This is a genomic window from Cupriavidus sp. GW821-FHT07C08 (genome assembly GCF_059419025.1).
In genome coordinates this window covers 505,424-562,820 of sequence record NZ_JBWKQZ010000001.1, presented here as the reverse complement: position 1 = coordinate 562,820, position 57,397 = coordinate 505,424, and the positions used below count along the sequence as shown (strand labels likewise).

Genomic DNA, 57,397 nt, shown 5'->3' with positions numbered 1-57,397 from the left:
GACCTGTTCCCCAAGGCCATGAACGTGGCCGGGGTGGACATGGGGCTGACTTACCACTTCGAGCCAGGCAGCCACCGCGACGGCGTGACCCTGACCGTGCCGCTATACGCACTCAACCAGGTGCGCCAGGAGCGCGCAGACTGGCTGGTGCCGGGCATGATCAGGGAGAAGGTGCACCTGCTGCTCAAGTCGCTGCCGCAGAAGCTGCGCCGCCACTGCGTGCCGCTGCCGGAGTATGCCGCGGGCTTTGTCGCGCGCCAGCCGCTTGGCGAGGGCGAGCTGCTGGATGTGCTGATCGCCGATATCCGCGAGCAGACCGGCACCATGGTCAAGCGGGCCGACTTCAAGCTGGAAACGCTGCCCGCGCACCATACGATGAACTTCAAGGTGGTCGACGAGCACGGCCGCCAGCTTGAGATGGGCCGCAACCTGGCCCAGTTGCGTGCCGAGCTGGGCGGGCAGGCGCAGCAGTCGTTCCAGCGGGTGGCCGCGCAAGCCGCGGCACAGGCGGCAACCCTGGCCCCCGAGCAGGCGGCGCCGCTGGCCGCGGCCGAGCCCGGCAAGTACGAGGGCCTGACCGGGTGGACCTTCGGCGAGCTGCCCGAGCTGCTGGAGATCCGCAAGGGCAGCCAGACCCTGTTCGGCTATCCCGCGCTGGTCGACCGCGGCACGCACTGCGACGTGGAAGTCTTCGACGACCCGCAGGAAGCCGCACGCGTCCACCACCTGGGGCTGCGCCGGCTGTTTGCGCTGCAGCTGCGCGAGCAGGTCAAGTTCATCGAGAAGAACATCCCGGGCCTGCAGCAGATGGCGATGCAGTACATGACGCTGGGCACGCAGGAGATGCTGCGCGAGCAGATCGTGATGCTGGCGCTGGAGCGTGCCTGCATGCAGGCGCCGCTGCCGCGCAACGAGGCCGAGTTCAATGCGCGCAAGGACGAGGGCCGCACCCGGCTGTCGCTGCTGGCGCAGGAGATCGCGCGGCTGGTGGGGACCATCCTGGCCGAGTACGCCGGGCTGCCGCGCAAGCTGCTGCAGGCCAAGCCGTTCGCCGGGCCCCATGCGGACATGGAGGCGCAGCTCGGGCGGCTGATGGGCAAGCGCTTTGTCGACGAGACCCCGTACACGCAGCTGGTCCATTTCCCGCGCTACCTGAAGGGCATCGCCATGCGGGTGGACAAGCTCAAGGGCGACCCGGCGCGCGACACGCAGCGCACGCAGGAGATGGCGCCGCTGGTGCAGCAGTGGCAGCGGGCCGAAAAGCAGCTGCGCACCCAGGGCCGCGGCGGCGAGGACGCGCGGCTGGACGAATTCCGCTGGATGCTGGAGGAACTGCGCATCGCGCTGTTCGCCCAGGAGCTGCGCACGCCGGTGCCGATGTCAGTCAAGCGGCTGCAGAAAGTGTGGGAATCGATGCAGCGCTGAGCGCCGGCGCGGGGCGGAATGCCGGCGCGAACCGCAAATGGTCGCTCCGGCGCAACAATCTGCCAAAATCTTGATGGGCATCAGTCGCGACGTCAGCGGATTCTCATGCTCAACCGTTAGAATCGCCGGTTCAGTCTTCTTCTGGCAGGTCTTATGTTTGCGCTGCGGTTCGCATTGCGTCGTGTTGTAGCTGGTGGTTTCACGGTGGGCGCCCTGGCGCTGGGCCTGCTGGCCGCACCGGCATCGGCGGAAGTGGTAGTGATTCTGAATTCGGGTGATGCAACCGTCACGCTGATCGACAAGGATACCCAGAAGGTGCTGGAGACCTTCCCGATCGGCAAGGAACCGCACCACCTGATCGCCACGCCGGACGACAAGTCGCTGATCATTGCCAACGCGGTCGGCAACGACCTGGTGTTCCTGGACCCGGTCTCGGGCAAGGTCCAGCAGCGCGTGCCCAATGTCGACGACCCGTACCAGATCGGCTTCTCGCCGGATCAGAAGTGGTTTGTCGCCACCGGCAACCGGCTCGACCGTGTCGACCTCTACCGCTGGGACGGCAAGGCGCTGAAGCTGGCCAAGCAGTTCCCGCTGGCCAAGACCCCGAGCCATATCGCCTTTACCGCCGACAGCCGCATCGCCTTCATCACGCTGCAGGACTCCAATGAGGTGGTAGCCATCGACCTGGTCACGCAGAACGTGATGTGGCGCATGGAAACCGGCTCGGCGCCGGCGGGCATCTGGGTCACGCCGGACCAGAAATACCTGCTGGTCGGCATGACCGGGGCCGACTACGTGGCCGTGATCGACTGGCGCACGCGCACGGTGGTCAAGCAGATCCAGACCGGCAAGGGCGCGCACAACTTCCGCGCGGTCGGCGACAAGCGCCATCTGTTCCTGAGCAACCGGGTTACCGGCAGCATCAGCATCATCGACCAGCAGACGCTGACCAAGGTCGGCGACATCACCGGCCTGCCGCCGGGCCCGGACGACATGGAGCTGACCGCCGACGGCAAGACGCTGTGGGTAACCTTCCGCTGGGCGCGCTCGGTCGGCCTGGTCGACGTGGCCAGCCGCAAGCTGGTCAAGACCGTGCGCGTTGGGCGCTCGCCGCACGGCATCTATTTCCGCACGCGCGCGCCGCTGTATTGACCAGGCAGGGCAGGGACCATGGACGACACCAGGGCATCGCGATCAGGACGGCTGGGCAAGCTGCTGGCCGCGCTGGCGCTTGCCTGCGGCCTGCCGTCCGCGCTGCAGGCGGCTGATGCCGCCCAGCCTGCCGCCAAGGCGTGCCCGGCCGGCACGCTCTACCTGACCTTCGACACCGGCAGCATGAGCCAGGCGCAGCTGATCGCCGACACGCTGCGCCGCCACCATATCCGCGCCACCTTCTTCCTGGCCAATGAGCCGACCGTGCGCCAGGACAGCTCGCTGGCCCCAGCCTGGGCGCCATACTGGAAGGCGCTGGTGGCCGACGGCCACGCCTTCGGCACGCATACCTTCGACCATGTCTACCTGCGCAGCGTGCGCGCCGGCCATGTGACCATGCGGCCGCAGTTCGGCGCGCGGGCGGGCAAGGACATGGCCATGGACGCGGCCGGCTTCTGCCAGGAGCTGCGGCGCAGCGCCGACGCTTTCCATGGCATGACCGGCGCCGACATGGTGCCGCTGTGGCGCGCCCCGGGCGGGCGCACCGCGCCGCAGACGGTGCAATGGGCCGAACAGTGCGGCTTCCGCCACGTCGGCTGGGCGCCGGCGGGGTTCCTGGGCGATGAGCTGTCGTCCGACCGCTATCCCAACGCGGCGCTGCTGGAGCGCGCGCTGGCCAACCTGCGCGACGGCGATATCACCATGGCGCACCTGGGTATCTGGTCGCGCAAGGATCCGTGGGCGCCTGGCGTGCTGGAGCCGCTGCTCGCCGGTCTTGAGCGCAAGGGATTCTGTTTCGCGACGCTGCGCGAGCACCCGGCCTACCGCGACTGGGTCGCCAGGCCGCAGGCGGTGGGACAAAAGGAGGGCAGGCGGTAATGTGGGAGACGCTGAACGGCTGGATCGGCCAGGTTGAGGGCACGCTGTTCCAGGACGTGGTGCTGCCCGTGGTCTACGACCTCGGGTTTGGCCGCTATGCCGAGGAAGCCTTCACCGGCACCGAATGGCTGCTGGTGGGCCTGGTGCAGATCGTGGTGATGGCATTGATCCTGGGGCCGCTGGAGAAATGGCGCCCGGTCGAGCCGGTATCCGACCGCGCCGCCATCCGCACTGATATCTTCTACACGGTGATCCACCGGCTCGGGCTGTTCCGGCTGGCCATGTTCTTCCTGCTGGCGCCGTTGACCGACGCCCTGGAAGGCGACCTGCGGCTGATGGGCTGGCACCGCATCAATGTGGAAGACTGGTGGCCGGGCGTGACCTCGGTGCCGCTGGTCAGCTTCTTTGTCTACCTGCTGCTGTTCGACATCCTCGACTACTGGTACCACCGGCTGTCGCATTCGTTCCGCTGGTGGTGGCACCTGCATGCGGTGCACCACAGCCAGCGCCAGATGACGCTGTGGAGCGACAACCGCAACCACCTGCTGGACGACATGCTGCGCGACCTGGTGTTCGCGCTGGTGGCGCTGGGCGTGGGCGTGGAACCGTCGCAGTACGTGCTGCTGGTGGCGTTGTCGCAGCTGCTGCAGAGCCTGCAGCATGCCAATGTGCGGCTGAACTTCGGCGCCATCGGCGAGCGGCTGCTGATCTCGCCGCGCTTTCACCGCACCCACCACGCCGTGGGCATCGGCCATGAGGCCGAAGGCGCACCGTCCAGGCTGGGCGGCTGCAACTACGGCGTGATCTTCCCGTGGTGGGACATGCTGTTCGGCACCGCGGTCTTCACCGAGACCTACCACCCGACCGGCATCCGCGACCAGCTGCCGCCGCCGCTGGGCAAAGGCCACGACTACGGCGCGGGCTTCCTGGCGCACCAGTGGTACGGCGTCAAGCGGCTGCTGCGGCTGCGCTGAACCAGCGGGTCTGGAGGCAGTCCGCCGCGGCGGCAAGTGGCGTATGCTAGTGTCCCGGGTTGCCGCCGGTCCGGCCCAGTCGGACTTCTGCCGCGCCCGGCGCCTTTCCTCCTGTTTGCCTTCGACTGCATGAACGATATCTTCCGCTCGTTTGGCCGCGCGCTGATCAGCCAGCTGCATCCCCGCATGCTGATGCTGACCGTGCTGCCTTTCGTCCTGGCCACGCTGCTGTGGGGCGGCCTGCTCTGGTGGGGCTGGGACCCCATCATGGGTGCCACGCGCAGCTTCCTGGAAACCTCCATCCTGACCAGCTGGATCTACAGCGCGCTCGACTGGTTCGGCCTGCAATCGATGCGCACCATCGTGGCGCCGCTGTTCGTGGCGGCGCTGGCGATCCCGCTGGTGATTGCCTCGATGCTGATGTTTATCGGCGTGTTCTCGGTGCCGGCGGTGGTGCGCCACCTGGAGCGCAGCTACCCGGACCTGGCCAAGGCCCATGGCGGCAGCATCCTGGGCAGCGTGTTCCAGTCGCTGGGCAGCACGCTGGTGTTCCTGGTGCTGGTGCTGGTGACGCTGCCGCTGTGGCTGATCCCGCCGTTCTTTGCGCTGATCCCGCCGGTGCTGTGGGGCTGGCTGACCTACCGCGTGATGACCTATGACGCGCTCGCCGACCACGCCAGCGCCGAAGAGCGCAAGACGCTGGTGCGCCGTCATCGCACGCCGCTGCTGGTGATCGGGGTCGCGGTCGGGCTGCTGGGCTCGGCGCCGACGCTGCTGTGGGTGTCGTCGGCGGCGGTGATCTTCCTGTTCCCGTTCGTGCTGGCCGGCACGCTGTGGCTCTATGTGCTGATCTTTATCTTCTCGGCGCTGTGGTTCGGCCATTTCTGCCTGCGCGCGCTGGCGCAGCTGCGTGCCGAGCGCGCGGCGGTGCCGGCCCAGCCGCCGGCGCCTCAGCCGGACAAGCCGGCGCTTGACGGCGACGTCATCGACCTGGCGCCGACCGACGTGCGCCGCATCGAAAATTCCTGAAGCGAGGGCAATATGGGTTTTGGCCTGATCGTCATTGGCGACGAGATCCTGTCGGGGCGGCGTGAAGACAAGCATCTGCGCCGCAGCATCGAACTGCTGGGCGCGCGCGGCCTGGCGCTGGACTGGGCCGAATACGTCGGCGACGACCGCGCCCGCATCACCGCCACGCTGCGGCGCACGCTGGCCGGCCCGGACGTGGTGTTCTGCACCGGCGGCATCGGCGCCACGCCGGACGATCACACCCGCCAGTGCGTGGCCGCCGCGCTGGGCGTGCCGCTGGTGCTGCATCCCGAGGCGCGCGAGCTGATCGCGCTGCGCATTGCCGAGACCGCCGGCGGCGACCCGGTCAAGGCCGACCTGAACCTGCCGGAAAACCAGCACCGCTTCAAGATGGGCGAGTTCCCCGAGGGCGCGCGCATCATCCCCAACAGCTACAACCGCATCCCGGGCTTTTCGGTCGGTCACCACCACTTCATGCCGGGTTTCCCGGTGATGGCATGGCCGATGATGGAATGGGTGCTGGACCACGACTATGCGCACCTGTTCCACCAGGTGCAGCAGCAGGAGCGGGCCTTCTACGTGTTCGAAGCGCCGGAGTCCACGCTGACGCCGCTGATGGAGAAGGTCGAAGCGGCGCATCCGGGCATCCGCGTGTTCAGCCTGCCGTCGGTCGGCGACGTGCAGCGCGGCGACCGCTTCGCGCGCCGCCATATCGACCTGGGGGTCAAGGGCCCGGCCGATCTGCTGGCGCCGGCCTACGCGATGCTGCTCGAAGGCGTGCAGGCGATGGGGTTCGAGACCGTGGAACAGCCGCCGCGCGAAGCGGCGCGGGCTTAAGGCGCCACGGGTCGCAAAAAGAAGAAGGGGCAGCCTTGGCTGCCCCTTCTCTCATTCTGGCCCGACCGCGATCAGGCGCCGTGCCACGGCAGTCCGCGCACGCACCAGCCTTCAACAGTCTTGCGGTGGTGGTGGTCGTCGCGGTTGCCCTCGAAGCCTTCCAGCACGTCCATGGCGAAGTGATAGCCGGCTTCGGTGGCCACGCGCGCGGCGTGCTTGGAGCGCGCCGCGCTGCGGCACAGGAACAGCACCGGCACGTCGGCCGGCACGCGTGCCCTCAGCTCTTCGAGAAAGCGGGCATTCTGCGCGCCGCCTGGATAGGACATCCATTCGACGTGGGCGAACTGCGCGTCCGGCACATCAACGCCACCGACCCAGTCCAGCTCGGCCTGGGTGCGCACGTCGACCAGCACGGCGGAAGGATCGTTCTGCAGCAGCGCAAAGGCTTCCTGCGGCGACAGCGCGCCGAAATACGGGAGCTGGTTCTGTTGCTGGCGCTGGCGGGCGGCCTGGAGGAGATCGTCTCGAGTGGTCATCTGCGTGACAAATTTGAGGAATGAAATGGGGGCGGCAAGACCGCAACGTACTATTCTATAGCGCCGGGCCGGTTCGAAACCTGATTGCCGGCTGTCGGGGCACCGGGTGACTCTTTTTGGTGCATCCGCACTGTTACAGTGCGGAGTCTTGCTGAATGCACCATTGTGGTGTTTTATTAGGGGGCGCTACGCCAGAGTGCGTGTAACCGGTGCGCCACTCGGCAGCGGAGCAGCTGCTTGCATGGCCGGACACTGACGCCGCCGCGGTGCGCGGGTTCGCCGACGTTGCACATTTTTCGGGCTGCCGGTGGCCGTGGGGCGTTTGCATGGCACGCTTTCTGCTAACATTCCTCGTCCTTTCGTGGCTGGTCGGGACGGCGCGGCAGAGCATGCATCGGCGCCGGTGACGACAGGCCCAAGAATTGGCTTTCTCAGACTTCCGCCGAATATCCAGGAGATTGGCATGGCCCACAGCGTTGCAGACGTGATGAAGCTTGTGAAGGAAAACGACGTCAAGTTCGTCGATTTCCGTTTCACCGATACCAAAGGCAAGGAGCAACACGTGTCCGTGCCCGTGTCGCACTTCGATGAAGACAAGTTCGAAAGCGGTCACGCCTTCGACGGTTCGTCGATCGCCGGCTGGAAGGGTATCGAAGCTTCGGACATGCTGCTGATGCCCGATTCGAACACGGCCCACATCGACCCGTTCTACGAAGAGCCGACGCTGGTGCTGTCCTGCGACGTGGTCGAGCCGTCGGACGGCAAGGGCTATGACCGCGACCCGCGTTCCATCGCCAAGCGCGCCGAAGCCTACCTGAAGAGCACCGGCCTGGGCGACACCGCCTTCTTCGGCCCGGAACCCGAGTTCTTCATCTTCGACGGCGTGACCTGGAACGTCGACATGCAAGGCTGCTTCGTGAAGATTCACTCCGAAGAAGCCCCGTGGTCGTCGGCCAAGGAATTCGAGCACGGCAACAGCGGCCACCGTCCGGGCAAGAAGGGCGGCTACTTCCCGGTCGCCCCGATCGACACCTTCCAGGACATGCGTTCGGAAATGTGCCTGATCCTGGAATCGCTGGGCATCCCCGTTGAGGTCCACCACCACGAAGTGGCTGGCCAGGGCCAGAACGAAATCGGCACCCGTTTCAGCACGCTGGTGCAGCGCGCCGACTGGACCCAGATGCAGAAGTACGTGATCCAGAACGTCGCCCACACCTACGGCAAGACCGCCACCTTCATGCCGAAGCCGATCGTTGGCGACAACGGTTCGGGCATGCACGTGCACCAGTCCGTGTGGAAGGACGGCCAGAACCTGTTCGCGGGCAACGGCTACGCCGGCCTGTCGGAATTCGCGCTGTACTACATCGGCGGCATTATCAAGCACGCCCGCGCCCTGAACGCCATCACCAACCCGGGCACGAACTCGTACAAGCGCCTGGTGCCGGGCTTCGAGGCTCCGGTGAAGCTGGCCTACTCGGCCCGCAACCGCTCGGCTTCGATCCGCATCCCGTATGTCGCCAACCCGAAGGGCCGCCGCATCGAGACCCGCTTCCCGGATCCGCTGATGAACCCGTACCTGGGCTTCTCGGCGCTGCTGATGGCCGGCCTAGACGGCGTGATGAACAAGATCCACCCGGGCGAAGCTGCCGACAAGAACCTGTACGACCTGCCGCCGGAAGAGGATGCAAAGATCCCGACCGTGTGCTCGAGCCTGGACCAGGCGCTTGAGTACCTGGACAACGATCGCGAGTTCCTGACCCGCGGCGGCGTGTTCTCGAACTCGATGATCGATGCCTACATCGAACTGAAGATGGAAGAAGTCACGCGTTTCCGCATGACCACGCACCCGGTCGAGTTCGAAATGTACTACTCGCTGTAAGCGGCCCTTGCCCGGGAATGACGCAGGTTGTGACCGGGCAACAGTTGCACTAGAAAGGGGCGGCTTCGGCTGCCCCTTTCTGCTTTGCTCGCTAGAATGGGGAATCGTGTTCCACCCCCGTTCAAACCTAACGCCATGTTCATGGACGCCTCTTCACGCACGGCTCGCCGGACCCTGACCTTGCCCCGATCTCTGCACCAATTTCGTCTCGGATTCCCTGTTCTGGTGAGTGCCGTGGCGCTGACGCTGGGCACATGGGCCGGGCAGTCTTCCGCGCAGTCCTCGGACGTCTATGTCTGTACCGGGCCCAATGGCGTGCCCGAGTATCGCAATGGCAACGCCGGCAAGGGTTGCAAGAAGCTGAACCTGCCGGAGGTGGTGACGGTTCCGGGCGGGCGTATCGCTGCGCCGGCCAAGGGCGCTGGCAGCACGGCCGGCGCGGCGGCTGGCGGCACCAGCTTCCCGCGCGTGGACAGCGCCACGCAGAAGAGCCGCGACGGCGAGCGCCGCGCGGTGCTCGCGCAGGAGCTGCAGGCCGAAGAGGCCAAGCTGCAGGGGCTGCGTGCCGAGTACAACAACGGTCAGCCGGAGCGCCAGGGCAATGAGCGCAACTATCAGAAATACCTCGATCGCACGGCAGCGCTGCGCGACGACATCGCCCGCAGCGAGGCCAATGCGGCGTCGCTGCGGCGCGAGCTTGGCAATTTGAAGGACTAGTCTTATGCGTCGCCTGATTCGCGGAGTGTCGCGCAAGGTCAGCGGTGCCGACGGCGCCCGTGGCGAATCGCCGGCGGCCGACTCGGCACCGGCCGAAGACAGCGCCCAGGTGCTGACCATGGGCGCCGTGGCGTTTCATGCCGGCCTGGACGTGGTGGCCAACCCGGTGCTGTTGGTGCGGCAGCCGGGGCTGCGCGTGGTCTTTGCGAACCCGGCGGCTGAAGCCACCTTCGGCGTGTCGCGCAAGGGCATGGTGGAGCTGACGCTGCCTGACCTGTTCGGGCGTTCCGATGAGCTGCACAGCATGATCGACACCGTGGTCACGCGGCAGTTCGACGTGCGCCGGCAGGACCTGATCCTGCACCCGCCGCTGCAGGAGCCGGCCCATGTGCACGTGGTGATCTCCGCGCTGGAAGCAGTGGGCGACACCGTGGTGGTGGAAATCCTGCCCAACGAACAGAAGGTGCGCAGCGAACGCGAAGAGCGCATCCTGGACCTGACCTCGGCCAACAAGGAACTGATCCGTAACCTGGCCCACGAGATCAAGAACCCGCTGGGCGGCATCCGCGGCGCGGCGCAGCTGCTGGAGTTCGAACTGCCGGAGCGCTCGCTGCGCGAATACACGCAGGTCATCATCAAGGAATCGGACCGGCTGCAGACGCTGGTGGACCGGCTGCTAGAGCCGCACCGGCATCCGCATATCGTGTCCAGTCTGAATATTCACGAAGTGCTGGAGCGCGTGCGCTCGGTGGTGCTGGCGGAGTTTCCCAACGGGCTGGAGATCGTGCGCGACTACGACGCCAGCCTGCCCGAGCTGCAGGGTGACATGGAGCAACTGATCCAGGCCGTGCTCAACATCGTGCACAACGCCGCGCAGGCGCTGGCCGACCGCATGGCGCGCGGCGATGCGCAGATCGTGCTGCGCACGCGCGTGGCGCGCCAGGTCACGATTGCCAAGCGCCTGTTCAAGCTGGCATTGGACTTGCATGTCATCGACAACGGCCCGGGAATTCCCGAAGACATCCGCGAACGCATCTTCTATCCGCTGGTATCGGGCAGGGATGGCGGCAGCGGACTCGGTCTCACACTCGCTCAAACCTTCGTGCAGCAGCACGAGGGCTTGATCGAATGCGAGAGCAGGCCGGGCTGTACCGACTTCCGCATCCTGCTGCCGCTGCACTAGCTTTTGCTGGCGTCCGCGAGCATGGTGCACCCGCCGTGGCCGGGCATGCGGAAGACCAAATGACACCGAGCAGACAAGCGACGCACATGAAGCCGATCTGGATAGTCGACGACGATCAATCAATCCGCTGGGTCCTGGAAAAGGCCCTGGCCCGTGAAAGCCTGCTCTCGCGCAGCTTCACCAATGTGCGGGATGCGCTGGCCGCGCTGGAAGACGACCAGCCGCAGGTGCTGATATCGGATATCCGCATGCCCGGCGGATCGGGCCTGGACCTGCTGCAGGCCATCAAGGCGCGGCATCCGGGCCTGCCGGTCATCGTGATGACGGCCTACTCGGACCTGGACAGCGCCGTGGCCGCGTTCCAGGGCGGCGCCTTCGAATACCTGGCCAAGCCTTTCGATGTCGACAAGGCGGTCGAGCTGATCCGCCGCGCGCTGGAAGAAAGCCTGCGCGAGGAAGAATTGGACGACCGCCTGGTCGATGCGCCCGAGATCCTCGGCCAGGCGCCGGCGATGCAGGACGTATTCCGCGCCATCGGCCGGCTCTCGCAGTCCAACGTGACGGTGATGATCACCGGCGAGTCCGGCACCGGCAAGGAACTGGTCGCACGCGCGCTGCACAAGCACAGCCCGCGCGCCAACGGGCCCTTTATCGCGCTCAATACCGCAGCCATTCCCAAGGACCTGCTCGAATCCGAACTGTTCGGCCATGAGCGCGGCGCCTTCACCGGTGCGCAGACCATGCGGCGCGGCCGCTTCGAGCAGGCAGAGGGCGGCACGCTGTTCCTGGATGAAATCGGCGACATGCCGTTCGACCTGCAGACGCGCCTGCTGCGCGTGCTGTCCGATGGCAATTTCTATCGTGTCGGCGGCCACAACCCCTTGCGCGCCAATGTGCGCGTGATTGCCGCCACCCACCAGAACCTGGAGCTGCGCGTCAAGGAAGGGCTGTTCCGCGAGGACTTGTTCCACCGCCTGAACGTGATCCGGCTGCGCCTGCCGCCGCTGCGCGAACGCCCGGAGGACATCACGCTGCTGGCGCGTCATTTCCTGCAGAAGAGCGCCAAGGAACTGGGCGTCGAGCCCAAGCGCATGTCCGACGAAGCGCTGGTCTACGTCAGCACGCTGCCGTTCCCCGGCAACGTGCGCCAGCTGGAGAACCTGTGCAACTGGCTGACCGTGATGGCGCCGGCCCAGACCATCGAGGTCAAGGACCTGCCGCGCGAGATGCTGGAGGCCGGCACCAGCGAGCCGGTCAATGCGCCGCGGCCTGAGCGCGCTGCCGAAGCGCGCGCGCCCGAGTATGAAAGCGCGCCTGAGCTGGCCGACTACGGCGGGTACGCGGCGACGGTGGCAGAGGCCGACACGGCCACCGCGGTCCGGCCCGCGTCCGTGGCGACGGTGGTCCCGGCCCCGGCCTCGGCCGGCTGGGAAGGCCTGCTCGCCGGCGAGGCACGGGCGATGCTCGAAGCCGGCCAGCCGGAGGTCATGGATGTGCTGACGCGCCGCTTCGAGAAGGCGGTGCTGGAGGCCGCGCTGGGTGTCACGCGCGGGCGCCGCGTCGAGGCGGCGACCCGGCTCGGGATCGGGCGCAATACCATCACGCGCAAGCTGCAGGAGCTGGGGTTCGACTGAGCCAGGGCAGGGCAGGCGACAAAAAAACCGGCCGGGACTTTCCCGGCCGGTTTTTTGTTTTTGCGTGACGTAATCAGCCGCGCGCTTCGACCAGCCGCTGCGCCATCTCGGCAAAGCCCTCGCCACCGGCCGCTGCCGTGATATAGGCCGGCGGCACCGGCAGCTGCGGCAGGATGTCGCGCACATTGGCCACGCCAACCGATAGCGGAAAGTGGGCGAACATGCTGGCATCGTTGGCCGAATCGCCGATAAACAGCCATTCGTCGCGGCGCGCGTCCACGTCTTCGCCCAGCAGCTCGGCCACGCACAGCTTGCTCATCGACAGCTTGTCGTGCAGGCCGAACCAGCCGTTGACATGGATCGAGCTGACGGTGGCGGTCATGCCGGCCTCGCGCATGATGGCGGCGATGCGGGCCACGGCGTCTTCAGGCAACGGCGCGACATCCTCGGCATGGTCGATGGCCAGGTCGGCGGCATGCCAGGCCTGGTCCGAGGCCAGCGCGCAGCCCGGCACTTCGCGCACGATGCGCTGGCCCAGCGCGTGGATGCGCTCCAGGTTGCGTGCGCGCGTGGGGGCATCGTCCAGGAAACGGGTCTGCAGGCGGCCCTTGTGCAGGTGCGAGTAGAACGCACCGTTCTCGCCGATGATGGCGTCGACCGGCCAAAGCCGGGTCAGGATCTCGGCCCAGGCGATGCAGCGCCCGGTGACCGGGATCACGTGCAGGCCCGCGCGGTGCAGGCCGTCGAGCGCCAGGTAGGTCGAGGCCGGCAGGCGCCCGTCGGTGGTCAGGGTGCCGTCGATATCGGTTAGCACGCCGCGCACGCGCTGCAGCACGGAATTAGAGAGCTTGTTCAGGGATTGCATGGCGGGCCATTGTAACCGTGGATCTGGCGGCAATTGCTCTTATTGCACTGCAAAACTCATCGTACTGGCCATACTGGTGAATCTGCTGATTTGCTAGCGCAGGTGCGACAGGCGTAACATGCCGCTGTCATAAAAGAATCACATGCTGTCGGATTTTCGACCGACCGGAACAGACAGACCAAAGGAGAGCCACCGATGTCCTTTTCCCGTACCGTGCTCAAACTCGCAGCGCTGGCAGCCCTGACCGGGGCCGGCAGCGCCCACGCCGCCGTTGAAATCCAGTGGTGGCACGCCATGCAGGGCGCGCTGAACGACAAGGTGAACGAGATCGCCAACAAGTTCAACGCCAGCCAGTCCGACTACAAGATCGTGCCGGTCAACAAGGGCAACTACGACGAGACCATGGCCGCGGGCATCGCCGCGTTCCGCGCCGGTGGCGCGCCGGCGATCCTGCAAGTGTTCGAGGTCGGCACCGCTACCATGATGAGCGCCAAGGGCGCGATCAAGCCGGTGTCGGCGGTGATGAAGGACGCCGGCGAGAAGTTCGACCAGAAGGCCTATATCCCGGCGGTGGCGGGCTACTACACCTCGTCCAAGGGCGAGATGCTGTCGTTCCCGTTCAACAGCTCGACCACGGTGTTCTACTACAACAAGGACGCCTTCAAGAAGGCCGGCCTGGATCCGGAAAAGCCGCCCAAGACCTGGCCCGAGGTGATGCAGTACTCGGCCAAGCTCAAGGCCTCGGGCACCAACTGCGCGTACACCACGGACTGGCAGGGCTGGGTCCACCTGGAGAGCTTCTCGGCCTGGCACAACACCCTGTACGCGACCAAGAACAACGGCTTCGGCGGCACCGATACGCGCCTGCTCTTCAACAGCCCGCTGCACGTCAAGCACATCACCAACCTGCAGGACATGGTGAAGAAGGGCTACTTCAGCTACGGCGGGCGCAAGGCCGAGTCGCAGGCCAAGTTCTACAACGGCGAGTGCGCGATGTTCACCGGTTCGTCGGCATCGCTGGCCAATATCCGCAAGAACGCCAAGTTCGCGTTCGCGGTGGCGCAGCTGCCGTATTACCCGGAGGTGCAGGGTGCCCCGCAGAACACCATCATCGGCGGCGCTTCGCTGTGGGTGATGGGCGGCAAGAAGCCCGACGAGTACAAGGGCGTGGCCAAGTTCTTCAATTTCCTGTCGCGCCCCGAGATCCAGTCTGACTGGCACCAGGCCACCGGCTACCTGCCGGTGACGATGGCCGCCTACGAGATGACGAAGAAATCGGGCTACTACGACAAGAACCCGGGTGCCGATGTGTCGGTGCAGCAGATGGTGGTCAAGACCACCGACAAGTCGCGCGGCGTGCGCCTGGGCAATATGGTGCAGATCCGCACCGTGGTGGACGAAGAACTGGAAGCCGTCTGGGCCGGCAAGAAGGAGCCCAAGGCGGCGCTGGACTCGGCCGTGGCCCGCGGCAATGATCTGCTGGAGCGCTTCCAGAAGACAGCCCGCGAGTAAGCCGGCATTGCCAGCAAGCTGATGTGACAAGCGGGCGGTGGCGAAACCTCCGCCCGCTTGCATTGTGGACGGCCCCGTCGCACCGATCGGGACCGCCCGCAACTCCGTACCTAGTCCGATGCCGCGACCCGCGGCATTCGCCGGAATCCGTTTATGGAAAAACGCGTCGTTTTCCGTTCGCCGTGGCTGCCGTATCTGCTGGTCTTGCCGCAGATCGCGATCACGCTGATCTTTTTCTTCCTGCCCGCCGGGCAGGCGTTGTACCAGTCGATGCTGCAGCAGGATGCCTTCGGCATCAACCTGGAGTTCGTCGGCCTGGACAACTTCCGCATGCTGTGGAACGACCCGCTGTACGTGGAGTCGTTCCAGACCACCGCCATCTTTGCCGTGGGCGTGACCGTGGTGGGCCTGACTACCGCGCTCCTGCTGGCCTATTTTGCCGACCGCATCATCCGCGGCGCCGTCGGCTACAAGACGCTGCTGATCTGGCCGTATGCGGTGGCGCCGGCCGTGGCCGGCGTGCTGTGGATGTTCATGTTCAACCCGACGCTGGGCGTGGTCTCCTATGCGCTGCGCAAGCTCGGCGTGGAATGGAACTTCCTGCTCAACGGCGACCAGGCATTGCTGCTGGTGGTGCTGGCCGCCGCCTGGAAGCAGATCAGCTACAACTTCCTGTTCTTCCTGGCCGGGCTGCAGAGCATCCCGCGCTCGCTGATCGAGGCCGCTGCCATCGACGGCGCCGGCCCGTGGCGCCGCTTCTGGTCGATCGTGTTCCCGCTGCTGTCGCCGACCACCTTCTTCCTGATGGTGATCAACGTGGTCTACGCGTTCTTCGATACCTTCGCGATCATCGACGCGGTTACCCACGGCGGCCCGTTCAATTCGACCAACACGCTGGTCTACAAGGTCTTCCATGACGGCTTTCGCGGCATGGACATCGGGGGCTCGGCCGCGCAGTCGGTGGTGCTGATGGTGATCGTGATCGCGCTGACCGTGGTGCAGTTCCGCTACGTGGAACGCAAGGTCCAGTACTGACGGAGACAGCACATGGTAGAACGTCGCCCCTTCCTTGATTTCCTGAGCCACGCGGTGCTGATCCTGGGCATCGTGATCGTGGTGTTCCCGGTGTACCTGACCTTCGTCGCGTCCACGCTGACCGCCGAAGAGGTGCTGGACGCGCCGATGACGCTGATCCCCGGCAGCCACCTGATCGAGAACTATCGCACCGTGCTGTTCCAGGGCGTGGGCGAGGCCGCATCGCCGGTCTCGACCATGATGAAGAACAGCCTGATCATGGCGCTGGGCATTGCGCTCGGGAAGATCGCCATCTCGATCATCTCGGCCTTTGCCATCGTCTATTTCAAGTTCCCGCTGCGCAAGACCTTCTTCTGGCTGATCTTCATCACGCTGATGCTGCCGGTGGAGGTGCGGATCCTGCCGACCTACAAGGTGGTGTCGGACCTCGGCATGCTGGACAGCTACTTCGGCCTGACCATCCCGATCATCGCGTCGGCCACCGCCACCTTCCTGTTCCGCCAGTTCTTCCTGACCATTCCGGACGAGCTGGCCGAGGCCGCGCGCATCGACGGCGCCGGGCCGCTGCGTTTCTTCTGGGACGTGGTGCTGCCGCTGTCGCGCACCAGTATCGCCGCGCTCTTCGTGATCCAGTTCATCTACGGCTGGAACCAGTACCTGTGGCCGCTGCTGATCACCACGCAGAAGTCGATGACGCCGGTGGTGGTGGGCGTGACGCAGATGATCTCGCGCTCGGGCGATGCCGCCACTGACTGGAACCTGGTGATGGCCACGGTGATGCTGGCGATGATCCCGCCCGCGGTGGTGGTGGTGCTGATGCAGAAGTGGTTCGTCAAGGGCCTGGTCGAAACGGAAAAATAAGGCGTGGCGCGCCACCCGCGCGCACGCAGGACAACAGCAATGGCAAAACTGTCGCTACGCAACGTACAGAAAACCTACGCCGGCAACGTCAAGGTGGTGCACGGCATCGACATGGAGATCGCCGACGGCGAGTTCATCGTCATCGTCGGCCCCTCGGGCTGCGGCAAGTCCACGCTGCTGCGCATGGTGGCGGGGCTGGAAACCATCACCGGCGGCGAGATCCATATCGGCGACAAGGTCGTCAATAATCTGGAGCCGGCCGAGCGGGACATCGCCATGGTGTTCCAGAACTACGCGCTCTATCCGCATATGAGCGTGTACGACAACATGGCCTACGGCCTGAAGATCCGCGGCATGGCCAAGGCCGAGATCGCGCAGCGGGTGAACCATGCCGCCGGCATCCTGGAGCTGGCGCCGCTGCTGGACCGCAAGCCGCGCCAGCTGTCGGGCGGGCAGCGCCAGCGCGTGGCCATGGGCCGCGCCATCGTGCGCGAGCCGGCGGTGTTCCTGTTCGACGAGCCGCTGTCCAACCTGGATGCCAAGCTGCGCGTACAGATGCGGCTGGAACTGAAGGAGCTGCACCGGCGCCTGGGCACCACCAGCCTGTACGTCACGCACGACCAGGTCGAGGCGATGACGCTGGCTGACCGCATGATGGTGCTCAACGCCGGACGCGTCGAGCAGATCGGCACGCCGCTGGACGTCTATTCGCGTCCGGCCAGCACCTTCGTGGCGGGCTTTATCGGCTCGCCGCCGATGAACCTGATCCCGGTGGCGCGCAACGCCGGCGGCGACACCAGCGCGCAGATGCGCGTGGTGGCGAAGGAGGGCGAGGCCGCCAAGGCCACGCTGGGGCACCTGCCGATGGGGCTGCACCTGCCGGAGCAGGCGCTGCTGGGGCTGCGCCCGGAGCATATCGAGCCGTGCGCCGCGCATGAGGCCATCGCCGAAGTCGATGTGCGCGTGGTCGAGGCGCTCGGCGCGGATTCCTTCGCCTATGGTTCGCTCGGCGGACAGGCGGTGGTGGTGCGGCTGGACAGCCATGCGCACGTGCGCGCCGGCGACCGCCTGCCGGTGACGTCGTCGGCGGAGCACCTGCATTTCTTTGCGCCCGACACGGGCAAGCGCATCGAGGCCTGATCATGGCAGACGAACAGACAACCTGGCCAGGCGCGGTGACCACCGACAACTGGCCGTATCCGCGCCATATCGCGCACCGTGGCGCGGGCAAGCTGGCGCCGGAGAATACGCTGGCGGCCTTCCGCCACGGCGCGTCCTTCGGTTACCGGATGTTCGAATTCGACGTGAAGCTGACGGCTGACGGCAAGCCGGTGCTGATGCATGACGCCACGCTGGACCGCACCACCTCCGGCAGCGGACGGGTGGACAGCCTGACCCTGGGCGAAGTGGCGCAGCTCGACGCCGGCAGCTGGCACAGCGCCACCTTTGCGGGCGAACCCGTGCCAACACTCAGGGCGATCGCACGCTACACCTGCGCCAACGGGTATTGCATCAATATCGAGATCAAGCCCGTCCCGGGCCGGGAGACCCTGACCGGCGCAGCCGTGGCGCTGGACGCGCAGAGCCTTTGGCGCGGCGCGCCAGTGCCTCCATTGCTGTCGTCCTTCTCCGAAGACGCACTGGCGGCGGCACGCCGGGTTGCGCCGGACCTGCCGAGGGCGCTGCTGCTCGACAAGCTGCCCGTGGACTGGCTGGACCGGCTGCGCGAGCTCGATTGCGTGGCGCTGGATGCCAACCACCGTGTGCTCAATGCCAAGGTGATTGCCGACGCGCATGCTGCCGGCTTCAGGGTCCTCAGCTACACGGTCAATGACCCGGAGCGTGCCGAGCAGTTGCTGGCCTGGGGCCTGGACGGGCTGATCACCGACGCCGTCGACCAGATATCGCCTTGATGAAATTGTTGTGCGGATGTTGCTAATTCGCTGATTGCGCACCGAATTGTCGTGGGTGGCTGTTTCGTATCGCGAAAAGTCCACATTGATCCAAGGCAATTCATGCTATTCTTACCGCCGTGAAGACTTTAGGTCCTTCCCCGCACAACTTGCCCTTTCGGGCCTCGTGAGGAAGCCATCACATGCGGCACCCTCGCGGTGCCGTTTGCGTAGGCGCCTCCGTTGGGCTCCCAAGAGTTGTTTGCGATCCGCTAACCGGTCAAGCCGTGTCGCGGAAGGTTGAATAACCCGCTGAACTCCGGCATTCCCGGAGAATAGTGAGCGTCCCATGATGCAGCAGTATCAGAGCAACTCGTACCTCTTCGGCGGTAACGCCCCGTATGTCGAAGAACTGTACGAAGCCTACCTCCAGAACCCCGCCTCGGTTCCCGACAATTGGCGCGCGTATTTCGACGCCATGCAGAACGTTCCTGCGGTCGACGGCTCGAACGGTCGGGACATCCCCCACGCCCCCATCGTTGCCTCGTTCGCCGAGCGCGCCAAGCAAGGCCCCATCAAGACCATCGTTGCCTCGGCCGATTCCGACATGGGTCGCAAGCGCGTCGCTGCCACCCAGCTGATCGCCGCCTACCGCAACATCGGTTCGCACTGGGCCGACCTGGACCCGCTCAAGCGCCAGGAGCGTCCGCCCCTGCCGGATCTGGACCCGGCGTTCTACGGTTTCTCCGAAGCCGACCTCGACATCGTCTTCAATGCCAGCAACACCTACTTTGGCAAGGAGTCGATGAGCCTGCGCGAGCTGCTCAACAACCTGCGCGAAACCTACTGCGGCACCATCGGTTTCGAATTCATGTACGTGAGCGACCAGGCGCAGAAGCGCTGGTGGCAGGAGCGCCTGGAAACCACGCGTTCCAAGCCGGTGTTCACGCTGGAAAAGAAGAAGCACATCCTGGACCGCCTGACAGCGGCTGAAGGCCTGGAGCGCTTCCTGCACACCAAGTACGTCGGCCAGAAGCGCTTCTCGCTCGAAGGCGGCGAAAGCTTTATCGCCGCCATGGACGAACTGGTCCAGCACGCCGGCAGCAAGGGCGTGCAGGAAATCGTGATCGGCATGGCCCACCGCGGCCGCCTGAACGTGCTGGTCAACACCCTGGGCAAGATGCCCGCCGACCTGTTCGCCGAATTCGAAGGCAAGCACGTCGACGACCTGCCGGCCGGTGACGTCAAGTACCACAAGGGCTTCTCGAGCGATGTCTCGACCGAAGGCGGCCCGGTCCACCTGTCGCTGGCGTTCAACCCGTCGCACCTGGAAATCGTCAACCCGGTGGTCGAAGGCTCGGCCAAGGCCCGCCAGGAACGCCGCGGCGAAGTCGGCCACAAGGAAGTGCTGCCGGTGCAGGTGCACGGCGACGCGGCCTTTGCCGGCCAGGGCGTGGTGATGGAGACGCTGAACCTCGCGCAGACCCGCGGCTACGGCACGGGCGGCTCGATGCACATCGTCATCAACAACCAGATCGGCTTCACCACCTCCGACCCGCGCGACGCGCGTTCGACGCTGTACTGCACGGACGTGGTCAAGATGATCGAGGCCCCGGTGCTGCACGTGAACGGCGACGATCCCGAAGCCGTGGTGTACGCCATGCAGCTGGCCGTGGACTTCCGCATGGAGTTCAAGAAGGATGTCGTGGTCGACATCATCTGCTTCCGCAAGCTGGGCCACAACGAGCAGGACACCCCGGCGGTCACGCAGCCGCTGATGTACAAGAAGATCGCCCAGCACCCCGGCACGCGCAGGCTGTACGCCGACAAGCTGGCCGCGCAGAACCTGGTCCCGGCTGAGTTCGGCGACGAGAAGGTCAAGGAATACCGCGCCGCGATGGACGCCGGCAAGCACACCGCCGACCCCGTCCTGTCGAACTTCAAGAACAAGTTCGCCGTGGACTGGATGCCGTTCCTGAACCGCAAGTGGACCGACGCCGCCGACACTGCTGTGCCGGTGACCGAACTGAAGCGCCTGGCCGAGCGCATCACCACCACGCCTGAGACGCTGAAGCTGCACCCGCTGGTGGAAAAGGTCGTCAAGGACCGCGCCAACATGGGCCGCGGCGACCAGCCGCTGGACTGGGGCATGGGCGAGCACCTGGCCTTCGCCTCGCTGGTGTCCTCGGGCTACCCGGTGCGCATCACCGGCCAGGATGCCGGCCGCGGCACCTTCACCCACCGCCACGCCGTGCTGCACGACCAGAACCGCGAGCGCTGGGATGCCGGCAGCTACGTGCCGCTGCAGAATGTGTCGGAAAACCAGGCACCGTTCACGGTGATCGACTCGGTGCTGTCCGAAGAAGCCGTACTCGGTTTCGAATACGGCTACTCGGCCGCCGAACCGAACGCGCTGGTGATCTGGGAAGCCCAGTTCGGCGACTTCGTCAACGGCGCCCAGGTGGTGATCGACCAGTTCATCTCGTCGGGTGAAGTGAAGTGGGGCCGCGCCTCGGGCCTGACGCTGATGCTGCCGCACGGCTACGAAGGCCAGGGCCCGGAACACAGCTCGGCCCGTATCGAGCGCTTCCTGCAGCTTTGCGCGGACCACAACATGCAGGTCTGCCAGCCGACCACGCCGGCCCAGATCTTCCACCTGCTGCGCCGCCAGATGATCCGTCTGTTCCGCAAGCCGCTGGTGATCATGACGCCGAAGTCGCTGCTGCGTAACAAGGACGCCGTGTCGCCGCTGTCGGACCTGGCCAAGGGCCACTTCGAGACGGTCATCCCTGACCACGAAGAGCTCAACGCCAGCAAGGTCAAGCGCGTCATCATGTGCTCGGGCAAGGTCTACTACGACCTAGTCAATACGCGCAAGGAACGCGAGGCCAACGATACGGCGGTGATCCGCCTGGAACAGCTGTATCCGTTCCCGCACAAGGCCGTGGCAGCAGAGCTCAAGAAGTATCCGAACGCCACCGAAATCGTGTGGTGCCAGGACGAGCCGCAGAACCAGGGTGCCTGGTTCTTCGTGCAGCACTACATCATGGAAAACATGACGGATGGCCAGAAGCTCGGTTATGCCGGTCGTCCCGCTTCGGCTTCGCCGGCAGTGGGCTACTACGCAAAGCACAACGAGCAACAGAAGGCGCTGCTGGATGCTGCCTTCGCCAAGCTCAAGGGCTTTGTTCTGACCAAGTAATCAAGCGGCAGCCACGGCGGCGCGCGCAGACGGCCGCCGTGGCATAGCCAGCATAAAGACAACACGCATAACACGAGGAATTCACAACCATGGCTATCGTTGACGTCAAGGTTCCGCAGCTCTCCGAATCGGTCGCCGAAGCGACCATGCTCAACTGGAAGAAGAAGCCGGGCGAGGCTGTTGCACAGGACGAAATCCTGATCGAGATCGAAACCGACAAGGTCGTGCTGGAAGTGCCGGCCCCGTCGGCAGGTGTCCTGTCGATTATCGTCAAGAACGACGGCGACACCGTCGTGGCCGATGAGATCATCGCCAAGATCGACACCGAAGCCACCGCTGGCGCCGCCGCCCCGGCTGCTGCCGCTCCGGCACCTGCCGCCGCTGCCCCGGCACCGGCCGCTGCTGCCGCTGCTGCCGCCGCTCCGGCCGCCGCAGGTGGTGTGGCGATGCCGTCGGCTGCCAAGCTGATGGCCGAAGCCGGCCTGTCGGCTGGCCAGGTTGCCGGCACCGGCAAGGACGGCCGCATCACCAAGGGTGACGCACTGGCCGCTGCTGCTGCTCCGGCCGCCCCGGCCGCCAAGGCTGCTCCGGCTCCGGCCGCTGCCAAGCCGGCGCTGCAGCAGGTTTCGGCCCCGGTTGACTTCGCCGCGCTGGGCGACCGCCCGGAAGAGCGCGTGCCGATGAGCCGCCTGCGCGCCCGTATCGCCGAGCGCCTGCTGCAATCGCAATCGACCAACGCCATCCTCACCACCTTCAATGAAGTGAACATGAAGCCGGTGATGGACCTGCGCAACAAGTACAAGGACCGCTTCGAGAAGGAACACGGCGTCAAGCTGGGCTTCATGTCGTTCTTCGTCAAGGCCGCGGTGCACGCGCTGAAGAAGTTCCCGCTGATCAATGCTTCGATCGACGGCAACGACATCGTCTACCACGGCTACTTCGACATCGGCATCGCCGTGGGCTCGCCGCGCGGCCTGGTGGTGCCCATCCTGCGCAATGCCGACCAGATGAGCCTGGCCGACATCGAGAAGAAGATTGCCGAGTTCGGCGTCAAGGCCCGTGACGGCAAGCTGTCGCTGGAAGAACTGACCGGTGGTACGTTCTCGATCTCCAACGGTGGCGTGTTCGGCTCGATGCTGTCGACCCCGATCATCAACCCGCCGCAATCGGCCATCCTGGGCGTGCACGCCACCAAGGACCGCCCGGTGGTGGAAGACGGCCAGATCGTGATCCGCCCGATGAACTACCTGGCGATGTCGTATGACCACCGCATCATCGACGGCCGTGAAGCCGTGCTGGGCCTGGTGGCCATGAAGGACGCGCTGGAAGATCCGGCCCGCCTGCTGCTGGACCTGTAATTAACGGTCCCCCCCGCGCACGTCTGCCGTGCGCGGGGCGCGCTTCCCCCGTGATGAAGGCGCGCCGGCACAAGCTGTCGCCGGCGCCCACAAAGGAATTCCCATGAGCAAACAATTCGACGTGCTGGTGATCGGCGCCGGCCCCGGCGGCTACATCGCCGCCATCCGTGCCGGCCAGCTGGGCCTGAACGTGGCCTGCTGCGAAGGCAATCCGTATGACGATCCCAAGGGCGAAGCCCGCCTGGGCGGCACCTGCCTGAACGTGGGCTGCATCCCCTCCAAGGCGCTGCTGGCTTCCTCGGAAGAGTTCGAGAACGTCCAGCACCACCTGGGCGACCACGGCATCACCGTGGGCGACGTCAAGGTCGACGTGGCCAAGATGCTCAAGCGCAAGGACGACATCGTCGGCAAGATGACCAAGGGCATCGAGTTCCTGTTCCGCAAGAACAAGGTGACGCTGCTCAAGGGCTACGGCAAGTTCGTCGGCAAGACCGCCGAGGGCTTCCAGGTCGACGTTGCCGGTGAAGTCGTGACCGCCAAGCAGGTCATCATCGCCACTGGTTCGAAGGCTCGCCACCTGCCGGGCGTCAAGGTCGACAACGACCTGGTCAGCGATAACGAGGGCGCGCTCAAGTTCCCCGCAGTGCCGAAGAAGCTGGGCGTGATCGGCGCCGGCGTGATCGGCCTGGAGCTGGGCTCGGTGTGGCGCCGCCTGGGTTCCGATGTGACCGTGCTGGAAGCGCTGCCCGCATTCCTGGGCGCCGCCGACGAAGGCGTGGCCAAGGAAGCGCAGAAGCAGCTGACCAAGCAGGGCCTGAAGTTCAGCCTCGGCGTGAACGTCAACGAAGTGACCACCGGCAAGAACGGCGTGACCGTCAAGTACACCGACAAGGACGGCAAGGCCCAGACCCTGGAGGTCGATCGCCTGATCGTGTCGGTCGGCCGCGTGCCCAACACTGACAACCTGGGCCTGGACGCCGTCGGCCTGGCCGCGGACCAGCGTGGCTTCATCGAGGTGGACGACCACTGCGCCACCAAGGTGCCGGGCCTGTGGGCCATTGGCGACGTGGTGCGCGGCCCGATGCTGGCGCACAAGGCCGAGGACGAAGGCGTGGCCGTGGCCGAGCGCATCGCCGGCCAGAAGCCGCACATCGACTACAACTGCGTTCCGTGGGTGATCTACACCTTCCCGGAAATCGCATGGGTAGGCAAGACCGAAGCCCAGCTCAAGGCCGAAGGCCGCGAGTACAAGGCAGGCCAGTTCCCGTTCATGGCCAACGGCCGTGCGCTGGGCATGGGCCATGCCGACGGCTTCGTCAAGATGCTGGCCGACGCCAAGACCGACGAGATCCTGGGCGTGCACATCGTCGCCGCCAACGCCTCTGACCTGATCGCCGAAGCCGTGGTGGCGATGGAGTTCAAGGCCGCCAGCGAGGATATCGGCCGCGTCTGCCATCCGCACCCGTCGATGTCGGAAGTCATGCGCGAAGCCGCGCTGGCCGTCGACAAGCGTCAGCTTAATATGTAAGGCGCATGCTTCGCATTGCCTGAGTACCGGCGCGCCGCATCCGCGGCGCGCCGTTTTCACTTGCGGCCCGTGCCGCAGGAACCCGTCAGCATGAACGTCACCGAGTACTACGAGAAGGAACTGAAGGAGCGCGGCTACCAGTCCGACGAAGCGCAATTGCGCGCCGTGGCCCGGCTGCAGCAGTGCTACGACGAATGGGTGGCCTACAAGAGCCGCCGCAACAATGCGCTGAAGAAGCTGCTGGTCCGTCCCGACGTGCCCAAGGGCGTCTACTTGTGGGGTGGGGTGGGGCGCGGCAAGTCCTTCCTGATGGACAGCTTCTATACCTGCGTGCCGGTGGTGCGCAAGACGCGGCTGCATTTCCACGAGTTCATGCGCGAGGTCCATCGCCAGCTCGAAGAGCTGCGCGGCCGTCCCGATCCGCTGGATGAGTTGGCCAAACGCATCGCGCGCCGCTTCCGGCTGATCTGCTTCGATGAATTCCACGTCAGCGACGTCGCCGACGCGATGATCCTGCATCGCCTGCTGCAGCAGATGTTCGAGAACGGCGTGCAGTTCGTGATGACTTCCAACTACCGCCCGGACCTGCTGTATCCGGATGGCCTGCACCGCGACCGCGTGCTGCCGGCCATCGCGCTGCTGCAGCAGAAGCTCGACGTGCTCAACGTCGATGCGGGCATCGATTACCGCAAGCGCGCGCTGGAGCAGGTGCAGGCGTACCACACGCCGCTTGGCGCCAAGGCGAGTTCCGCGCTGCGCGATGCCTTCACCTCGATCGCCGGCGTGGCCGACGAGTCGCCGCTGCTGCATATCGAGCACCGCGAGCTGCGTGCGCTGCGCAAGGCCAACGGCGTGGTGTGGTTCGACTTTGCCACGCTGTGCGGCGGCCCGCGCTCGCAGAACGACTACCTGGAACTGGCGTCCCAGTTCCATACCGTGATCCTGTCCGACGTGCCGCGCATGACGCCGCGCATGTCGTCCGAGGCACGCCGCTTCACCTGGCTGATCGATGTCTTCTACGACCACAAGGTCAAGCTGCTGATGTCGGCGGAAGTGCCCGCGGACGAGCTCTACACCGAAGGCCAGATGGCCAATGAGTTCCATCGGACCGTATCGCGCATTATCGAGATGCAATCGCGCGAATATCTGGAATCCGAGCGCCGCACCATGGATACCACGCTCACCTGAGCGTTATTTTCCGGCCCGGCGCAACAATAGCCGGGCCGCATTGACCTATATCAAGGTCGATTCGGGGACCCGCATATACCCTCCATTGGGTAGAAAAAGGTCCCCATGTCGTCGCCCCCAGTCACCAGTCCTTCTGCCAGCTTGCTGGCACCGTACCCGCCGGCCGCGCTCTGTGACGCCGCGGGCCCGGGTGCGTCCGGCGCCGGTACGCGGCTTGCCTGCTTCCATTGCGGCCTGCCCGTCACGGATACCGAGCCGCTTGCCTCCGAGCTGGACGGCAGCCGCCGGGTGTTCTGCTGCGGCGGTTGCCAGGCACTGGCGCAGACCCTCCATGCGGCAGGCTTTGCCCACTTGTACGGGGATGAAGCCCGCTTCGCCCGCCCCATCGACGACGACGCCCGGCGCGAGGCCGAGCCGATCTGGGCCGCCTACGACACTCCTGAGCTGCGCTCCCAGTTTGTCCGCCCGCTTGACGGCGGCCGCGCCGAGATCACGCTGGCACCGGAGAACATCCGCTGCGCCGCCTGCGCGTGGCTGATCGAACAGCACCTGAGCCGCCAGCCGGGCGTGGAGTCCGCGGTCGCCAATGTCGCCACGCGGCGCGTGGTGGTCCGCTGGCGCGATGGCGCCCAGACGGTGGCGGGGCTGCTGGCCGCCCTGGCCGGGATCGGCTACATGGCCTGGCCGTTCGAAGTCTCGCGCACCGACCAGCAGGACCGCCGCGCGCGCCGCGGGCTGCTGATGCGCATGGCCGTGGCCATGCTGGGCATGATGCAGGTCATGATGTATGCGTGGCCGATCTACACCCATGAGGCCACCATCGACCCGGGCCAGCTCCAGCTGATGCGCTGGGCCAGCTTCGCCCTGACGCTGCCGGTTGTGCTCTATGCGGCCTCGCCGATCTTTGCCGGTGCCTGGCGCAGCCTGCGCCAGCGCCATATGGGCATGGACGTGCCGGTGGCGATCGGCATCGGCGCCGGCTTCGCCGCCAGCGCGCTGGCCACGGTGCGCGGCTTGGGCGAGGTGTATTTCGATTCGGTGACGATGTTCGTCGCCTTCCTACTGCTGGCCCGCTACCTGGAACTGCGCGTGCGCCAGGCCTCGCGCAGCGGCGCCGAGATGCTGGCGCGCCAGCTGCCGGCCACCTGCGAACGGCTGGCCGCCGCCGGTGCCGCCGGCGAGCGTGTCCCGGTCGCGCGCCTGCGCGCGGGCGATCTCATCCGCGTCAAGGCCGGCGAGATCGTTCCTGCCGATGGCGCGGTGGTGGCGGGCGCGAGCGAACTCGATGAATCCATGCTGACCGGCGAGAGCCGCCCGGTGCGCCGCGCCGCCGGCGAGACCGTGCTGGCCGGCAGCTTCAATACGGCAAGCCCGCTCGAACTGCGGATCACGCGCGTCGGCGCCGGCACCCGCCTGGCCGAGATCGTCGCCGTGCTGGACCGCGCGCTGGCTGAAAAGCCGCGCCTGGCCACGCTGGCCGACCGCGTCGCGGGCTGGTTCGTGGCGACGCTGCTGGGGCTGGCGGCGCTGACCGGGCTGGTGTGGGGCCTCTGGATCGATCCGTCGCGCGCCTTGCTGGTGACGATTGCGGTGCTGGTGGTCAGTTGCCCATGCGCCTTGTCGCTGGCCACGCCGGCCGCACTGGCCGCGGCCGGTGCGGCGTTGTCGCGCCGCGGCGTGCTGCTGACACGCGGCCACGCGCTGGAGACGTTGGCGCGCGTCACCGACGTGGTGCTCGACAAGACCGGCACGCTGACCGAAGGCCGCTTTGCCGTGGCCGCGGTCGAGCCGCTGGCTGACGCCGACCGGGCCCAATGCCTGGCACTGGCCGCCGCGATGGAGCGCGGTGGCGAGCATCCGATCGCGCGCGCACTGGTGGCCGCGGCACAGGGCAGCGCCGGCATGCCGCTCCAGGTGTCCGACATGCGCAACGTCCCGGGCCAGGGCCTGGAGGCAATCGTCGATGGCCGACGCCTGCGGCTTGGCCGCGCCGACTTTGTCGCAGCGCTGGGGCCCGACAGCGGCCAGGCACCGGACACCGGGCGCAGCGATGCAGATCATTCTGGCGCCACCGTGGTGTGGCTGGGCGCGCCAGCGGGCCCGCTGGCGCGCTTCGTCCTGGCCGATGTCGAGCGGGCGCAGACACCGCAGCTGCTCGCGCGGCTGCGCGAACTGGGCGTGCGCTGCCACCTGGTATCGGGCGATCACGCCGATGCGGTCCACTGGTGGGCATCGCACTTCGGCATAGCCTGCGTGACCGGCGCGGTCACCCCGGAAGGCAAGCGCGACTATGTGGCGCGGCTGCAGCAGGGCGGGGCGGTGGTGCTGGCCGTGGGCGATGGCATCAACGATGCGCCGGTGCTGGCGCAGGCCCAGGTGTCGATCGCCATCGGCAGCGGCGCGCCGCTGGCCCAGGCCGGCGCGGACGCGGTGCTGACGCACGGCGGCGTGGCCGAGATCGCCACCGCGTTGGCGGTGTCGCGCCAGACGCGCCGGGTGGTGCGCCAGAACCTGGGCTGGGCCTTCTTCTACAACGTGGTGGCCATCCCGCTCGCAGCGACGGGGCTGGTCACGGCCTGGATGGCCGGCATCGGCATGTCGTTGTCGTCGTTGCTGGTGGTGGCCAATGCCTGGCGCCTGCTGCGCGCCGGCAAGCCGCGGCACATGGGAGTCTGACTGATGGAAACGCTTTACCTGCTGGTGCCGATGAGCCTGGTGCTTGTCGTGGTCATCGCGGGCGCGCTGTGGTGGGCCCTACATGCCGGGCAGTACGACGACCTGGATCGGCCCGCCGAATCGATCCTGCTGGACAACGACAAGCCCTGAACCAGCCGTGCTGGCACGCCCTCCGACCGGGGCCCCGCACGCAGGTTCCATGCATGCCCTGAGCGACTTGATAAAGATCAACGCACACACAGCATGGTTTTTCTAAAGTCACACTGTCAGTAGGTTTTTTCTCTTCTCTAAGCTTTGGGGGTCTGAATGGATGTCACTGCCGCGTCTTCACGCGTCGACACCTTCAATTACGGCGTCGTAAGACAGTTCGCTGTCATGACGGTAGTCTGGGGGATCGTCGGCATGGCCGTCGGCGTGCTGCTGGCAGCACAGCTGATCTGGCCCGAACTCAACTTCAACACACCCTGGCTGTCGTTTGGCCGGCTGCGGCCGCTGCATACCAATGCTGTGATCTTCGCCTTCGGCGGCAGCGCGCTGTTCGCGACCTCGTACTACGTGGTCCAGCGCACCTGCCAGGCCCGCCTGTTCTGCGGCCCGCTGGCCGCGTTCACGTTCTGGGGCTGGCAACTGGTCATCGTCGCCGCCGCCATCACGCTGCCACTGGGGATCACCAGCTCCAAGGAATACGCCGAACTGGAATGGCCGATCGACCTGCTGATCACCGCGGTCTGGGTGGCCTACGCGATCGTGTTCTTCGGCACCATCGTCAAGCGCAAGACCCGGCATATCTACGTCGCCAACTGGTTCTTCGGCGCCTACATCCTGACCATCGCGCTGCTGCATATCGTCAACAACATCGAGATGCCTGTGTCGCTGTGGAAGTCCTACTCGGCCTATGCCGGCGTGCAGGATGCGATGATCCAGTGGTGGTACGGCCATAACGCAGTGGGCTTCTTCCTGACCACCAGCTTCCTGGGGATGATGTACTACTTCATTCCCAAGCAAGCCGAGCGCCCGATTTACTCCTACCGCCTGTCCATCGTCCACTTCTGGGCGCTGAACTTCACCTACATGTGGGCCGGCCCGCACCACCTGCAGTACACCGCGCTGCCGGACTGGGCGCAGTCGCTGGGCATGGTGTTCTCGCTGATCCTGCTGGCGCCGTCGTGGGGCGGCATGATCAACGGCATCATGACCCTGTCGGGTGCCTGGCACAAGCTGCGCACCGACCCGATCCTGAAGTTCCTGGTGGTGGCGCTGTCGTTCTACGGCATGGCCACGTTCGAAGGCTCGATGATGTCGATCAAGACCGTCAACGCGCTCTCGCACTACACGGACTGGACCATCGGGCACGTGCACTCGGGCGCGCTGGGCTGGGTCGCGATGATCTCGATCGGCTCGCTCTACTACCTGATCCCGCGTCTGTTCGGCGAGAAGCAGATGTACAGCGTCCGGCTGATCGAGTGGCACTTCTGGATCGCGACCATCGGCGTGGTGCTGTATATCGCCTCGATGTGGATCGCCGGGGTGATGGAAGGCCTGATGTGGCGCGCCACGCAGCCTGACGGCACGCTGACCTATGCCTTCGTCGAAGCGGTCAAGGCCAAGTACCCGTTTTACCTGATTCGCTTGCTGGGTGGCCTGTGCTTCCTGTCCGGCATGCTGCTGATGGCCTACAACGTGCTCAAGACCATCGTCGGCAAGCCCGCCGTGGATGCGCCGATCCCGGCCAGCATCCCTGCCTCTGCCCACTGATCAATCCAGGATAGAAAGATGTCCGACAAACAACGCTTCTTTTCCCACGAAACGCTGGAGAAGAACATCGGCTGGCTGATCATCTGCACGATCCTCGTGGTCAGCATTGCGGGTCTGGTCCAGATCGTGCCGCTGTTCTTCCAGCACTCCACCACCGAGCCGGATCCGGGCATCACCCCGTATTCGCCGCTGCGGCTGATGGGCCGCGATATCTATATCCGTGAAGGCTGCGTCGGCTGCCACTCGCAGCAGGTCCGCACGCTGCAGGCCGAGACCGAGCGCTACGGCCACTTCTCCACGGCGGGCGAGTCGGTCTACGACCACCCGTTCCTGTGGGGCTCGAAGCGCACCGGTCCCGACCTGGCGCGCGTGGGCGGGCGCTACTCGGATGACTGGCAACGCATCCACCTGCGCAATCCGCGCGACGTGGTGCCGGAATCGGTGATGCCATCGTACCCATGGCTGGAAAAGGCCGAGCTGCCCACCAACGATATCCAGGCCCGCATGCGCGCGCTGGTGCGCCTGGGCGTGCCGTACAAGGATGCCGAGATCGCCAAGGCACCGGACGAGCTCAAGGGCAAGACCGAAGAGGATGCGCTGGTTGCCTACCTGCAAGGCCTGGGCACCAACCGCCGCAACGTGCGCGTGGATTCCGCCGCGGCCGCGGCACCCAAGGAGTAAGCCATGGCCATGATCACTGCCATTGCGACCGTCGTGTCGATGGTCGTCTTCCTGGGGATCTGCTGGTGGGCCTGGTCCGCCGGCCGGCAGGCCGCCAACCGGGAATCCGCCATGCTGCCGTTCGCGCTGCCTGACGAAACTACGACAACATCGAGCCGGACCTAGCCATGAGCGATTTCATTTCCGAATTCTGGAGTTATTACATTGCCGCCATCGCGCTCGTCGGCATCGTCTGGTGCGTGTGGCTGCTGTTCTCGCAACGCAAGGTCACCAAGACCGCCGGCGGCACTGAAGACACCGGCCATGTCTGGGACGGTGACCTGCGCGAGCTGAACAACCCGCTGCCGCGCTGGTGGATGTGGATGTTCCTGCTGGCGTGCATCTTCAGCCTGGCCTACCTGGTGCTATACCCAGGGCTGGGTTCGTATGCCGGCGTGCTGAAGTCTTCCACGCAGGGCGAACTTGCCGCACACCGCGCGGCGCAGGAGAAGATGCAGAACGAGATCTACGCCAAGTACCTGAAGATGGACGTCAAGCAGGTGGCGGCGGATCCGCAGGCGCGCGAGATCGGCCAGCGCCTGTTCCTGAACTACTGCGCACAGTGCCATGGCTCGGACGCGCGCGGCAGCCGCGGCTTCCCGAACCTGACGGACAACGACTGGCTCTATGGCGGCGAACCCGACATCATCCAGCAGACCATCACCAAGGGCCGCAATGGCGTGATGCCGCCGTTTGCCGCAACCATCGACGCCAAGCAGGCGGGCGACGTGGCGCAATACGTGCGCTCGCTGTCGGGGCTGTCGTCGGACCCGATCCGTGCGTCGCGTGGCGAGGGCACCTTCAAGACGACCTGCGTGGCATGCCACGGCGCCGGCGGCAAGGGCAACCAGGCGCTCGGTGCGCCCAACCTGTCGGACAACGTCTGGCTGTATGGCAGCTCGGAAGGCAGCATCGTCGACGCCATCCTGAAGGGCCACAACAACAAAATGCCCGCGCATGAGGAGATCCTGACGCCTGAACGCATCCGGATGCTGACGGCCTATATCTGGGGTTTGTCCAACATCGGGAGTGGAGCCGGGCAATGACCGACGACTCATGTGAGCGGGCGCTGGTGGCTCGCGGGAGAGCATGCCCATGAATGCACCCGGGACCGAAGAAATGGCCCGGGCGGCCGACCTGCAACGGTCGGCCGCTGCGCCGGGCGAGACCTCTGACGAAACGCTCTACGAGGTCCGCCGCAAGATCTACCCGCGCTCGGTGACGGGCGCCTTCTCCAGCTGGCGGGTCTGGCTGGTGATCCTGACCCAGCTGATCTACTACGGCACGCCCTGGCTCCAATGGAATGGCCGCCAGGCCGTGCTGTTCGACCTTGGCGCGCGCAAGTTCTACATCTTCGGGCTGGTGCTGTGGCCACAGGATGTGATCTACCTGGCGGTGCTGCTGGTGATCTCGGCGCTGGCGCTGTTCCTGTTCACGGCGATCGCGGGGCGGCTGTTCTGCGGCTATGCCTGTCCGCAGACAGTCTATACCGAGATCTTCATGTGGATCGAGCGGCGGGTCGAAGGCGACCGCATCGCCCGCATCCGGCTCGATGGCGATCCGTGGAGCCTGCGCAAGTTCCGTCTGAAGGCGACCAAGCACTTCCTGTGGGTGCTGATTGCGCTCTGGACCGGCTTTACCTTCATCGGCTATTTCGCGCCGATCCGCGGTCTGGGCGGCGAGGTGCTCAGCCTGTCGCTGGGGCCGTGGCAGTCGTTCTGGATGCTGTTTTACGCGTTCGCCACCTGGGGCAATGCGGGCTTCATGCGCGAGCAGGTGTGCAAGTACATGTGCCCGTATGCGCGCTTCCAGAGCGTGATGGTGGATCGCGATACCTATGTCGTGACCTACGACGTCGGCCGCGGCGAGCCGCGCGGCAGCCGGTCGCGCAAGACCGACCACTACAAGGCGGGGCTTGGCGACTGCGTCAACTGCAGCATCTGCGTACAGGTGTGCCCGACAGGCATCGATATCCGCGACGGCCTGCAGTACGAGTGCATCGGCTGCGGCGCCTGCATCGACGCCTGCAACCAGGTCATGGACAAGATGGACTATCCGCGCGGCCTGATCCGGTACACCTCGGAAAACGCGATGCGCAAGGCCTTGTCCGCGGCGGCATCGCGCAAGCGCCTGCTGCGTCCGCGCGTCATCATCTATTCCGTGATCTGGGTGGTGCTGCTGGGCGGCTTCATGGCGTCGATCGCGCTGCGCACGCCGCTGAAGGTCGACATCATCCGCGACCGTGGTGCGCTCGGCCGTGAAGTGGAAGGCCGCTGGATCGAGAACGTCTATCGCCTGCAGCTGATCAACACCACCGAAGCGCCGATGAAGATCAGCGTGCGCGCCGACAGCGACGAGCTGAAGAACCTGAAGGTGGAGTACGACAAGCAGGCCGAATCGCTGGCGCCGACGTCCAACCGGTTGCTGCCGATCCGGATCCGCGTGCCGATCGAGGCCGCGGCGCGGGGCACGCACAAGATCAACGTGACAGTGACGAGCGAAGGCACGGAGCGGGGGCAGGCCGAAATCCGGCAATCCACCAGTTTCATCGTGCCGCGCGATTTGTGAAGCTAGGCAGACGCGGACTTAGTCGTCAAGATGAAGGGGGCAAGATGAGTCAGCAAGGCAATCCGTGGTGGAAGGAGCCGTGGCCGTGGCTATTGATGAGCGGCCCGCTGGTGGCGATGGTGGCGTGCGGCGTGACGATCTGGCTGGCGTCCACGCATCCGGACATGCCGGTGCAGGGTGCAACGCGCCATGGCCTGGTGGTGGAGAAGGCCGATGCCGCGCCGCCCAAGGCTGCCGCAGCGAGGCAGCCATGAGGTTGCGCTGGCTGATGTGGGTACTCTGGCCGGCGTTCCTGATGGCTGGCTTTGCGACCGCGACGGTGTTTTCGGTGGTGGATCCCGGTGACCTGAACTTCTTCGGCCAGCCGATCGAAGCGTCCCGCGAATCGGTCTACACCATCGGCTTCCTGATGGCCTGGGTGTTCTGCGCGTTGTCCAGCGGACTGACGCTCTACACCATGCCGACGCGGCTCAGCGATACCGACGAACTGGAATGAGCGGACTGGCGTGAGGTCTGCGCTGCCATGGCCGGATGCGGCACTGGCAGCGCTTGGCCGCTTAGCAGGAGCGGCTGTAGAGTTGCTTGATGCCGTCGATGTCCACCAGCTTGACGTGGCGCTGGCGAATCTGGATCAGGCCGGCTTCGGCAAAGCGGGAGAACAGGCGGCTGACGGTTTCGAGCTTCAGGCCCAGGTAGCTGCCGATCTCTTCGCGGCTCATGCGCATCACGAACTCGGACGCCGAATAGCCGCGCGCAGACAGGCGCTCAGAGAGGTTGATCAGGAAGGCGGCAAGGCGTTCCTCGGCGCGCATCGAGCCCAGCGTGACCAGCATCAGCTGGTCGTGCGTGATTTCCTTGCCCATCAGGCGCAGGAACTGCTGTTGCAGCGATGGCAGGTCTGCCGACAGGGCCTGCAGTTCGCTCATGCGGACCACGCAGACTTCGGTATCTTCCAGCGCGGCGGCATCGGAGGCATGCTGCATCTCGCCCAGCCCGTCGAGACCGACGATTTCGCCGGGCAGGTGGAAGCCGGTAATCTGCGAGCGGCCGTCTTCAGTGGTGACGTGGGTCTTGAGCGTGCCAAAGCGCACGGCATAGACCGCGGTGAGCGGATCGCCCATGCGATACAGGGTTTCACCCTTGTGCACACGGATGCGTTCCTGTACCAGCGTGTCCATCTTGGCGAGGTCTTGCTGCGACATGCCGACCGGAAGGCACAGCTGCCCCATTGCACAGGTGGAGCAGCGGGGCGACATCTCGGTAATGGGAATGGAGGTGAGCAATTGGAACCTGCTAGAAATGGCAGCGAGGGCGCGATTAGGACATTTTACCGTGCGATGTGATGCGGTAGGGAGTAAGAATTGACATTTGGCGTGCTGATCAGCGTTTTTCTGCTGGCTTTGCTTGGCGGGGTCCACTGCGCCGCCATGTGCGGCGGCGTGGCGCTGGCCGTGGAGCAACGCCGCGGCGAGACGGCGACGATCAGTCTGGTGCCCAGCCGCGCCGCCTGGCTGGGCGAGTTGCTGATTATGCACCTGGGCCGGATCTCGACCTATATGCTGCTCGGTGCCGCGCTAGGCGCGATCGGTGCGTCGGCGTGGAAGCAGGACTACCTGCCGGTGCAGCGCTGGCTGTTCGGGGCGGGCAGCGTCATGTTGCTGTGGTCGGGCTGGCGGTTGCTGCGCGGCAATACTTTTACTGTCAACTGGCTGGAGCGCCTGGCGGCGCGCGCCAGCGCAGCGGTGGCGCGGCGGCTGGGTGGCCTGGCAGGCGCCATGCCGCCGTTTGTGCGGGCGCGCGGCGGCATGGCGCGGCGTTATGGCATGGGCGTGGCGTGGGGGCTGGTGCCGTGCGGCATGGTCTATGGGGCGCTTACGCTGGCGCTGCTGGCGGGCAACGCGGCGTCCGGCGCACTCGTGATGGGCGTGTTCGGGCTCGGCACGCTGCCTAACCTGCTGGTGCTTTCCGGCCTATCGGGCTACTTGCGTACGCTGTCGCGACGTCCCCGCGTGCGCCTTGGGGCCGGCCTGGCGGTGATGGCGTTCGGCGGCCTTGGCATTGCGCGAGCGGTGCTGCTGCCACATTCGCTGGCCGAGCATGGATTCTGCCTGGTGTTCTGAGGCGCCGGCGCCGCCCGGACAACGGATGATGGTTGCAGGCGGGGGCGGGAATGCCATACAATCGCCAACATTGCGGTATCGCGCGGCGTAATATGAGCCGCGGTAAGCAGCGGGCGAGCAGCGCCAGGCGGCCTTCCTACCAGAAGGCGCGTTCAGGGCAGGGGAAGCGGAAGGTTTTCGATGCCCGTCCCGTCCCCGCAGTCCATCCGGTTCAAAAGATCTGGTTCAAAAGTCCGGCTGGCACTGCGGTGTTGGCGATGCCGGCCTTGCTCCCGATACCCGTTTTTCTTGCGTCCGAGGCCTTCAGTTCGCTGACAGCGACGTCCGATATGTGCGGGCGCGCTACGCAAGAGGTTTGCTGGCCGATCCATAACGGCACGCGAACGATCTCCTGCCGGAATGACCCGGCAATTCGATGCAAAGATAGGGAAGTGCACGGCTTGGATGCAGCAGGTATCCGGCTAGCTGCGCAATGAGATGGCGGTGGCTTTCGTACCGCTGTATCCAAAATCTCCGGTGCCCCGGATCCGTCCGGGAGCAGGTGCAAAGACAGGCTGCACACCATCAACATGAATACCCAAGAGGCGAAGATCGTCCTCGAGACGGCGCTGATCTGCGCGCAGGAACCGTTGCGCGTCAATGATCTGCGGCGGCTGTTTGACGATGACGTCGGCGCAGACACCATCCGCGTGCTGCTTGATGAACTGCGCCAGGACTGGCGGCCGCGCGGCGTGGAACTGGTGGCCCTGGCCAGCGGCTGGCGCTTCCAGAGCCGGCCGGAAATGCGTGAATACCTCGATCGGCTGAATCCCGAAAAGCCGCCAAAATATTCGCGCGCCGTGATGGAAACACTGGCGATCATTGCCTACCGGCAGCCGGTGACCCGCGGCGATATCGAGGAAATCCGCGGCGTGACGGTCAGCACGGAAGTGGTCAAGAAGCTTGAGGACCGCAGCTGGATCGAGGTGATCGGACACCGCGACGTGCCGGGCAGGCCGGCGCTGTATGCGACCACCAAGGCATTCCTGGACGATCTTGGCCTGCGTACGCTGGATGAGCTGCCGCCGCTGGAAGACGCCCAGGCGCAGGCGCAGGCAACCCTGCTTGAACAGCAGGCCATCAATTTTGAAGACCTGGCTGCAAACAAGGCAGCCAGTGCCGACGAAGAAGCATTTGCCGACCCCGCCGCGCAGGCAGCGGATGTGGCCGAAGCATCCGTCGCAAACGAAGCCGGGACGACCGACCCGGTCAACCAAGGCGCCAATGGCTTTGACGTGCAACCGCTGCAAGCTGCAGCCGACGATGCCGCCGAGGCCGCTTCCACCGAACCAGCCGCACCCAATCCGGACGGGGCGCGGGGCGATTTGCCGGACAACGGCACCCCGCCGCACCCGAGCGAGCACGACGAGCGCGTGCCGAACTGAACAACATGCAACATCCGATAGTGAATATCTTGTCTGATTCCGTTGAGCAAGACACCCGCAATGCGGGCGCACCCGCCGACACCGGCGCCGCAGAACCCGGATCGGGCAGCGAAGCCGCGCCCCGCCGCAAGGGGCTGCGCCGCGGGCTGAGGAACCTGGTGGCATCGCGCCGCCAGGCAACGCAGGACCGCGGCGAGGGCGCCGAAGGCGCCAGCGCCGGCGGCCAGGCCGATGCCGGTGAAGCGGGCGCCGCACAGGCGGCGGGCGGCGCGCGCGGTGGCCAGCGCGGCCGCGGCAAGCGCAAGACGGGGCAGGGCGAGGGCGGCCAGAGCAGCCAGGGCGGCCAGGGCACCAGCAAGGCAGACAAGGTGGACCGCGCGGCCAGGGCCGAAGGCACCGACAAGCCCGAGCAGCCCGGCCGCAAGCGCAAGCCGGTCCAGCGCTCAGGCAAGGCGGCGGCGCCGGGCGAGGCGCAGGGCGCCGGCGCGCGGCAGCAGGGCCGCCGCAAGGATGGCGGCAAGCCGCAGGCGCCCCGCAAGGGCCAGGGCGGCGGGGACAAGACCGCGGCGAGCAGCGAAGACCTGTTCCGCTTCGTGATCTCCGAGCAGTACGACACCGAAGACACCGTCATTCCGCGCACCAAGGCCAAGCCGGTGCGCGAGCTGTCGGCTGACGACGACGCGCCCAAGCTGCACAAGGTGCTGGCCGAGGGCGGGCTGGGCTCGCGCCGCGAGATGGAAGAACTGATCCTGCAGGGCCGCGTTTCGGTCAACGGCCTGCCGGCCCATATCGGCCAGCGCATCCTGCCGGCGGACCAGGTCCGCGTGAACGGCAAGCTGATCCACCGCAAGGTGTCGACCAAGCCGCCGCGCGTGCTGCTGTACCACAAGCCCGCCGGCGAGATCGTCAGCCAGTCCGATCCGGAAGGCCGTCCGACCGTGTTCGACAGCCTGCCGCGCATCAAGTCCGGCAAGTGGGTCGCGGTGGGCCGCCTGGACTTCAATACCGAAGGCCTGCTGATCTTTACCACCTCGGGTGACATTGCCAACCGCTTCATGCACCCGCGCTACGGCGTGGAGCGCGAATACGCGGTACGCACGCTGGGCGAGCTGGCCGAGGCCGACCGCCAACGCCTGCTGCACGGCATCAAGCTCGATGACGGCGAAGCCAACTTCCTGCGCATTGCCGACGGCGGTGGCGAAGGCGTCAACCAGTGGTACCACGTGGCCCTGACCGAAGGCCGCAACCGTGAGGTGCGCCGCATGTTCGAGGCGGTCGGGCTGACCGTGTCGCGCCTGATCCGCACCCGCTACGGCCAGTTCCTGCTGCCGCGCGGCCTCAAGCGCGGCCGCTGGCAGGAAGTCGAGCCCAATGACGTCAAGGCGCTGATGGCCGGTGTCGGCCTGAAGGTGCCCGGCAAGGGCGAGCAGGCCCCCAAGGGCGCCACCAAGGTGGGCGGGCGCAAGCAGCGCACCGAAGCCGCGATTGCCGGCATGCCGATGCCCACGGGCATGGACGGCCTGCCGCGTTTCGACCAGGGCGGTGCCCGGGGCGGTGGCAGCGGCCGCAGCAGCCAGCCGGATCCGATGAAGACCTCGATGGGCTATATCAGCCACGGGCCCACGTTGCTGACCTCGCACGCGGCCAACCTGGGCGGCGGGCGCGGCACTGGCGCACGCCAGGGGCGCGGTGGCACCGGCATGGGCGGCATGGGTGGCATGCGCGGTCAGGGTGGCCAGGGCGGTCTGGGCGGCCAGGGTCAGGGCAAGCCGCGTCGTGGCGGTGGCGAAGCCAACGGCAATGTGATGCCGAAGGCGTCGAAGCCGGGCGGTAACCGTTCCCCGCGCGGAGGCACTGGCGGTGGCGGTGGCGGCGGCAACCGTGGTGGCAACCGCGGCGGCAACCGATAAGCGCTGATTGCGGCGCATGGCGGGCTGAATGCCCGCCGGCGCCGGGTTCAGTGCGCGGAAATGTCTGGCTTTTGCCTTTTCGACATAATCCGCGTATAATTCAAGTCTATTCAAAAAGCCATCCTCGTCGAGGATGGGCGAATGATGGGCATTGCGCCCATTTTTTTTTGGTTCGCCCGTTTTTCGGTTCTCTCCGCTGGAGCGGGGGGATGGCGGACAGGCAGGGCTGCAGCAGGGTCGTCCCGGACGGCACCGGCGGGTTTGCCTGCCACGGTGTTGATGGCCATTACTCGGGATAACAGTGCATCTGGCAGATTTGATCGAAACCACCCTAAGCGGCATGGGATATGAGCTGGTCGAGCTCGAGCGTGCCCCGGCCGGATTGCTGCGTGTCTATATCGATCAGCCTGAAACCGGCATTGCCATCGAGGATTGTGAAAAGGTGAGCCGCCAGCTCACCCACGTGTTCACGGTCGAGAACGTCGGCTACGAACGCCTCGAGGTCTCGTCGCCCGGACTGGACCGGCCGCTGAAGAAGCTGGCCGACTACGTTCGCTTTGCCGGCGAGGAGGTGCGCGTGACGCTGCGCCTGCCCGTCAACGGACAGAAGAACTTCACAGGCATCCTGCGCGAGCCCACCGGCGCGGCGGGCGAGGAGAAGATTGGCCTGGAGTTCGAGGGCAAAGATGGCCCGGCGCTGCTGGAATTTGCCGTATCCGATGTCGACAAGGCACGCCTGGTGCCGGTGATCGACTTCAAAGGAAATCAAAGAAAAGGGAACAAGCAATGAGCCGCGAAGTTCTGTTGCTCGTCGATGCGCTTGCGCGTGAGAAGAACGTCGACAAGGATGTGGTATTCGGTGCCCTGGAGGCGGCGCTCGCCTCGGCCACCAAGAAGCGTTTCGAGGAAGACGTGGATATCCGTGTCGCGATCGATCGCGAGTCGGGCGAGCATGAAACCTTCCGCCGCTGGCTGGTCGTTCCCGACGAGCTGGGCCTGCAAGAGCCGGACAAGCAGATCCTGCTGTTCGAAGCCCGCGATGAAAGCCCCAGCATCGAGCTGGGTGATTTTATCGAGCAGCAGATTGAGTCGGTCGAGTTCGGCCGCATCGGTGCGCAGGCTGCCAAGCAGGTGATCCTGCAGCGCATCCGCGACGCCGAGCGCGAGCAGATCCTGAACGACTACCTGGATCGCGGCGAGAAGATCATGACCGGCACGGTCAAGCGCGCCGACAAGAAGGGCCTGATCGTCGAGTCCGGCCGCGTTGAAGCGCTGCTGGCCCGCGACCAGATCATCCCGAAGGAAAACCTGCGCACCGGTGACCGCGTGCGTGCGTATATCCTGAATGTGGACCGCGCCGCGCGCGGCCCGCAGATTGAACTGTCGCGCACCGCGCCCGAGTTCCTGATCAAGCTCTTCGAGAACGAAGTGCCGGAAATGGAAGAGGGCCTGCTGGAGATCAAGGCGGCTGCCCGTGATCCGGGCGTGCGCGCCAAGATCGCCGTGGTCGCGCATGACAAGCGCATCGACCCGATCGGCACCTGCGTGGGCGTGCGTGGTACGCGCGTCACTGCGGTGCGTAACGAGATCGGCGGCGAGGCTGTGGACATCGTGCTGTGGTCGGAAGACCCGGCGCAATTTGTGATCGGCGCGCTGGCGCCGGCGCAGGTGCAGTCGATCGTGGTGGATGAAGAGAAGCACAGCATGGACGTGGTGGTCGACGAGGAAAACCTCGCCGTCGCCATCGGCCGCAGTGGTCAGAACGTGCGCCTGGCGTCCGAGCTGACCGGCTGGCAGATCAACATCATGACGCAGGAAGAATCGGCGCAGAAGCAGGCCGAAGAGAGCGATGTCGTGCGCAAGCTGTTCATGGCCAAGTTGGACGTGGACGAGGAAGTTGCCGACATCCTGATCGAGGAAGGCTTCTCCACGCTGGAAGAAGTGGCTTATGTCCCTATCAGTGAAATGATGGAGATCGAGGCCTTTGACGAAGACACCGTCAACGAGCTGCGCAATCGCGCGCGTGATGCGCTCCTGACGATGGAACTGGCCCGGGAAGAAAAGGTGGAAGAGGTGTCGCAGGACCTGCGCTCGCTCGACGGCCTCAACCCGGAATTGATCGGCAAGCTGGCCGAAGGCGATATCCATACGCGTGACGACCTGGCCGAACTGGCCGTGGACGAGCTGGTCGAGATGACCGGTGTCAGCGAGGAAGAAGCCAAGTCGCTGATCATGAAAGCACGGGAACATTGGTTCAACTGAGGGACACGGCCGGGCCGGCCTACACCTGGCCCGGGCGCGCTTTCCGCAACGATTTGTCCCGACGTAGAAACCAAGCATTGAAAGGGTTTGAATGGCAAGCACAACAGTTGCCCAACTGGCCGCAGAACTGAGTCGCAGCGCAGCTGCCCTGCTGGAACAATTGCAGGCGGCTGGGGTGGGCAAAGCGACGCCAGAAGACATCATCACGGAATCGGATAAGACCAGGCTGCTGGACTATCTGAAGCGTTCGCACGGCCAGGCCGACGACAGCTCCCGCAAGAAGATCACACTGACCAAGCGCGAAACCTCCGAGATCCGCCAGTCGGATGGCACCGGCAAGACCCGCACGGTCCAGGTGGAAGTGCGCAAGAAGCGCGTGCTGATCAAGCGCGACGAAGCTGCGCCCGATGCCCAGGCCGACGGGGCGGAAGCCCACGCGCCTGTCGCCGATGTTGTCGAGGAAGCACGCCGCGACGAGGAAGAACGCCAACAGGCTGAACTGCTGGCGCGACAGGAAGCTGAAGCCAAGGCCGCCCGCGAGGCAGCCGAGCGCGAGGAAGCCGAGCGCCGCGCCCGCCAGGAAGCGCTGGAGGCTGAACAGCGCCGCCAGGCCGAACTCGCCGCCCGCAAGGCGGAGGAAGAGGCTGCCGCATCGCGCGCCGTGACCGAGGCCAACGAGGATTCCTCGCGCAAGAAGGCAGAGGACGAGAAGGCACGCGTCACCGCCGAACGCGCCGAGGCGCAGAAGGCTGCCGACGAGGCCAAGGCTGCTGCCGACAAGGCCCGTGCCGAGCAGGAAGTCGCTGCGCGCAAGCGCCGCGAGGCTGCCGAAGCCGAGGCCCGTGCGATCCAGCAGATGCTGAACGCCCCGCCGCGCGTGCTGAAGGCGCCGTCCGAGCGCAAGGCTGAAGAAAAGAAGGCCGAGCAGACCGGTACGCTGCACAAGCCGGTGAAGCCGGCCGGTGCGACCACGGAAGCGAAGAAGGACGAAAAGAAGCCGGCCACCACGACCACGACCACGGCAACCGCCGACAAGAAGGGCAAGGTCGTGAAGGCGGGCTGGCAGGACGACAGCAGCCGCAAGAAGGGCAGCGGCCTGAAGACGCGCGGCGATACGTCGGGTGGCGTGGGCGGCTGGCGCGGTGGCCCGCGTGGCCGCGGCGGCCGGCAGCAGCAGCACGACGACAGCCGCAGCAGCTTCCAGGCGCCGACCGAGCCGGTCGTGCGTGAAGTGCACGTGCCGGAAACCGTCTCCGTGGCTGACCTGGCGCACAAGATGGCCGTCAAGGCGTCCGAGGTCATCAAGCAGATGATGAAGCTCGGCCAGATGGTGACGATCAACCAGGTGCTGGACCAAGAAACCGCCATGATCGTGGTGGAAGAAATGGGCCACAAGGCGTATGCCGCCAAGCTGGACGATCCGGAAGCGCTGCTGGTGGTGGGTGGTGAGGAACACACCGACGCCGAGCTGCTGCCGCGTCCGCCGGTGGTGACCGTGATGGGTCACGTCGACCACGGCAAGACCTCGCTGCTGGACTACATCCGCCGCACCAAGGTGGCAGCGGGCGAAGCCGGCGGGATTACGCAGCACATCGGTGCCTACCATGTGGAAACCGACCGCGGCGTGATTACGTTCCTGGATACCCCGGGTCACGAGGCCTTCACGGCCATGCGTGCCCGCGGTGCCAAGGCGACCGACATCGTGATCCTGGTGGTGGCCGCCGACGACGGCGTGATGCCGCAGACCAAGGAAGCCATCGCGCATGCCAAGGCTGCCGGTGTGCCGATCGTGGTGGCGATCAACAAGATCGACAAGCCCGATGCCAACCCGGACCGCGTCAAGCAGGAACTGGTGGCCGAGCAGGTGGTGCCGGAAGAATACGGCGGCGATTCGCCGTTCGTGCCGGTTTCCGCCAAGATGGGTACCGGTGTGGAAGACCTGCTCGAGCAAGTGCTCCTGCAAGCCGAAGTGCTGGAACTGACGGCGCCGGTGGATGCCCCGGCCAAGGGCCTGGTGGTGGAAGCCCAGCTCGACAAGGGCAAGGGCCCGATCGCAACCATCCTGGTCAGCAGCGGCACGCTCAAGCGTGGCGATGTGGTCCTGGCTGGCAGCGCCTACGGCCGCGTGCGTGCCATGCTGGACGAGAACGGCAAGCCGACCAAGGAAGCCGGCCCGTCGATCCCGGTGGAAATCCAGGGTCTGTCGGAAGTGCCTGCCGCCGGTGAAGAAGTGCTGGTGCTGCCGGACGAGCGCAAGGCACGTGAAATCGCGCTGTTCCGCCAGGGCAAGTTCCGCGACGTGAAGCTGGCCAAGCAACAGGCCGCCAAGCTGGAGAACATGCTCGAGCAGATGGCCGAAGGCGAAGTGCAGACGCTGCCGTTGATCGTCAAGGCCGACGTGCAGGGTTCGCAGGAAGCGCTGGTGCAGTCGCTGCAGAAGCTGTCGACCGCCGAAGTGCGCGTGCAGATCGTGCATGGCGGCGTGGGTGGCATCTCCGAATCCGACGTCAACCTGGCGACGGCTTCGAAGGCGGTCATCATCGGCTTCAACGTGCGTGCCGACGCTGGTGCGCGCAAGCTGGCCGAGCACAACGGCATCGATATCCGCTACTACAACATCATTTACGATGCGGTAGACGAGATCAAGGCGGCGATGTCGGGCATGCTGGCGCCGGAGAAGCGCGAGACCACCATCGGCCAGGTCGAGGTGCGCCAGGTGTTCCGCGTGCCGAAGATCGGTGCGGTGGCCGGCTGTATGGTTACCGACGGCCTGGTCAAGCGCAACTCGCTGGTGCGCGTGCTGCGCAACAACGTGGTCATCCACGATGGCGAGCTGGATTCGCTCAAGCGCTTCAAGGACGACGTCAAGGAAGTCAAGCAAGGCTTTGAGTGCGGTCTGTCGATCAAGAACTTCAACGATGTTCAGGAAGGCGACCAGCTCGAGGTGTACGAAATCACAGAGGTGGCGCGTACGCTGTAAGGCGTCGCAAGCAACGGCAGGCTTCGGCCTGCCGTTGTCATCTCGACTAGACAGTATTGAATGGCCAAGAAAGGCAGCATCTCCTCCCGCAATCTCCGCATCTCCGACCAGATCCAGAAGGACCTGGCCGAGATGATCCAGCGCGAACTGCGCGACCCGCGCCTCGGCCTGGTCACGCTGCAGTCGGTCGCGCTGACGCCTGACTATGCGCACGCCAAGGTGTACTTCACCGTGCTGGGCGCCGAAGCCGCCGAGGCGGAAGCCATCCTGAACGAAAAGGCCGGCTACCTGCACTCGCTGCTGTACAAGCGCCTGCACATCCATACCGTGCCGACGCTGCGCTTCTTCCACGATACCTCGGTCGAACATGCGATCGAGATGTCCAAGCTGATCAACGAAGCGAACGCCACGCGTTCGAAAGACGACTGAAGCCGGCGCCCATGCCGCCCTGGCATGGGTTTCGCGGCCTCACGATTTACGTTGCCGCCATCCGCGCCGCATCGCCGTCCCGCCTCCCGCTTTCTCCCGATGACCGATTCCAACGCCAACCGTCCGCCGCGCCTGCCGCGCCGCGAGGTCCATGGTGTGTTGCTGCTCGACAAGCCGCTGGGCCTGTCATCCAACGACGCGCTGGTGCGCGCCAAGCGCCTCTTGCGCGCGGCCAAGGCCGGCCATACCGGCACGCTGGACCCGCTTGCCACGGGGCTGCTGCCGCTGTGCTTCGGTGAGGCCACCAAGTTTTCGCAAGACCTGCTGGAAGCGGACAAGACCTATGACGCCGTCGTGCGGCTGGGCGCGCGCTCGAGCACGGGCGACGCCGAAGGCGAGCTGCTCGACGTGCGCGAGGTCAGCTGCGACCGCGCCGCGGTGGAGCAGGCGCTGGCAAGCTTCCTCGGCGAGATCGAACAGGTGCCGCCGATGCATTCGGCGCTGAAAAAGGACGGCCGCCCGCTGTATGAATACGCGCGCGCCGGCCAGACCGTGGAGCGTGCGGCGCGTCGCGTCACCATCCGTTCGATTGCGCTGCTGGACTGCGCCTTGCCCGATGCCCCGTCGTTCACGATGCGGGTGACGTGCAGCAAGGGCACCTATATCCGCACGCTGGCCGAGGACATCGGCGAAGCGCTGGGCTGTGGCGCGCACCTGACCGGACTGCGCCGCATCGCCGTGGGCGACCTGACGCTGGACGGCGCGGTGACTCTGGAGCAGATCGAACAGCACGACGACGCGCAGCGCCCGGCCATGCTGGCGCCCGTGGACGCCTTGCTGCAGAAGTGTGCGCCGGTGTATCTGGACGAGGCCGCGGCTGCGCGCTTCCTGCAGGGCCAGCGCATCGCCCAGCGCGACCTGCCGGCCGGCGCCGGGCTGGCCGAGGATGCGCTGGCGCGCGTCTATGCCGGCGAGCCGGCCCGGCTGCTGGGCGTGGCGCGCATGCGCGAAGGCGCGTTGCGGCCGGAGCGGCTGGTCAAACTGTAAATTGCGTGTGGGGCGTAAGCGGCCGCCCCGTCAGCAATTACTGTAGCGTGATCCTGGCCGTCTTGATGACATCGGCCCACATCTTGCGATCCTGGGCGAGGAACCCGGCGAAATGCTCCGGTGTATCGCCCACGGGCTCGGAGCCGAATTCAGCCATTTTCTTCCTGACTTCCGGGTTCGCCAGGGCCTTGAGCAGCGCCTGGTTGTAGCGGACCACGATCGCCTTCGGCAGGTCCTTCGGCCCGAAGATGCCTTGCCAGGTCGGCATGTTGAAGTCCTTCAGGCCGCTCTCGGCAAGCGTCGGCACCTCCGGCAACAACGGCGAGCGCTTGCTGCCGGTGACCGCCAGCGCCTTGACCTTGCCGGTCTTGGCCAGCGTCGCCGCGGTGGTGATGTTGTCGACCGTCATGGCGATATGGCCGCCCATCAGGTCGGTGATCACCGGGGTGGCACCCTTGTACGGCGCATGGACCATGTCGATGCCGAGGCGGTGCAGCATGGTTTCGGCAATCAGATGATTCGACGTGCCGACGCCTGCGGTGCCGTAGGTGACCTGCGGCGTCTTTTTGACGTAGGCGACGAAGTCGGCCATGGTCTTGACCGGCAGGGCCGGATTGATGATCACGACATTCGGCTGGGTGGCCAGCATGGCGATGGGCGTGAAATCATCCGCCTTGTATGGCGTGCCCTTGGGGTTGAGCAGGTGCGTCACCGCCATCGCGCCGGCGGCGCCCATGCCAATGGTGTAGCCGTCGGCCGGGGCCTTGGCCAGCTTGTCGGCGGCGATATTGCCACCCGCACCCGGCACGTTCTCGACCACCACCGGCACCCCCAGGCTTTCCGACAGCGGGGCCTGCACCAGGCGTGCCAGCAGATCTGCCGAACCGCCGGGCGCAAAACCCACCAGCAGGCGCACCGGCTTGGCCGGCTTCCACTCCTGCGCCTGCGCGCCCGGGATCACCGCCGCGCCCACGCTCATCCACATCATGCCGCGCACCAGCGGCCCCATCCACTTCGCCACCTTTTCCATTGTTACTTCCACTCCAGCAGTGTCATGGGCAATCTGTCAGCGGGCTCGCCCTTACCCGAAAATGCGTTCGCTTCCTGCCCTGATTCAGGCCGCGGCACCCGCCAGTACCTGCCCCAGCAGCCTTGCCACCATGCGGTTGGAGAGCAGCACCGGGGCACCGGCATGGCGCGCCACCTCGGCCCGCATGGCTTCGGTGTAGCCCATGCAGTGCATCACCACCAGGTCGCAGCCGCGCAGCGTCTCGCCCGCCTGCGCGAAGCGGCCGGTGCTGGTGTCGGTATAAGGCGAGGCATGCGTGACGCGCAGTTCGCAGGGCACCGGCTGGATCAGGTGGAAGCCGCTCACCTGAGCTTCCAGCGGCAACACGATGCCGAGCCGCTTGCAGCCCTGCGCCAGCGCCACGGTCAGGTGGTCCACCACCTGCTGCGGTTCGATGACCAGGGTCTGCATCGGCGGCAGGGCGGTGCCGGTGCACAGTGGCACCAGGGCGTCGAAACGGCCGTCGTCCAGCGAGGTCATCAGCCGGGCCAGCATCGCCTCGGCCACCGGCTTGCCCATCACCGCCTGCGTGCCGTCACGCAGCCGGCTGGCAAAGCGGTACTCGCCGGGTGCAGGCGCCAGCGCGGCAATGTCCTGCGGGCCCAGCGCGTCCAGGATGCCGAACTCTTCCACCGTGGCCGGCAGGCCCAGGTCGGCAATCATCTGCGGGACCACATCTGTCCTGGGCGCCTGCCCGATGGTGACGAAGGCCACGCGTGGCTGGTGTGCGGCAGGTGTGTTCATGCTTCGGTGCCCACGGTCTGCAGATGGGCCAGCGAGCCGTAGCGGCGCTGCAGTTCGGCCCACTCGGCCGCGTCGTAGAAGTCGCACTGGCCCTGGCCGAACTGCTTCGCCACCTCGATGCAGAAGCGCGTCGCCACGTCGATGTCGAAGGCGTTGGTGACGCCGGTTGCGCAGCCTGGCACAGTGGTCTGCGCGGTCAGCGCCACGCCTACGACCGGGGCAGGGGTCACGATGGCCGGCTGCATGATCGAGTTGACATGCCACAGGCCGTTCTCATACGGTGTGATGTCCTGGGTGGTCAACGGCAACACCATCGGCAGTTCGCCGCTGACCCATCCCATCAGATCCAGCATCCGTTCCGGCAGGCGCAGCAGCCAGCCTTCCTTGGCCACCGGCGTCAGCGCCACGCCGCGGCGGTTGACGAAGCGGTTGCCGCGCGTGGTGTCAACCGACAGGATCGCCGCCATGCGCGGGTGCACCTCATGCGACATCATCGTGCGCATCGCAAAGGGCGATTTCATCATCGGCACCGGATGGTGCGGCCGCGTGGCGGCGTGCGGGCAGATATGAGTGTGGATGCGCACCGGCCCGGCCAGCACGTCGCCGGTGGCGGCCATGTCGGCCAGCTTCAGGGCGCTGGCGACGGCCACGATGGCGCCGTCGGCATCGGACACCAGGCCCGTCACCGCCGGGCGCGCGCCGACGCCGCCCAGCCGGCCGACCACGCCAAGTGCGGGCGCATCCGGGTTCTGTCCGGGTACCGTGCAGGCGAGGAAATCGGTGTAGAGGCCGTTCTCTTCCACGCGCGTGACGGTGACATCGTCCAGGCCGCGCGAGCGCAGCAGTGCGGCGACAGCTTCGCCGTCGACATTCGCTGCCGACAGCAGCTCGATCGATTCAAGAACCTGCTTGATAGACATCTTGCTTGACTTCCTTGGGGCTGGGGTGGGGTTCCGTACGCTGGGGCTCAGGCCGGCAAATTCAGCGCGGCAGCGACAGCGCGCCGGGCTGCACATCGGCAATGTCCGCGCCCCTGAACCATCGCGCGGCATGGGCACCGCCCATTTCGAGGCGATCGTCCGAGACCCGTACCCAGTTGCCTTCGGGCAGGCCCAGCACCGGCATGTCGGGCTGCAGCACGGTGAATTCGGCCAGGCGCTGGTCGCGCGTTTCGCCGCGGAAGCCGGGCACGACCAGGTTGAAGTAGTGCGGGTTGATCTGGAAGGGGATTAGCGCCAGGGCGTCCAGGCCGCCTGGATCAGCCACCGGCATGTCGTTGGTGGTGCGGATGGTCGGGCAGGCAAGGTTGGCGCCGGCGCTCCAGCCGATATAGCGCGCCGCACCGGATCGCACCCGCACCGAGATCGCCGCCAGCAAGTCGCGCTCGCGCAGGCATTGCAGCAAGCGGAACGTGTTGCCGCCGCCAACGACGATCAGTTCGGCCGCCTCGATGGCGCGCACGGCTGCCGCCGGCTCGGCCAGACGGTGCAGTGATTGCACCGCGATGCCGACCGGCGCGAAGGCGTCGCGGACCAGCGTCTCGTAGGTGTCCCAGTCGCGCGTGACGCCGGCGAACGGGATAAAGCAGGCAGTCTTGCGGCCGGCGGCCAGGTCGCGGATCGCCGACTGGGCGTGGACCAGGTAACCGGCGTCGCTGCTGGAGTTGCTGAGTAACAGGAGTTCCATGGGTCGTTGCGGCAAAGTCTAGATAAGTGGGGCGGCGTCGAGCCACAGTGGGTCGCCGATGCGCTGTCCCACGGGTGCCACGGCCTGCACCAGCGTCGCGCGCAGCGCCTGGGCCTGGGCCTGGCTGACCTGCATCGCGGTGAAAGACAGGCACAGTCCGCGCACGTCGCCTGAGAGCGGGTCTGCCAGCGTGGTGGCCACGGCGCCGATGCCCGGCATGCCTTCATTCACGGCGATGGCGCTGTGCTCGGCGCGGGCCGTTGCCACGCGTTCGCGCAGCTCGGCAACCGTGGCAGGACAGCCGGCGGGTGCATCCGGCAGCTTGCGGGTGCCGGCTGCGCCGTAGCGCGCGCTGAATTCAGGCTCGGGCAGGCGCGACAGCAGCACCCGGCCCATCGCCGTGGTGAATGCCGGCCGGCGTGCGCCGGGCGGCGACAGCACCTGCACCGGGTTGCTGCCGTTCAGGCGTTGCAGCACGACGGTGTCGGTGCCGTCCAGCATCGACAGATAGGCGGTGAAGCCGGTGGCATCGGACAGCGTGGCCAGGATCTCGCGGCATTGCTCGTCGAAGGGATGCGCCTGTGCAGCGGCCTGCGCTGCGCGGATCAGCAGCGCGCCAGGGCGGTAGCGCCGCGTGGACGGCTGCAGTTCCAGCAGGCGATAGCGCACCATCTGGGCGAGCAGGCGCGAGGCCGAACTCTTGGCAAGGCCCAGTTCGTCCAGGACATCGTTGAAAGTGATCTCGTGCCGGTGATGCCCGAACAAGTCCAGCACGCTTTCCACGCCTTCAAGAATGCTCACTCCGCCACTCCACGCTCCGTATCTTTTTACTGTTTGGTTCCGTTTTTCGGAACTTAGGTTCCGAAATTCGGTTTGCAAATAATAGAAGCACGAAGACAGGAATACAAGGGGGACATTCCCGGCGCAGCAACCCGGCGGCGAAGCAAAAAAAATGGCCCCGATCAGGGGCCAAGTCTTGAAAACCGGAGAGGTTGGGTCAGTGCGCCGCCATCGCATCCGCCGACCCGCCGCCGCCCTTGGCCGGCCGCGTCAGCCAGACAAAGCCGATCAGCACGAAGAACAGCATCCCCGAGATCCAGAAGATATCGTTGGCGCCGAGCATGGCCGCCTGCTGGGAGATGTTGCGCTCGATCACGCCCATTGCCTGGGCCTGGCTCATGCCCATCTGCATCAGGTGGCTGAGCTGGTCGTGGTAGGCCGGGTTGTACGGGTTGACCTGTTCCACCAGCTGCGCGTGGTGCAGGGCCGAGCGGTTTTCCCACACGGTGGTCGAGATCGAGGCGCCGATGCCGCCGAAGGTGATCCGCACGAAGTTCGACAAGCCCGAGGCCGCCGGGATCTTCTCGGGCGGCTGGCCCGACAGGATGATCGACGTCAGCGGGATGAAGAACATCGCCATGGCCGCACCCTGGATCAGCGTAGGCACCATCAGCGTCCAGGTATCCACCTGCGTGGTGAAGCCCGAGCGCATCAGGCTGACGATGCCGAAGGTGATGAAGGCCGCGGTGGCGACCCAGCGCGCGTCCATCTTAGGCAGGTTGCGCCCGATCACCGGCGACAGCAGGATCGCGAAGATACCGACCGGCGCCATCACGATGCCCGCATCCGTCGCGGTATAGCCGACGATGGTCTGCAGCCACAGCGGCAGGATCACCAGGTTGCCGAAGAACAGCCCGTACGCCACCGAGATCGCCACCACGCCGGAGCTGAAGTTGCGGCCCTTGAACAGGCTGATGTCGACGACGGGGTGCTTCTCATAAGTTTCCCATGCCAGGAAGAAGAGGAAGCCGACAATTGCCACCAGCGTCAGCACCACGATCTCGGTCGAGTGGAACCAGTCCAGCTCCTTGCCCTTGTCGAGCATCAGCTGCATCGAGCCGACCCAGATCACCAGCAGCGCCAGGCCGATGCGGTCGATCGGCAGTACCTTGGTCGGGGTCTCGCGGTCCTTGTAGATGGCCCAGGTGACATAGGCCGTGATGATGCCCACCGGCACGTTGATGTAGAAGATCCACGGCCAGGTCATGTTGTCGGAGATCCAGCCGCCCAGCAGCGGGCCCATGATGGGCGCCACCAGCGTGGTCATGCCCCACAGTGCCAGCGCCATGGTGCTCTTCTGCGGCGGATAGCTCGACAGCAGCAGCGACTGCGACAGCGGGATCATCGGCCCGGCCACCGCACCCTGCAGGACCCGCGCGGCCAGCAGCGTCTCGAGGTTGGGCGCGACGCCGCACAGCCACGATGCCAGCACGAACAGCAGGATCGAGGTGATGAACAGCCGCACCGCGCCGAAGCGCGTGGTCAGCCAGCCGGTCAGCGGCACCGAGATCGCATTGGCCACCGCGAACGAGGTGATGACCCATGTGCCCTGGTTGGGCGCGACGCCCAGGTCGCCTGAAATTGCCGGGATCGACACGTTGGCGATCGACGAGTCCAGCACGTTCATGAACGTGGCCAGTGACAGCGCGATGGTGCCGACCACCAGCTTGCCGCCGGTCAGCGGCCGCGGCTGCTGCGACGCCAGCGGCGGGACCGGCCGCGCCGGCGCCTGGCTGCCGCCGGACTGCGCGGCGGTGGGGGAGTTGGCCATGATCAGGTGTTGGCGGGCTTGGCGTTGGCGGCGCTGGCCGAGGGCAGGCCGGTGCTGCGGCCGCCGTTGTTGGCGGCGATGATGCGCGCGATCAGCTGGTCGGCGTCCTGCGCTACCTTTTCATAGACATCGGTCTGCATCGGCTTGGCCGGCGCGGCGGCGGCCATGGCGGCGCCTTCCTCGCGGCGCACGTCGACCTTGACGGTCATCGACAGGCCCACGCGCAGCGGGTGGTCCTTGAGCTGCTGCGGGTCAAGCGCGATGCGCACCGGCAGGCGCTGCACCACCTTGATCCAGTTGCCGGTGGCGTTCTGCGCCGGCAGCAGCGAGAAGGCCGAGCCGGTGCCGGCCGAGAAGCCGGCGACCTTGCCCTGGTATTCCACCTTGGAGCCGTACACGTCGGCTTCCAGCGTTACGGGCTGGCCGATGCGCATATGCGTGATCTGCACTTCCTTGAAGTTGGCGTCGATCCAGACCTGATCCAGCGGCACCACCGCCATCAGCGGCGCGCCGGCGGCCACGCGCTGGCCGACCTGCACCGAGCGCTTGGCAACATAGCCGGTCACCGGCGCCGGCATGGCCGAGCGCGCGAACGACAGGTAGGCCGAGCGCAGGTTGGCGGCGGCGCGCTGCACGTTGGGGTGCTTCTCCACCGTGGTCTGGTCGGTCAGCACCTTGTTCGACGCCAGCTGCTCGCGCGCGGCCAGCAGCGCCGACTCCGCACCCTTGAGCGCGGACTGCGCGTGCGAGATCTCTTCATTCGAGACCGCGCCCGAGCCGGCGATGGCCTGGCGGCGGCGCAGGTCGTCGCGGGCCTTGGCCACGTCGGCTTCGCGCAGCGCCACGTTGGCGGCGAGCGAGCCGTTGTTGACGTACAGCGTGCGCACTTCGCGCACGGCCTGGGCCAGCTGGGCTTCGGCCTGTTCCATCGCCACTTGCGAATCGGCGCGGTCAAGCTGGATCAGCGGCTGGCCGGCGGTGACCAGTTGCGTGTCGTCGGCGGCGATCGACACCACGGTGCCGCCCACCAGCGGCGTGACCTGGACCACGTTGCCGGCGACATAGGCGTCGTCGGTGTTTTCAAAGTGGCGGGCGTACATGCCCCAGTAAACGCCATAGCCGATGCCGGCGACCACGATTGCCGCAGTCAGCGACAGCAGCATGCGCTTGCGCTTGCCGTTGTTGCTGGTGGTGGCCGGCGCTTGCTGGGCAGGGTGCTGGGGGGTGTTGGGGCCGGCCGCTTGCTGGTTGTTGCTCATGATGTCTTCTGAATAATCTTGTGTTCGATCACCGGGTGCGCGGATCAGCCGCGGGCGCCCGCCTGGGTGTTGTGCTGTTGCTGCGCCGGGTCGTGGCCGGCGCTCTCGTGGCCTTCCGCAGGCTCCTGGTAGCCGCCGCCGAGCGCCTTCATCAGGCCCATCTGCAGGTCCAGCCGCCGTGCCTGCAGGTCGGTCGCCAGGCGGCGCTGCTGCAGCACATTGCTTTCGGCGTTCAGCACGGTCAGCTGCGTGCCCAGGCCGGCCTTGTAGCGGGTGGTGGACAGTGCATAGGCGTGCTCGGCCAGGTCCAGGGCTTCGCGCTGGGTCTGGATCTGCTTGTCGACGCTGCGGATGCTGGTCATGGTGTCGGCGGTCTCGCGCAGCGCATCGACCAGGGCCTGGTTGTAGTTGGCCACGGCGATGTCGTAGCCGGCGTACTTGCCCTTCAGGTTGGCGCGCAGCTTGCCGCCTTCGAAGATCGGCAGGCGGATGGTCGGGCCGATGCCGAAGGTGCGGCTGACGCTCATCAGCAGGTTGGACGGATCCAGCGCGGCCAGCCCGGCAAAGGCGGTCAGGCTGACGTCAGGCAGGAACTCTTTCTTGGCGACATTGATGTCCTTGGACGCCGCCTCCACGCGCCAGCGTGCCGCCACCAGGTCCGGCCGGCGGCCCAGCAGGCCGATGGTCAGGTTGTCGGGCAGCGTCGGCGTGGCCTGCGCCAGCAGCACCGGGGGCTGGATCTGCAGCCCCCGGTCCGGGCCCTTGCCCAGCAGCGCTGCAAGCTGGTTGCGCGCCAGGGCGATTTCCTCGTCCACGCGCTGCAGGTCGGTGCGCGAAGCAGCCACCGTGCCGCGTGCCTGCGTGGTCTCGACCTGGGTGTCGAGCCCGGCGGCCAGGCGCTGGCGTGACAGCTCGGTCAGGTCGCCGCGCTGGGCGATGGCGCGCTCGGCCACGTCGCGCTGGGCGTACAGCGCCGCCAGGCGGGCGTAGTTGCGGGCGATCGAGGTGGCCAGAATCAGGCGCGAGGCCTGGCTTTCCGCCTCGGCGGCGCGGTCGTCGGAGAGCGCGGCTTCCAGCGCATCGCGGTTCTTGCCCCAGAAATCGAAGTCATAGGACAGGCCCACCTGCAGGCGCGACTGGTTCTGCCACGATCCCGCCAGCGGCGTGCCCTCGAACAGGTCCTTCTCGGAGAAGCGCTGGCGGATCAGGCTGCCTTCGAACTCCAGGTGCGGATAGAGCGCGCTGCGGGTGGCATCGGCCATGGCGCGCGAAGCTTCCACGCGGGCGAACGCGGCCTGCAGGCTCGGGTTGTCCTTGACCGCCTCATCGACCAGGGCGCTCAGCTGGGGGTCCTTGAACTGCGCGACCCAGTCCTGCGACGGCCATTGGCCGTGTTCGTCGGGCAGGGTCTGCGAGGTGGCCATCGTGGCAGGGTCGGCCACGGTCTGGGTGCTGTGCGAATTGCCGAGTGCCGCGCAACCGGCCAGCACCGCCGCGGCCATGGCAGTCAGCGCAAGCGCGCTGGCACGGCGCGCCAGCGTGCGTGGGGTGGCGCGCTGGGGGGATTGGGGGGAGAGAGCTTGTTTCATGGTGTTGCTCCGTTGCCGGAGCCTTACGGTTTCTACGGGCTGATACGGTGTCCGGTTGATCGGACTGACCGGACGATCTGGTGTGCCGGAGGCCGGCGTACAGCCCGCTACCCGCTGTTGTTATCGATGATCCGCCGCAGCATGCCGCGCAGCAGTTGGATCTCATCCTCGGAAAAACCGCGGAAGTGGTGGGCAAGTACCTTGCAGAAGATGGCGGGCAGCCGTTCCACCAGTTCCTGGCCCTGTGGCGTGACCGACAGGTCGACCACGCGGCGGTCGGCGTCGCGGCGCCGGCGTTCGATCAGCCCGCGCTTTTCCATGCGGCTGAGCAGGCGCGTGACCGAGCCCATGTCGGTATTCAGTTCGCGGCCCAGGTCAGTAACGGTCGCGGCGCGGCCGGTGGCCAGCATCATCAGGCAACTGGCTTGGGCCTGCGTGATGTCCAGACTGCTCACTTCCTGCTCGACCCCATGCGCCAGCATGTTCTTGGCGCGTTGCATGAGGTAGCCGACGCTGTCGCACATCTGGTACTGGATGGGATCGAACGGGCCGGCCGTGGATTCGGCTGGCTGATCGGAGGAAGGGAGCCGTGACATCTTTGCCTTTGCAATCTTTGCTGTGACAAATATATGTTCACGTTTAATGATGCGCAAGAACGGAAATTGTTTATTCCACTTTTCGCAATGATATTCATTCGGTAAGTGGCGGTTCCGATCAACGCGTCTTGCGCTGCAACATGCTAGAATATTGGGTTACTTCAGATTCTCCAAAGCGAGACGCAGCAATGACCCGCGCCATCCGAAATATCGCCATCATCGCCCACGTCGATCATGGCAAGACCACCCTGGTCGACCAGCTCCTGCGCCAGGCAGGCACCTTCCGCGACAACCAGCAAGTCGCCGAACGGGTGATGGACTCGAACGACCTGGAAAAGGAACGCGGGATCACGATTCTCGCGAAGAACTGTGCCGTCGAATACAACGGCACCCATATCAATATCGTCGACACCCCGGGCCACGCCGACTTCGGCGGTGAAGTGGAGCGCGTGCTGTCGATGGTCGACGGCGTGCTGCTGCTGGTCGACGCAGTCGAAGGCCCGATGCCCCAGACCCGTTTCGTCACGCGCAAGGCGCTGGCGCTGGGCCTGAAGCCGATCGTGGTGGTCAACAAGATCGACCGCCCGGGCGCGCGTCCGGAGTGGGTGATCAACCAGACCTTCGACCTGTTCGACAAGCTGGGCGCCTCCGACGAGCAGCTCGACTTCCCGGTGATCTACGCCTCGGGCCTGAACGGCTTTGCCGGCCTGACCGAAGACGTGCGCGGCGGCGACATGAAGCCGCTGTTCGAAACCGTGCTGGACAAGGTGCCGGTGCGTGACGACGATCGGGACGGCCCCCTGCAGCTGCAGATCATCTCGCTGGACTACTCCAGCTACGTCGGCAAGATCGGCGTGGGCCGCATCTCGCGTGGCCGCGCCCGTCCGCTGCAGGACGTGGTGGTCAAGTTCGGCCCGGAAGGCAACCCGATCAAGGGCCGCATCAACCAGGTGCTGAAGTTCCAGGGCCTGGAGCGCGAGATCGTGTCCGAGGCCGAAGCCGGCGACATCGTGCTGATCAACGGCATCGAAGAACTGGGTATCGGCTGCACCGTGTGCGCGCCGGACGCCCAGGACGCGCTGCCGATGCTGAAGGTGGACGAGCCGACGCTGACCATGAACTTCTGCGTCAACACCTCGCCGCTGGCCGGCCGTGAGGGCAAGTTCGTGACCAGCCGCCAGCTGCGCGAGCGCCTGGACCGCGAACTGAAGTCCAACGTGGCGCTGCGCGTGGCCGATACCGGCGACGACACCATCTTCGAAGTGTCGGGCCGCGGCGAACTGCACCTGACCATCCTGCTGGAAAACATGCGCCGCGAAGGCTACGAGCTGGCCGTGTCGCGTCCGCGCGTGGTGTTCAAGGAAATCGACGGCGTCAAGAACGAGCCGTATGAACTGCTGACCGTGGACGTCGAAGACAGCCACCAGGGTGGCGTGATGGAAGAGCTGGGCCGCCGCAAGGGCGAACTGCTCGACATGGCCTCTGACGGCAAAGGCCGTACCCGCCTGGAATACCGCATTCCGGCCCGTGGCCTGATCGGCTTCCAGGGCGAGTTCCTGACGCTGACGCGCGGCACCGGCCTGATCAGCCATATCTTCGACGACTACGCGCCGGTGCGCGAAGGCGGCCTGGGCGAGCGCCACAACGGCGTGCTGATCTCGCAGGACGACGGCGACGCAGTGGCCTACGCACTGTGGAAGCTGCAGGACCGCGGCCGCATGTTCGTCAAGCCGGGCGATGCGCTGTACGAAGGCATGATCATCGGCATCCACAGCCGCGACAACGACCTGGTGGTCAACCCGATCAAGGGCAAGCAGCTGACCAACGTGCGCGCTTCGGGTACCGATGAAGCCGTGCGCCTGGTGCCGCCGATCCAGATGTCGCTCGAATACGCGGTGGAATTCATCGCCGACGACGAACTGGTCGAGCTCACGCCCAAGAGCATCCGCCTGCGCAAGCGCCACCTGAAGGAGCACGAGCGCAAGCGCGCTTCCCGCGAAGGCGCATAAGCGCTGGCTGTGCCAACAAAAAACCGCGCCCGTGAGCGCGGTTTTTTGTTGGCGGCGGGGCAATGAGGCAGCTGCTTACCATGCGTACTTCACCCCGGCACGCAGCGCGTACTGATAGAAACTTTGTGCCCCCCACGCGCCGGCCACATTGGCCCAGCCGCTCCAGCGCTTGCCGATGTCGGCGTTGATGCCGAGCTTGAGCTCATAGCGGTTGGACGGGTACAGGCTGCCGAGCGGCAAGCGGTTGAACGAGATAT

At 66.0% G+C, this 57,397-nt stretch carries 50 protein-coding genes (2 of these 50 cut by a window edge); 37 read left to right on the top strand and 13 right to left on the bottom strand.

The annotated features are described in order from the left end of the window. From hrpA to AC07UK_RS02700, 6 genes are all read left to right on the top strand, one after another. Positions 1-1,425: the end of an ATP-dependent RNA helicase HrpA gene (gene hrpA / locus AC07UK_RS02725; protein ID WP_436222091.1), read on the top strand. Its footprint begins 2,613 nt before the window's first position; only the last 1,425 of its 4,038 coding nucleotides appear in the window; the start codon falls outside the window, past its left edge; the stop codon is at positions 1,423-1,425. Between the two features lie 153 nt (positions 1,426-1,578). Then, a complete protein-coding gene (locus AC07UK_RS02720; RefSeq protein WP_494685294.1) occupies positions 1,579-2,577 on the top strand; it encodes a YVTN family beta-propeller repeat protein in 999 nt (332 codons plus the stop codon). Positions 2,578-2,595: 18 nt separating this feature from the next. Further along, a complete protein-coding gene (locus AC07UK_RS02715; protein WP_494685295.1) occupies positions 2,596-3,456 on the top strand; it encodes a polysaccharide deacetylase family protein in 861 nt (286 codons plus the stop codon). Next, on the top strand, positions 3,456-4,430 hold the full coding sequence (locus AC07UK_RS02710) for a sterol desaturase family protein (RefSeq protein ID WP_436222089.1): 975 nt from the start codon (positions 3,456-3,458) through the stop codon (positions 4,428-4,430). Before AC07UK_RS02715 ends, AC07UK_RS02710 begins: the two co-directional genes overlap by 1 nt. 129 nt (positions 4,431-4,559) lie before the next feature. After that, entirely contained in the window at positions 4,560-5,459 is a 900-nt protein-coding gene (locus AC07UK_RS02705) for an EI24 domain-containing protein (protein ID WP_436222088.1), read from the top strand. 12 nt (positions 5,460-5,471) lie between these two features. Beyond that, positions 5,472-6,296: a competence/damage-inducible protein A gene (locus AC07UK_RS02700; protein ID WP_436222087.1), complete on the top strand. Its 825-nt coding sequence runs from the start codon at positions 5,472-5,474 to the stop codon at positions 6,294-6,296. Positions 6,297-6,367: 71 nt separating this feature from the next. On the opposite strand, the gene AC07UK_RS02695 is transcribed toward AC07UK_RS02700, so the two are convergent. Beyond that, the gene (locus AC07UK_RS02695) at positions 6,368-6,832 is read right to left on the bottom strand and encodes a rhodanese-like domain-containing protein (protein ID WP_114132567.1); all 465 of its coding nucleotides are present in this window, start codon (positions 6,830-6,832) and stop codon (positions 6,368-6,370) included. Between the two features lie 463 nt (positions 6,833-7,295). Here AC07UK_RS02695 and AC07UK_RS02690 point away from each other — a divergent pair, with 463 nt between their 5' ends. From AC07UK_RS02690 to ntrC, 4 genes are all read left to right on the top strand, one after another. After that, on the top strand, positions 7,296-8,711 hold the full coding sequence (locus tag AC07UK_RS02690) for a 3-hydroxylaminophenol mutase (protein ID WP_010809454.1): 1,416 nt from the start codon (positions 7,296-7,298) through the stop codon (positions 8,709-8,711). Positions 8,712-8,852: 141 nt separating this feature from the next. Beyond that, positions 8,853-9,428, top strand: a complete 576-nt coding sequence (locus AC07UK_RS02685) for a hypothetical protein (protein WP_013957196.1) — start codon at positions 8,853-8,855, stop codon at positions 9,426-9,428. Between the two features lie 4 nt (positions 9,429-9,432). Then, on the top strand, positions 9,433-10,611 hold the full coding sequence (gene glnL, locus AC07UK_RS02680; protein ID WP_436222086.1) for a nitrogen regulation protein NR(II): 1,179 nt from the start codon (positions 9,433-9,435) through the stop codon (positions 10,609-10,611). An 86-nt stretch (positions 10,612-10,697) separates the two neighbouring features. Next, positions 10,698-12,245 (top strand): nitrogen regulation protein NR(I), encoded by a 1,548-nt coding sequence (ntrC, locus tag AC07UK_RS02675; RefSeq protein ID WP_436222085.1) that lies wholly within the window; start codon positions 10,698-10,700, stop codon positions 12,243-12,245. A 73-nt stretch (positions 12,246-12,318) separates the two neighbouring features. Here the strand turns inward: ntrC and AC07UK_RS02670 are convergent, their stop codons facing one another. Beyond that, the gene (locus AC07UK_RS02670) at positions 12,319-13,110 is read right to left on the bottom strand and encodes an HAD-IIB family hydrolase (protein ID WP_436222084.1); all 792 of its coding nucleotides are present in this window, start codon (positions 13,108-13,110) and stop codon (positions 12,319-12,321) included. A gap of 195 nt (positions 13,111-13,305) precedes the next feature. On the opposite strand from AC07UK_RS02670, the gene ugpB reads away from it, so the two are divergent. The 18 genes from ugpB to AC07UK_RS02580 all read left to right on the top strand — a co-directional run bounded on the left by ugpB (position 13,306) and on the right by AC07UK_RS02580 (position 33,901). After that, positions 13,306-14,622, top strand: a complete 1,317-nt coding sequence (ugpB, locus tag AC07UK_RS02665; protein ID WP_436222083.1) for a sn-glycerol-3-phosphate ABC transporter substrate-binding protein UgpB — start codon at positions 13,306-13,308, stop codon at positions 14,620-14,622. A gap of 153 nt (positions 14,623-14,775) precedes the next feature. After that, positions 14,776-15,657 (top strand): sn-glycerol-3-phosphate ABC transporter permease UgpA, encoded by an 882-nt coding sequence (gene ugpA, locus AC07UK_RS02660; protein WP_035816365.1) that lies wholly within the window; start codon positions 14,776-14,778, stop codon positions 15,655-15,657. 12 nt (positions 15,658-15,669) lie between these two features. Continuing rightward, entirely contained in the window at positions 15,670-16,518 is an 849-nt protein-coding gene (ugpE, locus tag AC07UK_RS02655; protein ID WP_013957190.1) for a sn-glycerol-3-phosphate ABC transporter permease UgpE, read from the top strand. Positions 16,519-16,557: 39 nt separating this feature from the next. After that, entirely contained in the window at positions 16,558-17,658 is a 1,101-nt protein-coding gene (locus AC07UK_RS02650; protein WP_494685296.1) for a sn-glycerol-3-phosphate import ATP-binding protein UgpC, read from the top strand. 2 nt (positions 17,659-17,660) lie between these two features. Next, the gene (gene ugpQ / locus AC07UK_RS02645; protein ID WP_316150316.1) at positions 17,661-18,431 is read left to right on the top strand and encodes a glycerophosphodiester phosphodiesterase; all 771 of its coding nucleotides are present in this window, start codon (positions 17,661-17,663) and stop codon (positions 18,429-18,431) included. 328 nt (positions 18,432-18,759) lie between these two features. Next, on the top strand, positions 18,760-21,612 hold the full coding sequence (locus tag AC07UK_RS02640; RefSeq protein WP_436222080.1) for a 2-oxoglutarate dehydrogenase E1 component: 2,853 nt from the start codon (positions 18,760-18,762) through the stop codon (positions 21,610-21,612). A gap of 89 nt (positions 21,613-21,701) precedes the next feature. After that, on the top strand, positions 21,702-22,970 hold the full coding sequence (gene odhB / locus AC07UK_RS02635; RefSeq protein WP_494685297.1) for a 2-oxoglutarate dehydrogenase complex dihydrolipoyllysine-residue succinyltransferase: 1,269 nt from the start codon (positions 21,702-21,704) through the stop codon (positions 22,968-22,970). 103 nt (positions 22,971-23,073) lie between these two features. Then, the gene (lpdA, locus tag AC07UK_RS02630; RefSeq protein WP_436222079.1) at positions 23,074-24,498 is read left to right on the top strand and encodes a dihydrolipoyl dehydrogenase; all 1,425 of its coding nucleotides are present in this window, start codon (positions 23,074-23,076) and stop codon (positions 24,496-24,498) included. A 90-nt stretch (positions 24,499-24,588) separates the two neighbouring features. Next, positions 24,589-25,686, top strand: coding sequence for a cell division protein ZapE (gene zapE / locus AC07UK_RS02625; RefSeq protein WP_013957184.1), 1,098 nt, complete (start codon positions 24,589-24,591; stop codon positions 25,684-25,686). Between the two features lie 105 nt (positions 25,687-25,791). Next, the gene (locus AC07UK_RS02620) at positions 25,792-28,362 is read left to right on the top strand and encodes a heavy metal translocating P-type ATPase (protein ID WP_494685298.1); all 2,571 of its coding nucleotides are present in this window, start codon (positions 25,792-25,794) and stop codon (positions 28,360-28,362) included. 3 nt (positions 28,363-28,365) lie between these two features. Then, on the top strand, positions 28,366-28,512 hold the full coding sequence (gene ccoS / locus AC07UK_RS02615) for a cbb3-type cytochrome oxidase assembly protein CcoS (RefSeq protein WP_010809469.1): 147 nt from the start codon (positions 28,366-28,368) through the stop codon (positions 28,510-28,512). 156 nt (positions 28,513-28,668) lie between these two features. After that, positions 28,669-30,117: a cytochrome-c oxidase, cbb3-type subunit I gene (gene ccoN, locus AC07UK_RS02610; protein WP_013957182.1), complete on the top strand. Its 1,449-nt coding sequence runs from the start codon at positions 28,669-28,671 to the stop codon at positions 30,115-30,117. 18 nt (positions 30,118-30,135) lie between these two features. Next, positions 30,136-30,798 (top strand): cytochrome-c oxidase, cbb3-type subunit II, encoded by a 663-nt coding sequence (ccoO, locus tag AC07UK_RS02605; protein WP_436222077.1) that lies wholly within the window; start codon positions 30,136-30,138, stop codon positions 30,796-30,798. 3 nt (positions 30,799-30,801) lie between these two features. After that, entirely contained in the window at positions 30,802-30,963 is a 162-nt protein-coding gene (locus tag AC07UK_RS02600; RefSeq protein ID WP_494685299.1) for a cbb3-type cytochrome oxidase subunit 3, read from the top strand. A 2-nt stretch (positions 30,964-30,965) separates the two neighbouring features. Then, entirely contained in the window at positions 30,966-31,883 is a 918-nt protein-coding gene (ccoP, locus tag AC07UK_RS02595; protein WP_436222076.1) for a cytochrome-c oxidase, cbb3-type subunit III, read from the top strand. Between the two features lie 73 nt (positions 31,884-31,956). Continuing rightward, the gene (gene ccoG / locus AC07UK_RS02590) at positions 31,957-33,405 is read left to right on the top strand and encodes a cytochrome c oxidase accessory protein CcoG (RefSeq protein ID WP_436223091.1); all 1,449 of its coding nucleotides are present in this window, start codon (positions 31,957-31,959) and stop codon (positions 33,403-33,405) included. Between the two features lie 44 nt (positions 33,406-33,449). Further along, entirely contained in the window at positions 33,450-33,659 is a 210-nt protein-coding gene (locus tag AC07UK_RS02585) for a membrane protein (RefSeq protein ID WP_013957177.1), read from the top strand. Beyond that, on the top strand, positions 33,656-33,901 hold the full coding sequence (locus tag AC07UK_RS02580; RefSeq protein WP_013957176.1) for a hypothetical protein: 246 nt from the start codon (positions 33,656-33,658) through the stop codon (positions 33,899-33,901). Before AC07UK_RS02585 ends, AC07UK_RS02580 begins: the two co-directional genes overlap by 4 nt. Before the next feature lie 61 nt (positions 33,902-33,962). Here the strand turns inward: AC07UK_RS02580 and fnr are convergent, their stop codons facing one another. Beyond that, positions 33,963-34,688 carry a fumarate/nitrate reduction transcriptional regulator Fnr gene (gene fnr / locus AC07UK_RS02575; protein ID WP_436222074.1) on the bottom strand — a complete coding sequence of 242 codons (726 nt, stop codon included), beginning with the start codon at positions 34,686-34,688 and terminating at the stop codon, positions 33,963-33,965. A 78-nt stretch (positions 34,689-34,766) separates the two neighbouring features. Here fnr and AC07UK_RS02570 point away from each other — a divergent pair, with 78 nt between their 5' ends. From AC07UK_RS02570 to truB, 8 genes are all read left to right on the top strand, one after another. Then, positions 34,767-35,525 carry a sulfite exporter TauE/SafE family protein gene (locus AC07UK_RS02570; protein ID WP_436222073.1) on the top strand — a complete coding sequence of 253 codons (759 nt, stop codon included), beginning with the start codon at positions 34,767-34,769 and terminating at the stop codon, positions 35,523-35,525. A 569-nt stretch (positions 35,526-36,094) separates the two neighbouring features. Beyond that, positions 36,095-36,949, top strand: coding sequence for an SMC-Scp complex subunit ScpB (gene scpB, locus AC07UK_RS02565; protein WP_494685300.1), 855 nt, complete (start codon positions 36,095-36,097; stop codon positions 36,947-36,949). 5 nt (positions 36,950-36,954) lie between these two features. Continuing rightward, on the top strand, positions 36,955-38,859 hold the full coding sequence (gene rluB, locus AC07UK_RS02560; RefSeq protein ID WP_436222071.1) for a 23S rRNA pseudouridine(2605) synthase RluB: 1,905 nt from the start codon (positions 36,955-36,957) through the stop codon (positions 38,857-38,859). A gap of 301 nt (positions 38,860-39,160) precedes the next feature. Continuing rightward, positions 39,161-39,649: a ribosome maturation factor RimP gene (rimP, locus tag AC07UK_RS02555; protein WP_436222070.1), complete on the top strand. Its 489-nt coding sequence runs from the start codon at positions 39,161-39,163 to the stop codon at positions 39,647-39,649. Continuing rightward, on the top strand, positions 39,646-41,121 hold the full coding sequence (gene nusA / locus AC07UK_RS02550; RefSeq protein WP_316150282.1) for a transcription termination factor NusA: 1,476 nt from the start codon (positions 39,646-39,648) through the stop codon (positions 41,119-41,121). The genes rimP and nusA overlap by 4 nt, the downstream gene beginning before the upstream one ends. Positions 41,122-41,212: 91 nt before the next feature. Beyond that, positions 41,213-44,101, top strand: coding sequence for a translation initiation factor IF-2 (infB, locus tag AC07UK_RS02545; protein WP_436222069.1), 2,889 nt, complete (start codon positions 41,213-41,215; stop codon positions 44,099-44,101). Between the two features lie 60 nt (positions 44,102-44,161). Beyond that, a complete protein-coding gene (gene rbfA / locus AC07UK_RS02540; protein WP_010809484.1) occupies positions 44,162-44,530 on the top strand; it encodes a 30S ribosome-binding factor RbfA in 369 nt (122 codons plus the stop codon). Positions 44,531-44,629: 99 nt separating this feature from the next. Then, the gene (truB, locus tag AC07UK_RS02535; protein WP_436222068.1) at positions 44,630-45,577 is read left to right on the top strand and encodes a tRNA pseudouridine(55) synthase TruB; all 948 of its coding nucleotides are present in this window, start codon (positions 44,630-44,632) and stop codon (positions 45,575-45,577) included. Positions 45,578-45,614: 37 nt separating this feature from the next. Here the strand turns inward: truB and AC07UK_RS02530 are convergent, their stop codons facing one another. The 9 genes from AC07UK_RS02530 to AC07UK_RS02490 form a co-directional block, all read right to left on the bottom strand. Beyond that, the gene (locus tag AC07UK_RS02530) at positions 45,615-46,607 is read right to left on the bottom strand and encodes a Bug family tripartite tricarboxylate transporter substrate binding protein (protein WP_436222067.1); all 993 of its coding nucleotides are present in this window, start codon (positions 46,605-46,607) and stop codon (positions 45,615-45,617) included. 84 nt (positions 46,608-46,691) lie between these two features. Continuing rightward, positions 46,692-47,390: an AroM family protein gene (locus AC07UK_RS02525; RefSeq protein WP_436222066.1), complete on the bottom strand. Its 699-nt coding sequence runs from the start codon at positions 47,388-47,390 to the stop codon at positions 46,692-46,694. After that, positions 47,387-48,310: a DUF1177 domain-containing protein gene (locus AC07UK_RS02520; RefSeq protein ID WP_436222065.1), complete on the bottom strand. Its 924-nt coding sequence runs from the start codon at positions 48,308-48,310 to the stop codon at positions 47,387-47,389. The genes AC07UK_RS02525 and AC07UK_RS02520 overlap by 4 nt, the downstream gene beginning before the upstream one ends. A 61-nt stretch (positions 48,311-48,371) precedes the next feature. Further along, entirely contained in the window at positions 48,372-49,076 is a 705-nt protein-coding gene (gene pepE / locus AC07UK_RS02515; protein WP_436222064.1) for a dipeptidase PepE, read from the bottom strand. A gap of 18 nt (positions 49,077-49,094) precedes the next feature. Next, entirely contained in the window at positions 49,095-49,877 is a 783-nt protein-coding gene (locus AC07UK_RS02510) for an IclR family transcriptional regulator (protein WP_436222063.1), read from the bottom strand. A gap of 196 nt (positions 49,878-50,073) precedes the next feature. Then, positions 50,074-51,687 (bottom strand): DHA2 family efflux MFS transporter permease subunit, encoded by a 1,614-nt coding sequence (locus AC07UK_RS02505; protein WP_436222062.1) that lies wholly within the window; start codon positions 51,685-51,687, stop codon positions 50,074-50,076. 2 nt (positions 51,688-51,689) lie between these two features. After that, the gene (locus AC07UK_RS02500; protein ID WP_494685301.1) at positions 51,690-52,946 is read right to left on the bottom strand and encodes an HlyD family secretion protein; all 1,257 of its coding nucleotides are present in this window, start codon (positions 52,944-52,946) and stop codon (positions 51,690-51,692) included. A gap of 44 nt (positions 52,947-52,990) precedes the next feature. Further along, positions 52,991-54,535, bottom strand: a complete 1,545-nt coding sequence (locus AC07UK_RS02495) for an efflux transporter outer membrane subunit (RefSeq protein WP_436222060.1) — start codon at positions 54,533-54,535, stop codon at positions 52,991-52,993. Positions 54,536-54,642: 107 nt separating this feature from the next. Next, positions 54,643-55,131 (bottom strand): MarR family winged helix-turn-helix transcriptional regulator, encoded by a 489-nt coding sequence (locus AC07UK_RS02490; protein ID WP_436222059.1) that lies wholly within the window; start codon positions 55,129-55,131, stop codon positions 54,643-54,645. Positions 55,132-55,319: 188 nt separating this feature from the next. Between AC07UK_RS02490 and typA the strand changes: the two genes are divergently transcribed. Next, positions 55,320-57,140 carry a translational GTPase TypA gene (typA, locus tag AC07UK_RS02485; protein WP_114135804.1) on the top strand — a complete coding sequence of 607 codons (1,821 nt, stop codon included), beginning with the start codon at positions 55,320-55,322 and terminating at the stop codon, positions 57,138-57,140. Between the two features lie 75 nt (positions 57,141-57,215). Here the strand turns inward: typA and AC07UK_RS02480 are convergent, their stop codons facing one another. Beyond that, positions 57,216-57,397: the final stretch of an autotransporter family protein gene (locus tag AC07UK_RS02480; protein ID WP_494685302.1), read on the bottom strand. Its footprint extends 2,623 nt past the window's final position; only the last 182 of its 2,805 coding nucleotides appear in the window; its start codon lies beyond the right edge, outside the window; the stop codon is at positions 57,216-57,218.

What these genes read in the sequence shown, in the direction of transcription:
- ugpA (WP_035816365.1), top strand. Translation starts at nt 14,776, where the DNA reads ATGGAAAAACGCGTCGTTTTCCGTTCGCCGTGGCTGCCGTATCTGCTG.
- lpdA (WP_436222079.1), top strand. Translation starts at nt 23,074, where the DNA reads ATGAGCAAACAATTCGACGTGCTGGTGATCGGCGCCGGCCCCGGCGGC.
- AC07UK_RS02695 (WP_114132567.1), bottom strand. Translation starts at nt 6,832, where the DNA reads ATGACCACTCGAGACGATCTCCTCCAGGCCGCCCGCCAGCGCCAGCAA.
- ugpB (WP_436222083.1), top strand. Translation starts at nt 13,306, where the DNA reads ATGTCCTTTTCCCGTACCGTGCTCAAACTCGCAGCGCTGGCAGCCCTG.
- nusA (WP_316150282.1), top strand. Translation starts at nt 39,646, where the DNA reads ATGAGCCGCGAAGTTCTGTTGCTCGTCGATGCGCTTGCGCGTGAGAAG.
- ccoG (WP_436223091.1), top strand. Translation starts at nt 31,957, where the DNA reads ATGGCCCGGGCGGCCGACCTGCAACGGTCGGCCGCTGCGCCGGGCGAG.
- ugpE (WP_013957190.1), top strand. Translation starts at nt 15,670, where the DNA reads ATGGTAGAACGTCGCCCCTTCCTTGATTTCCTGAGCCACGCGGTGCTG.
- AC07UK_RS02580 (WP_013957176.1), top strand. Translation starts at nt 33,656, where the DNA reads ATGAGGTTGCGCTGGCTGATGTGGGTACTCTGGCCGGCGTTCCTGATG.
- zapE (WP_013957184.1), top strand. Translation starts at nt 24,589, where the DNA reads ATGAACGTCACCGAGTACTACGAGAAGGAACTGAAGGAGCGCGGCTAC.
- AC07UK_RS02715 (WP_494685295.1), top strand. Translation starts at nt 2,596, where the DNA reads ATGGACGACACCAGGGCATCGCGATCAGGACGGCTGGGCAAGCTGCTG.
- scpB (WP_494685300.1), top strand. Translation starts at nt 36,095, where the DNA reads ATGAATACCCAAGAGGCGAAGATCGTCCTCGAGACGGCGCTGATCTGC.
- AC07UK_RS02640 (WP_436222080.1), top strand. Translation starts at nt 18,760, where the DNA reads ATGATGCAGCAGTATCAGAGCAACTCGTACCTCTTCGGCGGTAACGCC.
- AC07UK_RS02490 (WP_436222059.1), bottom strand. Translation starts at nt 55,131, where the DNA reads ATGTCACGGCTCCCTTCCTCCGATCAGCCAGCCGAATCCACGGCCGGC.
- ccoP (WP_436222076.1), top strand. Translation starts at nt 30,966, where the DNA reads ATGAGCGATTTCATTTCCGAATTCTGGAGTTATTACATTGCCGCCATC.
- AC07UK_RS02685 (WP_013957196.1), top strand. Translation starts at nt 8,853, where the DNA reads ATGGACGCCTCTTCACGCACGGCTCGCCGGACCCTGACCTTGCCCCGA.
- odhB (WP_494685297.1), top strand. Translation starts at nt 21,702, where the DNA reads ATGGCTATCGTTGACGTCAAGGTTCCGCAGCTCTCCGAATCGGTCGCC.
- truB (WP_436222068.1), top strand. Translation starts at nt 44,630, where the DNA reads ATGACCGATTCCAACGCCAACCGTCCGCCGCGCCTGCCGCGCCGCGAG.
- AC07UK_RS02520 (WP_436222065.1), bottom strand. Translation starts at nt 48,310, where the DNA reads ATGTCTATCAAGCAGGTTCTTGAATCGATCGAGCTGCTGTCGGCAGCG.
- ugpQ (WP_316150316.1), top strand. Translation starts at nt 17,661, where the DNA reads ATGGCAGACGAACAGACAACCTGGCCAGGCGCGGTGACCACCGACAAC.
- AC07UK_RS02620 (WP_494685298.1), top strand. Translation starts at nt 25,792, where the DNA reads ATGTCGTCGCCCCCAGTCACCAGTCCTTCTGCCAGCTTGCTGGCACCG.
- AC07UK_RS02690 (WP_010809454.1), top strand. Translation starts at nt 7,296, where the DNA reads ATGGCCCACAGCGTTGCAGACGTGATGAAGCTTGTGAAGGAAAACGAC.
- rluB (WP_436222071.1), top strand. Translation starts at nt 36,955, where the DNA reads ATGCAACATCCGATAGTGAATATCTTGTCTGATTCCGTTGAGCAAGAC.
- AC07UK_RS02705 (WP_436222088.1), top strand. Translation starts at nt 4,560, where the DNA reads ATGAACGATATCTTCCGCTCGTTTGGCCGCGCGCTGATCAGCCAGCTG.
- AC07UK_RS02500 (WP_494685301.1), bottom strand. Translation starts at nt 52,946, where the DNA reads ATGAGCAACAACCAGCAAGCGGCCGGCCCCAACACCCCCCAGCACCCT.
- AC07UK_RS02670 (WP_436222084.1), bottom strand. Translation starts at nt 13,110, where the DNA reads ATGCAATCCCTGAACAAGCTCTCTAATTCCGTGCTGCAGCGCGTGCGC.
- ccoN (WP_013957182.1), top strand. Translation starts at nt 28,669, where the DNA reads ATGGATGTCACTGCCGCGTCTTCACGCGTCGACACCTTCAATTACGGC.
- glnL (WP_436222086.1), top strand. Translation starts at nt 9,433, where the DNA reads ATGCGTCGCCTGATTCGCGGAGTGTCGCGCAAGGTCAGCGGTGCCGAC.
- AC07UK_RS02720 (WP_494685294.1), top strand. Translation starts at nt 1,579, where the DNA reads ATGTTTGCGCTGCGGTTCGCATTGCGTCGTGTTGTAGCTGGTGGTTTC.
- ntrC (WP_436222085.1), top strand. Translation starts at nt 10,698, where the DNA reads ATGAAGCCGATCTGGATAGTCGACGACGATCAATCAATCCGCTGGGTC.
- AC07UK_RS02700 (WP_436222087.1), top strand. Translation starts at nt 5,472, where the DNA reads ATGGGTTTTGGCCTGATCGTCATTGGCGACGAGATCCTGTCGGGGCGG.
- AC07UK_RS02600 (WP_494685299.1), top strand. Translation starts at nt 30,802, where the DNA reads ATGGCCATGATCACTGCCATTGCGACCGTCGTGTCGATGGTCGTCTTC.
- AC07UK_RS02650 (WP_494685296.1), top strand. Translation starts at nt 16,558, where the DNA reads ATGGCAAAACTGTCGCTACGCAACGTACAGAAAACCTACGCCGGCAAC.
- infB (WP_436222069.1), top strand. Translation starts at nt 41,213, where the DNA reads ATGGCAAGCACAACAGTTGCCCAACTGGCCGCAGAACTGAGTCGCAGC.
- ccoO (WP_436222077.1), top strand. Translation starts at nt 30,136, where the DNA reads ATGTCCGACAAACAACGCTTCTTTTCCCACGAAACGCTGGAGAAGAAC.
- AC07UK_RS02525 (WP_436222066.1), bottom strand. Translation starts at nt 47,390, where the DNA reads ATGAACACACCTGCCGCACACCAGCCACGCGTGGCCTTCGTCACCATC.
- AC07UK_RS02530 (WP_436222067.1), bottom strand. Translation starts at nt 46,607, where the DNA reads ATGGAAAAGGTGGCGAAGTGGATGGGGCCGCTGGTGCGCGGCATGATG.
- AC07UK_RS02505 (WP_436222062.1), bottom strand. Translation starts at nt 51,687, where the DNA reads ATGGCCAACTCCCCCACCGCCGCGCAGTCCGGCGGCAGCCAGGCGCCG.
- pepE (WP_436222064.1), bottom strand. Translation starts at nt 49,076, where the DNA reads ATGGAACTCCTGTTACTCAGCAACTCCAGCAGCGACGCCGGTTACCTG.
- typA (WP_114135804.1), top strand. Translation starts at nt 55,320, where the DNA reads ATGACCCGCGCCATCCGAAATATCGCCATCATCGCCCACGTCGATCAT.
- AC07UK_RS02495 (WP_436222060.1), bottom strand. Translation starts at nt 54,535, where the DNA reads ATGAAACAAGCTCTCTCCCCCCAATCCCCCCAGCGCGCCACCCCACGC.
- ccoS (WP_010809469.1), top strand. Translation starts at nt 28,366, where the DNA reads ATGGAAACGCTTTACCTGCTGGTGCCGATGAGCCTGGTGCTTGTCGTG.
- AC07UK_RS02710 (WP_436222089.1), top strand. Translation starts at nt 3,456, where the DNA reads ATGTGGGAGACGCTGAACGGCTGGATCGGCCAGGTTGAGGGCACGCTG.
- rbfA (WP_010809484.1), top strand. Translation starts at nt 44,162, where the DNA reads ATGGCCAAGAAAGGCAGCATCTCCTCCCGCAATCTCCGCATCTCCGAC.
- AC07UK_RS02585 (WP_013957177.1), top strand. Translation starts at nt 33,450, where the DNA reads ATGAGTCAGCAAGGCAATCCGTGGTGGAAGGAGCCGTGGCCGTGGCTA.